The 56,986-nt window shown below is 59.5% G+C and carries 56 protein-coding genes (2 of these 56 only partly in view); 32 read left to right on the forward strand and 24 right to left on the reverse strand.

Translation table 11 applies throughout. The features are described 5' to 3' along the window. The 17 genes from C2846_RS02470 to C2846_RS02550 form a co-directional block, all read left to right on the forward strand. Position 1: a 1-nt sliver of a YncE family protein gene (locus C2846_RS02470; protein ID WP_119700593.1), read on the forward strand. The gene continues 1,955 nt to the left of window position 1, outside the view; just 1 of its 1,956 coding nucleotides falls inside the window; its start codon lies off the left edge, out of view; only part of the stop codon is in view: it crosses the left edge, with 1 base visible at position 1. Positions 2-17: 16 nt separating this feature from the next. Beyond that, a complete protein-coding gene (locus C2846_RS02475) occupies positions 18-656 on the forward strand; it encodes an SCO family protein (RefSeq protein ID WP_165443744.1) in 639 nt (212 codons plus the stop codon). Continuing rightward, a complete protein-coding gene (locus C2846_RS02480) occupies positions 653-1,297 on the forward strand; it encodes an SCO family protein (RefSeq protein ID WP_080050376.1) in 645 nt (214 codons plus the stop codon). Before C2846_RS02475 ends, C2846_RS02480 begins: the two co-directional genes overlap by 4 nt. After that, complete coding sequence (locus C2846_RS02485; RefSeq protein ID WP_119700594.1) at positions 1,270-2,778, forward strand: cytochrome c/ABC transporter substrate-binding protein; 1,509 nt, start codon at positions 1,270-1,272, stop codon at positions 2,776-2,778. Before C2846_RS02480 ends, C2846_RS02485 begins: the two co-directional genes overlap by 28 nt. Before the next feature lie 214 nt (positions 2,779-2,992). Continuing rightward, positions 2,993-3,547 (forward strand): response regulator, encoded by a 555-nt coding sequence (locus C2846_RS02490; protein WP_119700595.1) that lies wholly within the window; start codon positions 2,993-2,995, stop codon positions 3,545-3,547. A gap of 69 nt (positions 3,548-3,616) precedes the next feature. Continuing rightward, positions 3,617-5,308 carry a GspE/PulE family protein gene (locus tag C2846_RS02495; protein WP_231705512.1) on the forward strand — a complete coding sequence of 564 codons (1,692 nt, stop codon included), beginning with the start codon at positions 3,617-3,619 and terminating at the stop codon, positions 5,306-5,308. Then, complete coding sequence (locus C2846_RS02500; RefSeq protein WP_131038197.1) at positions 5,289-6,086, forward strand: hypothetical protein; 798 nt, start codon at positions 5,289-5,291, stop codon at positions 6,084-6,086. Before C2846_RS02495 ends, C2846_RS02500 begins: the two co-directional genes overlap by 20 nt. Before the next feature lies 1 nt (position 6,087). Beyond that, positions 6,088-6,612 carry a hypothetical protein gene (locus C2846_RS02505; protein WP_080050380.1) on the forward strand — a complete coding sequence of 175 codons (525 nt, stop codon included), beginning with the start codon at positions 6,088-6,090 and terminating at the stop codon, positions 6,610-6,612. After that, the gene (locus C2846_RS02510; RefSeq protein ID WP_080050381.1) at positions 6,599-7,111 is read left to right on the forward strand and encodes a GspMb/PilO family protein; all 513 of its coding nucleotides are present in this window, start codon (positions 6,599-6,601) and stop codon (positions 7,109-7,111) included. Before C2846_RS02505 ends, C2846_RS02510 begins: the two co-directional genes overlap by 14 nt. A 5-nt stretch (positions 7,112-7,116) precedes the next feature. Then, positions 7,117-7,647, forward strand: a complete 531-nt coding sequence (locus C2846_RS02515) for a hypothetical protein (RefSeq protein ID WP_131038198.1) — start codon at positions 7,117-7,119, stop codon at positions 7,645-7,647. Beyond that, positions 7,644-9,449, forward strand: coding sequence for a secretin N-terminal domain-containing protein (locus C2846_RS02520; protein ID WP_119700597.1), 1,806 nt, complete (start codon positions 7,644-7,646; stop codon positions 9,447-9,449). Before C2846_RS02515 ends, C2846_RS02520 begins: the two co-directional genes overlap by 4 nt. Continuing rightward, entirely contained in the window at positions 9,446-9,919 is a 474-nt protein-coding gene (locus C2846_RS02525) for a type II secretion system protein (RefSeq protein WP_080050383.1), read from the forward strand. Before C2846_RS02520 ends, C2846_RS02525 begins: the two co-directional genes overlap by 4 nt. Before the next feature lie 2 nt (positions 9,920-9,921). Further along, complete coding sequence (locus tag C2846_RS02530; protein WP_119700598.1) at positions 9,922-10,296, forward strand: type II secretion system protein; 375 nt, start codon at positions 9,922-9,924, stop codon at positions 10,294-10,296. After that, entirely contained in the window at positions 10,283-10,801 is a 519-nt protein-coding gene (locus C2846_RS02535; protein WP_080050385.1) for a type II secretion system protein, read from the forward strand. The genes C2846_RS02530 and C2846_RS02535 overlap by 14 nt, the downstream gene beginning before the upstream one ends. Further along, a complete protein-coding gene (locus tag C2846_RS02540) occupies positions 10,798-11,202 on the forward strand; it encodes a CsgE family curli-type amyloid fiber assembly protein (protein WP_080050386.1) in 405 nt (134 codons plus the stop codon). The genes C2846_RS02535 and C2846_RS02540 overlap by 4 nt, the downstream gene beginning before the upstream one ends. Beyond that, a complete protein-coding gene (locus C2846_RS02545) occupies positions 11,199-11,600 on the forward strand; it encodes a curli assembly protein CsgF (RefSeq protein ID WP_080050387.1) in 402 nt (133 codons plus the stop codon). The genes C2846_RS02540 and C2846_RS02545 overlap by 4 nt, the downstream gene beginning before the upstream one ends. Positions 11,601-11,627: 27 nt before the next feature. Continuing rightward, positions 11,628-12,476: a CsgG/HfaB family protein gene (locus C2846_RS02550; protein WP_080050388.1), complete on the forward strand. Its 849-nt coding sequence runs from the start codon at positions 11,628-11,630 to the stop codon at positions 12,474-12,476. Between the two features lie 244 nt (positions 12,477-12,720). Here the strand turns inward: C2846_RS02550 and C2846_RS02555 are convergent, their stop codons facing one another. From C2846_RS02555 to C2846_RS02570, 4 genes are read right to left on the reverse strand one after another with little or no spacing between them, the layout of a single operon-like run. Further along, entirely contained in the window at positions 12,721-14,004 is a 1,284-nt protein-coding gene (locus C2846_RS02555; protein WP_165443745.1) for a hypothetical protein, read from the reverse strand. A 52-nt stretch (positions 14,005-14,056) separates the two neighbouring features. Further along, on the reverse strand, positions 14,057-14,536 hold the full coding sequence (locus C2846_RS02560; protein ID WP_080050390.1) for a hypothetical protein: 480 nt from the start codon (positions 14,534-14,536) through the stop codon (positions 14,057-14,059). Between the two features lie 49 nt (positions 14,537-14,585). Then, positions 14,586-16,802 carry a cadherin-like domain-containing protein gene (locus C2846_RS02565; protein ID WP_119700599.1) on the reverse strand — a complete coding sequence of 739 codons (2,217 nt, stop codon included), beginning with the start codon at positions 16,800-16,802 and terminating at the stop codon, positions 14,586-14,588. Positions 16,803-16,835: 33 nt separating this feature from the next. Continuing rightward, positions 16,836-18,200 carry a hypothetical protein gene (locus tag C2846_RS02570; protein ID WP_119700600.1) on the reverse strand — a complete coding sequence of 455 codons (1,365 nt, stop codon included), beginning with the start codon at positions 18,198-18,200 and terminating at the stop codon, positions 16,836-16,838. A gap of 349 nt (positions 18,201-18,549) precedes the next feature. On the opposite strand from C2846_RS02570, the gene C2846_RS02575 reads away from it, so the two are divergent. Beyond that, complete coding sequence (locus C2846_RS02575) at positions 18,550-19,962, forward strand: sensor histidine kinase (RefSeq protein ID WP_240638135.1); 1,413 nt, start codon at positions 18,550-18,552, stop codon at positions 19,960-19,962. Further along, on the forward strand, positions 19,952-21,376 hold the full coding sequence (locus C2846_RS02580; protein WP_119700601.1) for a sigma-54-dependent transcriptional regulator: 1,425 nt from the start codon (positions 19,952-19,954) through the stop codon (positions 21,374-21,376). Before C2846_RS02575 ends, C2846_RS02580 begins: the two co-directional genes overlap by 11 nt. Before the next feature lie 10 nt (positions 21,377-21,386). Here the strand turns inward: C2846_RS02580 and C2846_RS02585 are convergent, their stop codons facing one another. The 8 genes from C2846_RS02585 to C2846_RS02620 form a co-directional block, all read right to left on the reverse strand. Further along, positions 21,387-22,280: a GGDEF domain-containing protein gene (locus C2846_RS02585; protein WP_165443746.1), complete on the reverse strand. Its 894-nt coding sequence runs from the start codon at positions 22,278-22,280 to the stop codon at positions 21,387-21,389. Between the two features lie 105 nt (positions 22,281-22,385). Continuing rightward, positions 22,386-25,064, reverse strand: a complete 2,679-nt coding sequence (locus tag C2846_RS02590) for a protein kinase domain-containing protein (protein ID WP_119700603.1) — start codon at positions 25,062-25,064, stop codon at positions 22,386-22,388. Continuing rightward, a complete protein-coding gene (locus tag C2846_RS02595) occupies positions 25,054-25,785 on the reverse strand; it encodes a PP2C family serine/threonine-protein phosphatase (RefSeq protein WP_119700604.1) in 732 nt (243 codons plus the stop codon). The genes C2846_RS02590 and C2846_RS02595 overlap by 11 nt, the downstream gene beginning before the upstream one ends. A gap of 2 nt (positions 25,786-25,787) precedes the next feature. Then, positions 25,788-26,462 (reverse strand): vWA domain-containing protein, encoded by a 675-nt coding sequence (locus tag C2846_RS02600; protein ID WP_080050441.1) that lies wholly within the window; start codon positions 26,460-26,462, stop codon positions 25,788-25,790. A 107-nt stretch (positions 26,463-26,569) separates the two neighbouring features. Next, the gene (locus C2846_RS02605) at positions 26,570-27,157 is read right to left on the reverse strand and encodes an antibiotic biosynthesis monooxygenase (RefSeq protein WP_119700686.1); all 588 of its coding nucleotides are present in this window, start codon (positions 27,155-27,157) and stop codon (positions 26,570-26,572) included. Positions 27,158-27,219: 62 nt separating this feature from the next. Next, entirely contained in the window at positions 27,220-27,840 is a 621-nt protein-coding gene (gene ycaC / locus C2846_RS02610) for an isochorismate family cysteine hydrolase YcaC (RefSeq protein WP_080050442.1), read from the reverse strand. Between the two features lie 177 nt (positions 27,841-28,017). Then, the gene (locus C2846_RS02615; RefSeq protein WP_205890080.1) at positions 28,018-28,635 is read right to left on the reverse strand and encodes a LysE family translocator; all 618 of its coding nucleotides are present in this window, start codon (positions 28,633-28,635) and stop codon (positions 28,018-28,020) included. Beyond that, positions 28,632-28,829, reverse strand: a complete 198-nt coding sequence (locus tag C2846_RS02620) for a hypothetical protein (RefSeq protein ID WP_119700605.1) — start codon at positions 28,827-28,829, stop codon at positions 28,632-28,634. Before C2846_RS02620 ends, C2846_RS02615 begins: the two co-directional genes overlap by 4 nt. A 334-nt stretch (positions 28,830-29,163) precedes the next feature. Between C2846_RS02620 and C2846_RS02625 the strand changes: the two genes are divergently transcribed. After that, on the forward strand, positions 29,164-30,411 hold the full coding sequence (locus C2846_RS02625; RefSeq protein WP_119700606.1) for a hypothetical protein: 1,248 nt from the start codon (positions 29,164-29,166) through the stop codon (positions 30,409-30,411). An 8-nt stretch (positions 30,412-30,419) separates the two neighbouring features. Here C2846_RS02625 and C2846_RS02630 read toward each other — a convergent pair whose 3' ends face one another. The 8 genes from C2846_RS02630 to metH form a co-directional block, all read right to left on the reverse strand. After that, positions 30,420-30,956, reverse strand: coding sequence for a class I SAM-dependent methyltransferase (locus C2846_RS02630; RefSeq protein WP_119700607.1), 537 nt, complete (start codon positions 30,954-30,956; stop codon positions 30,420-30,422). 5 nt (positions 30,957-30,961) lie between these two features. Beyond that, entirely contained in the window at positions 30,962-31,198 is a 237-nt protein-coding gene (locus tag C2846_RS02635; protein ID WP_080050446.1) for a hypothetical protein, read from the reverse strand. A 131-nt stretch (positions 31,199-31,329) separates the two neighbouring features. Continuing rightward, positions 31,330-31,731: a GFA family protein gene (locus C2846_RS19015; protein WP_080050447.1), complete on the reverse strand. Its 402-nt coding sequence runs from the start codon at positions 31,729-31,731 to the stop codon at positions 31,330-31,332. Positions 31,732-31,871: 140 nt separating this feature from the next. Then, the gene (locus C2846_RS02645; protein ID WP_080050448.1) at positions 31,872-32,369 is read right to left on the reverse strand and encodes a DUF934 domain-containing protein; all 498 of its coding nucleotides are present in this window, start codon (positions 32,367-32,369) and stop codon (positions 31,872-31,874) included. Then, positions 32,353-34,011 (reverse strand): nitrite/sulfite reductase, encoded by a 1,659-nt coding sequence (locus C2846_RS02650; RefSeq protein ID WP_080050449.1) that lies wholly within the window; start codon positions 34,009-34,011, stop codon positions 32,353-32,355. Before C2846_RS02650 ends, C2846_RS02645 begins: the two co-directional genes overlap by 17 nt. Before the next feature lie 554 nt (positions 34,012-34,565). Next, on the reverse strand, positions 34,566-34,757 hold the full coding sequence (locus C2846_RS02655) for a DUF2970 domain-containing protein (protein ID WP_177344573.1): 192 nt from the start codon (positions 34,755-34,757) through the stop codon (positions 34,566-34,568). Positions 34,758-34,867: 110 nt separating this feature from the next. Further along, positions 34,868-36,202 (reverse strand): MATE family efflux transporter, encoded by a 1,335-nt coding sequence (locus C2846_RS02660; protein ID WP_240638136.1) that lies wholly within the window; start codon positions 36,200-36,202, stop codon positions 34,868-34,870. A gap of 7 nt (positions 36,203-36,209) precedes the next feature. Further along, complete coding sequence (metH, locus tag C2846_RS02665; protein ID WP_119700608.1) at positions 36,210-39,920, reverse strand: methionine synthase; 3,711 nt, start codon at positions 39,918-39,920, stop codon at positions 36,210-36,212. Between the two features lie 191 nt (positions 39,921-40,111). Here metH and nfuA point away from each other — a divergent pair, with 191 nt between their 5' ends. Next, a complete protein-coding gene (nfuA, locus tag C2846_RS02670) occupies positions 40,112-40,696 on the forward strand; it encodes a Fe-S biogenesis protein NfuA (protein ID WP_080050452.1) in 585 nt (194 codons plus the stop codon). 85 nt (positions 40,697-40,781) lie between these two features. Further along, positions 40,782-41,720, forward strand: coding sequence for a chemotaxis protein (locus C2846_RS02675; RefSeq protein WP_119700609.1), 939 nt, complete (start codon positions 40,782-40,784; stop codon positions 41,718-41,720). Positions 41,721-41,752: 32 nt separating this feature from the next. Here the strand turns inward: C2846_RS02675 and C2846_RS02680 are convergent, their stop codons facing one another. Beyond that, the gene (locus tag C2846_RS02680; RefSeq protein WP_080050454.1) at positions 41,753-43,699 is read right to left on the reverse strand and encodes a transglycosylase SLT domain-containing protein; all 1,947 of its coding nucleotides are present in this window, start codon (positions 43,697-43,699) and stop codon (positions 41,753-41,755) included. A gap of 169 nt (positions 43,700-43,868) precedes the next feature. On the opposite strand from C2846_RS02680, the gene C2846_RS02685 reads away from it, so the two are divergent. Next, positions 43,869-45,785, forward strand: a complete 1,917-nt coding sequence (locus C2846_RS02685) for an ATP-binding cassette domain-containing protein (RefSeq protein WP_119700610.1) — start codon at positions 43,869-43,871, stop codon at positions 45,783-45,785. 59 nt (positions 45,786-45,844) lie between these two features. Here C2846_RS02685 and C2846_RS02690 read toward each other — a convergent pair whose 3' ends face one another. Then, on the reverse strand, positions 45,845-46,282 hold the full coding sequence (locus tag C2846_RS02690) for a universal stress protein (RefSeq protein ID WP_080050456.1): 438 nt from the start codon (positions 46,280-46,282) through the stop codon (positions 45,845-45,847). Positions 46,283-46,758: 476 nt separating this feature from the next. Between C2846_RS02690 and fadB the strand changes: the two genes are divergently transcribed. The 6 genes from fadB (at position 46,759) to C2846_RS02720 (ending at position 53,977) form a co-directional block, all read left to right on the forward strand. Next, positions 46,759-48,906 (forward strand): fatty acid oxidation complex subunit alpha FadB, encoded by a 2,148-nt coding sequence (gene fadB, locus C2846_RS02695; protein WP_080050457.1) that lies wholly within the window; start codon positions 46,759-46,761, stop codon positions 48,904-48,906. 27 nt (positions 48,907-48,933) lie between these two features. Further along, on the forward strand, positions 48,934-50,109 hold the full coding sequence (gene fadA / locus C2846_RS02700; protein WP_080050458.1) for an acetyl-CoA C-acyltransferase FadA: 1,176 nt from the start codon (positions 48,934-48,936) through the stop codon (positions 50,107-50,109). A 132-nt stretch (positions 50,110-50,241) separates the two neighbouring features. Then, positions 50,242-50,454: a DUF1653 domain-containing protein gene (locus tag C2846_RS02705; protein WP_080050459.1), complete on the forward strand. Its 213-nt coding sequence runs from the start codon at positions 50,242-50,244 to the stop codon at positions 50,452-50,454. Positions 50,455-50,538: 84 nt separating this feature from the next. Then, positions 50,539-53,157: a type I DNA topoisomerase gene (gene topA / locus C2846_RS02710; RefSeq protein WP_119700611.1), complete on the forward strand. Its 2,619-nt coding sequence runs from the start codon at positions 50,539-50,541 to the stop codon at positions 53,155-53,157. Positions 53,158-53,167: 10 nt separating this feature from the next. Then, positions 53,168-53,680: a DUF6586 family protein gene (locus C2846_RS02715; RefSeq protein WP_080050461.1), complete on the forward strand. Its 513-nt coding sequence runs from the start codon at positions 53,168-53,170 to the stop codon at positions 53,678-53,680. 57 nt (positions 53,681-53,737) lie between these two features. Beyond that, positions 53,738-53,977 carry a hypothetical protein gene (locus tag C2846_RS02720; RefSeq protein WP_119700612.1) on the forward strand — a complete coding sequence of 80 codons (240 nt, stop codon included), beginning with the start codon at positions 53,738-53,740 and terminating at the stop codon, positions 53,975-53,977. Between the two features lie 73 nt (positions 53,978-54,050). On the opposite strand, the gene C2846_RS02725 is transcribed toward C2846_RS02720, so the two are convergent. Both C2846_RS02725 and lexA read right to left on the reverse strand, forming a co-directional pair. Beyond that, positions 54,051-54,557, reverse strand: a complete 507-nt coding sequence (locus tag C2846_RS02725; RefSeq protein WP_080050463.1) for a SulA-like leucine-rich domain-containing protein — start codon at positions 54,555-54,557, stop codon at positions 54,051-54,053. 11 nt (positions 54,558-54,568) lie between these two features. Further along, a complete protein-coding gene (lexA, locus tag C2846_RS02730; protein ID WP_080050464.1) occupies positions 54,569-55,177 on the reverse strand; it encodes a transcriptional repressor LexA in 609 nt (202 codons plus the stop codon). Positions 55,178-55,377: 200 nt separating this feature from the next. Here lexA and C2846_RS02735 point away from each other — a divergent pair, with 200 nt between their 5' ends. The 3 genes in view from C2846_RS02735 to nagZ are tightly spaced (at most 57 nt apart) and all read left to right on the forward strand, a layout consistent with a single transcriptional unit that may run on beyond the window. Then, entirely contained in the window at positions 55,378-56,064 is a 687-nt protein-coding gene (locus C2846_RS02735) for a TetR/AcrR family transcriptional regulator (protein ID WP_080050465.1), read from the forward strand. Between the two features lie 57 nt (positions 56,065-56,121). Next, positions 56,122-56,640 (forward strand): L,D-transpeptidase, encoded by a 519-nt coding sequence (locus C2846_RS02740; RefSeq protein ID WP_119700613.1) that lies wholly within the window; start codon positions 56,122-56,124, stop codon positions 56,638-56,640. 14 nt (positions 56,641-56,654) lie between these two features. Beyond that, positions 56,655-56,986: the beginning of a beta-N-acetylhexosaminidase gene (nagZ, locus tag C2846_RS02745; protein ID WP_119700614.1), read on the forward strand. 655 nt of this gene lie beyond the right edge of the window; only the first 332 of its 987 coding nucleotides appear in the window; the start codon lies at positions 56,655-56,657; its stop codon lies beyond the right edge, outside the window.

Below are 56,986 nucleotides of genomic sequence, written 5' to 3' on the forward strand. Positions count from 1 at the left end.
ACCGTCTGGAGGTCGATATGAAACTCGGATATCCGTTGAGACTGCTGTGCGCGCTCGGCCTGCTCGGTTATGCCAGCCTGAGCCTGGCGCACTCGGAGCATCATCACCAACCGCCAGCCAGCAGTGAGGAAACAGCTCAGGGCGTGCGGCTGGTGGATCGGCCGCTGATCGACCAGCATCAGCGGGAGCGGCGCTTGCCTGACGATCTGCTGGGCGATGAGCCGGTGGTAGTCGGCTTTGTTTACACCACCTGCACCACGGTGTGCCCGGTCATTTCGGCGATCATGGCCAAGGTCCGTGACCGCCTTGCCAGCGATGGCATCGATGCTCGGCTGCTGTCGATTACCGTTGACCCGCTGCGTGATACCCCCCAACGCATGGCCGAGATGGCCAGCCGGTATGAGGCCGGTGAACACTGGAACTGGGTGACTGGCGCGCCGGACGATATCGAGGCGGTGCTGCGTGGTTTCCGGGTCTACAGCACCAACGTCGAGGAGCATCAGCCGGTCATCATGGTTGGGTTCAAGGGCCACTGGCTGCGTTTCTATGGGTTTGCCGATCCGCTGCAGATCGTTGCTGGCGTCAAACGCCTGCAGCGAGAACCAGAGGCCAAACTGGCGGTGCTGCCGGTTGGTCGTTGGGAGAGCCAGCCATGAGATCATTATTGCTCGTGAGCCTGTTGCTGCTGAGCCTGCCGCTGGCGGCTCACCCTGGGCATGGGCACGATGCCGAGCTGGAGAGTCAGCCCGAGGTGCTGAGCCCTGGCATGATTCCCGATGCCCGCAGTTATTTCACCGATACCGTGCTGATCGATCAGCACGGTCAGGAGCGGCGGTTCTACAGTGATCTGCTGGAAAACCGGGTGGTGCTGCTCAATGTGATCTTCACCCGCTGCGAGGATGCCTGCCCGGTGATCACCAGCAAGCTCAAGCAGGTTCGCCGGCAACTGGGCGAGCGGGCCGAGGGTATCGACTTCATTTCGCTAAGCAGTGATCCACAGAACGATACGCCAGAAGATCTGAAGGTCTATGCGAAAAAACACGGTGTCGAAGACGCCAACTGGCATTTCGTGACCGGTGATCCGGCCGATATGGCCCGGCTACTGGGCCGGTTAGGTCAGTTCACCGGCTCGGTGGAGAACCACTCGACCCTGCTGATCGCCGGGGATGTGGCCAACAAGCGCTGGAGCAAGATCCGCCCGGATGCGCCGGTCACAGCAATCGCTGAACGTCTTCTACTGTTACATCAACCACCGGCTGCCGCGCGTCCATGTGCGCTCGACTCTGCACACTGCTGAGCCTGGCACTGTTGCCGGCACTGGCCTGGGGCCTGAGCGACAACGAAAAGGCCGGGCAGCAGCTGTACCGTTATGGCCAGGCCAATACCGATAGCCCGGTGCAGGCTCGACTGGAAGCGGCTGACACCGTGGTCGATGCCAGCCTGTTGCCCTGTGCTGGCTGTCATGGTCGCGATGGTCGGGGACGGGCCGAAGGCGGGCTCAACCCGCCGGATATCACCTGGGCGCGGCTGAGCAAACCCTATGGCGAACGCTTGCCCGGCGCCCGTCAACATCCGCCTTATACCGAAGCCAGCCTGGCCAGGGCGATACGCGAAGGCGTTGACCCCGGGGGCAACAGGCTGTCGCCAGCGATGCCACGCTACAGCCTGAGCCAACGTCAGGTGCGTGATCTGATCGCCTATCTGCAGCGGATCGAAGAAGACTTCGACCCCGGTATCAGCGATCAGAGCCTGGTGCTGGGTACCTGGCAGCCCTTGAGCGGAGCGCAGGCCGATGGCGGTCAGGCCGTCAGTCTGAGCCTGCGTGAAGCGATTGCCCAAATCAATCTGGATGGCGGCATCCATGGCAGGCGGCTGACGCTGGTGGTGGTTGACAGTGCCGAGCGGGATGAGCAGGCGGTGCTGGATGAGCTGCTGGATCAGCATGAAGTCTTCGCCCTGGTCGCTGTGCAGACCAGCAGCGCCGCGCAGCAGGAGCAGTTGCGCCAGGCCGGAGTGCCGCTGGTTGGCACCTTGCTGCGTAATGATCCGGGACCGGGTAGCGCATGGACGTTCGAGCCGCTGGCCGGTATTCAGGATCAGATGAAAGCCCTGGGGCTGTTCGCCGAACAGGCGCTGTCCGCCAGGGGGGCGGCGCTGATTCTGGTTGGGCCGGAGCCGGCCCATCAGGCCCAGGCCGAGTCGCTGAGCCGCTGGCTGGTGCAGCGGGGCTGGCCAGCACCAGCTATTCAGGGCGCCGAGGCACCGCTGGTGTTGGGTGATGGACTGTCAGCACTGTTTTTACTGGGTAGCGGATTGTCTTCATCGCAGGTCAGCCTGCTGGCGTCGCATAGCCCGCCGCCTTATCTGCTGTTGGCGGGCGAACAGGCTCAGGCTGAACTGTTCGAGCTACCGATGGCCTTTTCCGCCCGGGTATTCGTTGCCTATCCGTTTTTACCCGATGACTGGACTCCGGCTTTTCGTGAGCGGCTGGCCCGCCAGCGGGCAATACTTGGCAACGGTTATCTGAATCGCCGGGTCTCGGCCAGTGTGGCGCTGGCGATACTCGAAGAGGGGTTGCGCCGGGCTGGCCGCCAGCTCAGCCGCGAGGCGCTGATACGGGCGCTGGAAGGGTTGTACGATCACCCTACCGGAATGTCTCCAAGGGTGGGCTTCAGTGGCGGGCGTCGGGTGGGTGCCGGGGCGCATATCGTGCGATTGGATCTGGAAAATCGTGAACTGCATCACACCGGCTATTACATTCCCCCGGAACAGCGCTAGACTGCAAATATGCCCCCATAACTGGGTGCTGAGCGAGCCGATTCCCCGGGGAAAACGCTCCCTCTGGCACCGGGTTTTCAGCCTCAAAGCTGCACTACCCAGACAGCTCGGGCCTCCCGGCAGGACGCCAAAACTGGCATGAAGTATGCGAGACCCCAAGTGGGAGCGTACTCCTGCTGTAGTTGTCAGTAGCACACTCTGAATGGAGTTCGCCTTGTCATACAGAATCTTGATAGTCGAGGATGAGCCGGTCCTGGCGGAGAACCTCAAGGCTTTCATGGAAAAGCTTCCATGCAAGGCCATGCTGGCTACCGATGGTGCACGCGCCATCGATTTGGCCGGCAAGTTTCCCCCGGATCTGATCATTCTGGATTATCGACTGCCTGACATGGTCGGCTTCGATGTGTTGGATGCGGTACAGAACACCTGGCACGGCCAGTGTGTTCTGATCACCGGTCACCCGACCAACGAAGTCTGCGAGGAGGCGGGGAAACGGGGCATTACCCATATCATGTTTAAGCCCTTTCCCCTGGGTGAGCTGCGCAGCCTGGTGGCCAAGATGCTGAGCGTCGAGGCCCGGTCCGACGGCAACGGTCAAGTGCCGGTCGAACGGCGACGACAGGATAGCGGCACAGAGACGTTCCCAATGCGGCTGTATGACGGTACCTGGCTTCTGGCCGATCGGCGTCACGGTGGCAAACGCCCCGAAGATGATGACCAATCCCCGCCAAAGCCGGATGCCCCAGGGAGCAAGGCCGGCAAAGCCTGAGTTTCCAGGGCAGGGTCACCGTCTTCAGCTACAGGCACATGTTGACTGTGGCATTGGGGAGGACGGCTCATGGGTACTTCGGCACTGGTGGAGGCACACCCGCCAGCTTGGTTGACGGCCGAGTTGATGCAGCAGGCCAGCCAGGAAGCGGCCAGTCAGGGGCAACGGCTTATCAGCGCGCTGGAGCGGCATAGCGGCCTGCCTGCCGACGCCTTCGTTCAAGCCCTTGGCAGTTTGCTGCGCTACCCGGTGCTCGAACGCGAGCAATTGTTTCAGGCCACTCCCGATTTCGACCGGCTGTCTCTGGCCGGGATGCTCAAACACGAATGCGCACTGATCGAGCTGGACGGCCAACTGGCTGGAGTGCTGGCCGATCCCTTCGACGATGTTCGTCTGGCCCGGCTCGATCAGTTGGTCGACGGTGGAACCCTCTACCTGGTGCATCTCGACTGCCTGAACGCCTTTCTTGCGACCCACGAGGAGGGGTTTCACGCCGTGGCCGGGATGCAGGGGCAGGGCGGTAGTCTGGAAGTCGAGCAGGATGCCGAGCAACTGTCGCTGGCGCGGATCAGCGAAGACGCCAGTGTGGTGGTCAAGCTGGTCAATGCCACCCTCTATGATGCCCTCAAGGCCCATGCCAGTGATATTCATCTGGGTATGAGCCCTGGTGGGCTGAGTATCAAGTACCGAATCGACGGAGTGCTCAACAACATCAGCAGCGTCGCCGGCAATGAGCTGGCAGAGCAGGTGATCTCGCGGATCAAGATCATGGCCGAGCTGGATATCAGCGAGCGTCGGGTACCGCAGGACGGCCGCTTCAAGGTCAGTATCAAGGGTCGGCAGATCGATTTCCGGGTCTCGATCATGCCCAGCATTTTCGGCGAAGACGCGGTGCTGCGGGTGCTCGATAAGCAGGATCTGGCCGACCGCATGCAAGGCGTCTGTCTTGATGCCCTGGGTTTTGAACCCGAGGTCATGCGGCAGATGCGCGAACTGGCGACTGACCCCTACGGCATGGTGCTGGTTACCGGTCCGACTGGTAGCGGCAAGACCACCACCCTGTACGCCATGATCAGCGAGATCAACCACGGCCTGGACAAGATCATCACCATTGAAGATCCGGTCGAGTACCAGTTGCCCGGCGTTCTGCAGATTCCGGTCAACGAGAAAAAGGGCCTGACCTTTGCCCGGGGGTTGCGCTCGATCCTGCGCCATGACCCGGACAAGATCATGGTTGGTGAGATTCGCGATGCCGAAACTGCCCAGATCGCGGTGCAATCGGCTCTGACAGGTCACCTGGTATTCACCACCCTGCATGCCAACAACGTGTTCGACGTGATTGGCCGGCTGGCCCAGATGGAGGTTGACCCCTACAACCTGGTTGCCGCGCTCAACGCGGTGCTGGCGCAGCGGCTGGTACGGCTGGTCTGCCCGCACTGCCGGGTTGCGGCCAGCCCGGACGATGCTGAACTGCTGCGCTCGGGAATTGGCCTGGAGCAGCGCGAGCATTATCGCTTTACCCAAGGCAAGGGCTGCCACCATTGTCGTGGTACCGGTTATCGCGGGCGTACCGCCATTGCCGAACTGCTGCGTCTGGACGATGAGTTGCGGCAGATGATCGTTGAACGTCAGCCCATCAGCCGTATTCGCCAATATGCCAGTGTCCACGGTTTGCAGTTGCTGCGCCAAAGCGCCTTGCAGCTGGTTGCCTGTGGTCGCACCTCGCTGGAGGAGATCAACCGTGTCACCTTTGCTGCCTGATCAAAGGACCATAGTGCTGACCGGATCGGAAGCCGGATTGTTCCGTGCCAGTCAGGGGCGGGCTCAATGCCTGGCGCGGGTTGATTTCAACCTGGGTGACGAGGCTGGCTTACTGCAGGCCATGGCGCAGTTGCTTGAACAGGTGCGGCGTGGCACCTGCTTGCGCCTGCTGTTGGCCAGCCATTACGTGCGTTACGCGCTGGTGCCCTGGAGCGATGACATCCACAGCCCGGCTGAACTGGCCGCTTATGTTCGCCTGCGTTACGAACTGATCTATGGCGAACATGTGCGCAACTGGCGTTTCTCGCTGTCCAGCGAGTCGGCTGGCAAGCCTCGGCTGTCGGCCGCGCTGCCGGACGAGCTGTTGAAATCCTGGTGTGAACTGGTGAGCCAGAGCGGTAATCAGTTGGGCTCGGTACAACCCTATCTGGCGGTGGCTTTCAACCGCTTTCGTAACCGTCTGGAGCCGGACGATTTCCTGTTCATCCTGGCTGAGCCAGGGCGTGGCAGTCTGCTGCAGGTCAGTAATGGTGCCTGGGTTGGGGTGTACTCCCAGGGGTGCGCCGAACGCCGCGAGGCGCTGGCCGATCTGGTGGTGCGGCAAAGCACCCTGCTGGGGCTGGCAGCTGGCAGCAAGCGCCAGGCCTTCCTGCATGCTCCCGGGCAAACCCTTGATGATCTGGCATTACCTGAAGAACTGCACTGCCAGCGGCTGCAACTGGGCAGCCCGGCTGACAGCGTTGACCCTCTGACCGACATGGCGCGGGTGGGCTGCTGACATGCGATCGCTGACTCTTGAATTCAACCAGACCCGCAAGCCGGGCTGGCAAAGCTGGATGACACTGGGCGTTGGCGGGCTGGCCTGCCTGATCAGCCTGTCGTTCTACACCTGGCGCGATGAGCAGCCGGCGATGCTGCCGCGCGCGCCGTCCTCGACCAGTACCGAGCTGGTGCGCAGTCCGGCACAAATGCGCCTGCAAGCCCAGATGCTGAATGAAATGCGCCGGGTCTCGGCGCAGATGAACCGCCCCTGGGAGCGCCTGTTCGTGACCCTGGAAACTCTGCCGATGGAGGACATCGGCCTGCTCGGTCTGGCTACCGACGCGCGCAAGGGGCAACTGCGGATCCAGGCCGAAGCCCGTGATCTGGAGGCTATGCTGGCCTTCCACCGGCGTCTGGAAGAGGGTGAGGCGCTTAGCGATGTCTACCTGCTCAACCACGAAGTGCTTGAGCGCAACCCCGGCCGCCCCGTGCGTTTCAGCCTGCTGCTTACCTGGAGGCTCGACGACGATGCTGTACTCTAGACTGATAGTGCTCGAACAGTTTCAACGCATCGGCTGGCCCGGTTTGTGTGGTGCGCTGTTGCTACTGCTGGCGTTGTTGTTGATGCTGCCGCTGGTGCTACCCGGCAGCCGGGTGGTGTTGCCGAGTCAGCATGACGCTCTGGTGGTGGCGCCAGTGACCGACAACGGCGCCCAGGAGCTGGAGCGCTTCCACCTGGCCTTGCCGGGCCAGCAGGATGCCGCTCTGGTGATCCAGCGTATCTATGACCTGGCCGGACACCAGAGCATTGCCCTGGCCAGTGGTGAATACGCTCTGGCCAGCGAGCCCGGCAGTCGCCTGGCCCGCTATCAGATCATGCTGCCGGTGCGTGGCAGTTATCCGCAGATTCGCCGCTTCATTCATGCCATCCTCGCTGATATTCCCGCTCTGGCACTGGAGGACGTTGACCTGCAACGCCGCCAGGTCAACGACAGCCAGTTAGATGGGCGTATCCGCATGACCTTGTATCTTGCGAGGTAGCCATCATGAGCCGCAAACGCATGCTGTTCTGGTCCGGGTTCTTCGGTGTGGCGCTGGTGATTGCCTTGATCCCCGAGTGGCTGTTCGATGATACCGACCGGTCGTCGCCTGAACTCGAACGCAGCGCCTCGGGGGATGTGGCCGAAGCCCTGGCTGACTTCGCCTTGCCGGTCTTGTCACCAGAGAACCAGCAGAGCGGCCAGCCGGACCTGAGTCAGGTGCCGCTGCGTGACCTGTTCGCCAGCCGTAGCTGGTATGTGGCCCCGGCCCCGGTTGCCGCGCCGGCAGTGCGCCCGCAAGTCGCTGCGCCGGTCCAGATGGCCGCGCCACCGATGCCGTATCGGTTTATCGGCCGGATGGTTGATGACGGCCAGCTCAAAGTCTTTCTCCTGCGTGACGACACTCTCTACGTGGTCAGCCCCGGCGATGTGATCGACGGTCTGTACCGGGTCGAAGGGCTGGTTGGTGATCAGTTGCAACTGCTGTACCTACCCATGGACCTGAGCCAGTCGTTGACTGTAGGGAGCCGGTTATGAGCCTGCGGATGCCGTATATCCTGCTGCTGTTGCTTGTATTGAGTGCCTGCGCCAGTGTCAGTCCTCAGCGCGAGGCGATTGCCCTGATCGACGAGGGCAACTATGAAGCCGGTCTGGCGCAACTGGAGGAAGCTGCGCGCCAGTCGCCACGCAATACTCACCTGCAAATCGCCCTGACCACCCAGCGCAGCCGGGTGGTTACTCTGTTGCTGACCCAGGCTGAACAGGCCAGGCTGATGCGAGACCCGGCCATGACCCGGGCACTGCTTGATCGGGTGCTGGCGATTGAGCCTGACAATGCCAGAGCCCATGAAGGGCTGCGTCAACTCGAGCGCCAGGCCCATCTGGCGGATTATCATCGCCAAGGTCTGACGGCGCTGCGCCGCGGTGATCTGCTCGATGCCGAACGCCAGGGCAGGGCGATGCTGGCAATCGACAGTCAAAGCCCGGAAGGCCAGGCGCTGATGCGCTCGATCGAGCAACTCAGGGTTCGTGAACAGCCGATCAGCCAGCAATTGCTGACCCGATTGGGGCGTCCGGTGACCCTGGAGTTTCGGGATGCCGACCTGAAGGTGATTTTCGAAGTGCTGGCCCAGACCTCGGGCCTGAACTTCATCTTCGATAAGGATATCCGCCAGGACCTCAAGGCCACCCTGTTCGTGCGAGAGGTCACTATTGCCGAAGCAGTTGAATTGTTGCTGCAGCAGAACCAGTTGCACCAGAAAGTGGTGAACGACAATACCATCCTGATCTATCCCGATTCGCCGCAGAAACTCAAGGAGTATCAGGAGCTGGTGCTGCGGACTTTTTACCTGACCCATATCGATGCCAACTCGGCACTGAACCTGATCAAGAACATGCTCAAGACCCGCGACGTCCATGTCGATGAGCGGCTCAACACCCTGACCATGCGTGATACCCAGGATGCCGTGCGGATGGCCGAGAAACTGCTGCAGTTGCAGGATCAGGCCGACCCTGAAGTGGTGCTGGAAGTCGAGGTTATGGAGGTCTCGCGCCAGCGGATTCTCGACCTGGGGTTGCAGTGGCCCAATACCTTCGGGGTGGTCAACTCCGACGGCAGTGCTGTCACCATCCTCAACCAGTTGCGCGGGATCAACTCCGGGCGGATCAGCATCAGCCCGTCGCCGCAACTGCGGATCAATGCCCAGGACAACGATATCAACACTCTGGCCAGTCCGGTGATCCGGGTGCGCAACCGGGAGCAGGCACGGATTCATATCGGCCAGCGGGTGCCGATTATCAGCGCTACGTCGGTGCCCTCGACCCAGGGGCCGGTGATCACTGAAAGCATCACCTACCTCGATGTCGGCCTGAAACTGGAAGTTCAGCCGACTGTGTACCTCAACGATGTGGTCGCCATCCGGATTTCCCTGGAAGTGAGCAACGCCACGCCGCTGGAGGCCACCCGCCAGGGCACCATTCCGGTTCAGGTCGATACCCGCAACGCCACCACCACCCTGAGCCTGAATAACGGTGAAACCCAGTTGCTGGCTGGCCTGGTGCGCAATGATCACAGCGCTGCCGGCAACAAGATCCCGGGGCTGGGCGATATCCCGACCGTCGGCCGGCTGTTCGGCAGCAACCGCGACACCACCGGAAAGTCCGAACTGGTGTTGTCGATCACGCCCAGGGTAGTGCGCAACCTGCCATACCAGAGCCCGGTCGACATGGAGTTCCCGATGGGTACTGAAAGCTTCATGCGCAGCCGGCCGGTCCAATTGGGTGAGGGTGGCCTTGACGGCCTCGGGATGATTCAGGACCCGGGAGGTGAGGCACCATGAACAGGCGTCGCGGCTCAGGCTTTACCCTGATCGAGCTGGTGGTGACCTTGGCGATTCTGGCCCTGTTGGCCGGGATGGCCGCACCGCTGGCTGAGACCCTGGTACGCCGCGACAAGGAACGTGAACTCAAGCGGGCACTGTATGAAATGCGCGATGCGATCGACCGCTACAAGCTCTACGCCGATGCTGGCTATATCGACAAACCGGCCGGCAGCTCGGGCTATCCGCCCAATCTGACGGTGCTGGTCGAGGGCGTGCGTGACAAGCGTAGCGCCCGTGGCGAGGCGTTCTATTTCCTGCGCCGCATTCCCCGTGACCCCTTCGCGGCGGAACTTGATGTTCAGCGCCACTGGGGGCTGCGTGCCTCAACCAGTTCCGTTGAGGATCCGCGTGAAGGTGATGACGTGTTCGACGTCTACTCGCTGGCACGCGGGGTCGGCCTCAACGGCATCGCCTACCGGGAGTGGTGAGCATGAAAACTCAAAGCGGTTTTACCCTGATCGAACTGCTGGTGGTAATGGTCATAGTCGCGACCCTGCTGAGCATCGCCACGCCGCGCTACTTCAACAGCCTGGAGGAGTCGAAGGAAACCACCCTCAAACAGAGTCTGGCGGTGATGCGCGACATGCTGGATCAGTACTACGGCGACACCGGGCGCTACCCAGAATCGATCGAAGAGCTGGTTGAACAGCGTTACCTGCGCCAGTTACCCGAAGACCCCTTCACCGGCAGCCGGGTGACCTGGATCGAGGTGCCGCCGCCTGATGGCGTAGTCGGGCGGGTAGCCGATATTCACAGTGCCGCGACCGGTCAGGCCCGGGACGGGAGCTGGTATGCACACTGGTAAAGCCCAACGGGGCTTCAGCTACCTGGGGACACTGTTTCTGGTGACCCTACTGGGTGCTGCTCTGGCGGGTACCGGACAGCTCTGGTCGGTCACCAGTCAGCGGGCCAAGGAGCAGGATCTGCTCTGGACCGGCACCCAGTATGCCCGTGCCTTGCGCAGTTACTACTACAGCTCGCCAGGGGTGGCGGTGTATCCCCGGGAACTGGCCGAGTTGTTGGAAGACAACCGCCACCCGCAACCACGTCGGCACCTGCGCCGGTTGTATCCAGACCCCATAAGCGGCAAGGCCGACTGGGGACTGATTCGCAGTGTCGACGGCGGCATCGCCGGAGTCTACAGCCGTTCCCAGACCCAGCCGTTCAAGCGGGCGGGGTTTGTTCCCCAATGGCAGGGCTTCACCGGTATGCAGCACTACTCGGACTGGCATTTCGTCGCCGAGAACGCCTTTGCGGCACAGGCTGGGCAGCCCAATGTGCCGCGCAGCAACAGCGGGAGGCAGCCATGACTCGTGCACTGCTTAAGCGTCTGGGCCTGGCGGTGCTGCTTGGCCTGGCTCCGCTGCCGGCCAGTCAGGCGCTGGAAGAGCATATCGGTGGCTTCATCATCGATCAGAGCATTTCCCATATCGGTCATCAGTTCTACCGCTATTTTGCCGAGCGCATCCGTGATGGCGGTGAACTGGAGTTCAATCTGGTGATACGTGAACGGCCGTCAGCCCGCTGGGGCAGCCTGATCTGGGTCGAGCGCGATGGCCGGGTGCTCTATCACCGAATGCTGGCGCCGAACACCGCCCAACTGCAGTTGGTGGCCCACGACGCGGCTGACAGTGTGCTGGAACTACTACTACGCGAAGACCTGGAAAGCCTGCTGTACGACACCTTCGACATGGAGAGGGACGAGCTATGAAACGCTACATGATGCTGTTTGCCGGAGCCTGCCTGAGCAGCGGGCTGTCGGCTACCGAACTGGTCTATACCCCGGTCAATCCGGCGTTCGGCGGCAATCCGCTGAACGGGACCTGGATGCTCAACAATGCCCAGGCACAGAATCGTCACAGATCCTCGAGCCTGAGCCGCACATCACCCAGTAGCCTGACCGCGCTGCAGCGCTTTACCAGCCAGCTCGAGTCGCGCCTGCTGTCGCAGTTGTTGAGCGACATTCAGGCCGGCAACACCGGCAGCCTGACTACCGACGCTTTCATCATCAACATCATCGATGACTCCGGGCAACTGAGTATCTTGATCACCGACCGGCAGACCGGTGAGGTGTCGGAAATCATCGTTAACGGCCTGACCAATCCCTGAGACGCCGAGATGAAAAGGACAACAGCCATGAACAAGCTAGCGGCAGTATTGATTGTGGCAGCAGTGGCAAGCGGCTGCGCCGTGCGAGAACCGATGCCGGCCAATCAGGAAGTCGAAAGCCCGACCCTGACCCCGCGGGCATCCACTTACTATGACCTGCTCGAACTGCCCCGCCCGCGCGGCCGGCTGATGGTAGCGGTTTATGGCTTCCGTGATCAGACCGGACAGTACAAGCCGACCCCGGCCAGCTCCTTTTCCACCAGCGTCACCCAGGGTGCCGCGAGCATGCTGGTCGACGCTTTGCAGGCCAGTGGCTGGTTCATGGTGCTTGAGCGTGAAGGGCTGCAGAATATTCTGACCGAGCGCAAGATCATTCGTGCCTCACAGAACAAGCCCGATACCCCGGTCAATATCATTGACGACCTGCCATCCCTGCACGCAGCCAACCTGCTGCTTGAGGGTGGCGTAACCGCCTACGACACCAATGTGCGTACCGGCGGAGTCGGGGCGCGGTATCTCGGCATCGGGCTGTCGCAGGAATATCGGGTCGATCAGGTAACGGTCAACCTGCGGGCGGTGGATGTACGCACTGGTCAGGTCCTGGCTAATGTCATGACCACCAAGACCATCTACTCGATAGCCCGAAGCGCCGGGGTGTTCAAGTTCGTTGAGTTCGAGAAATTGCTGGAAGCCGAGGCTGGCTATACCAGCAATGAGCCTGCCCAGCTCTGCGTGCTGTCGGCCATCGAGTCGGCGGTGGCCCACCTGATTGCCCAGGGTATCGAACGGCGGCTGTGGCAGGTGGCTGACAGCCAAAGCCTGGATAACCCCACCCTCAATCGCTATATGCCGTCCGCTGCCTTGTTGCAGCGCTGATGTTGTCCTGAGCTGCCTGGCCTGTAGCCCTGTGGGGAACAGGCCTGGTCAGTAGGGGCCTTATGGCGGTACAGCGGGTGGCGAGTACTATCGCCCCCCAAGCGAAGTTAGCCGTGCGTATATCGAAGCCCACGGCATCCCCTAAGACAGCTGGTAAACCATCAACAGTTCAGTAGAAACGAGGTTTGTTCGTTTACCATTCTGCCGCCCAATCGGGCGGCAGAATGGTTGGTGGGGCAGGGGGTTATTGTTGGTTGACTACTGCCTGGTTGCCGGTGCCGTACTGGCTGATGTAGGCGCTGTGTGACATGCCGGCCTGGTTGACGTAAGCCTCGTTGTACATCCCGCCCTGGATGACATTGGCATAGTTGAACATGTCAGTCTGGGTGGCCTGGATCAGGTTGCCTTCACCATACAGCTGGCTGACCAACAACTGATTGTCGTTGCCAGACTGATCGATATCCACGCTGTTGTTGCTGCCCTTGCTGGAGCCGCTGGCGTAGTTGTCCATGCCGCTTTGCAGCGATACCAGTTCGTTGCCTGGGCCGCTCTGGCTGAAGTTGATGACGTTGTAGTCATCCAATTGTTGAACATCCCAGGTGTTGCCATCACCGTTGGCGCTGAGCTGCATGACATGGCCAACCCCTTCCTGGTAGACCTCACCGTAGTTGCCGACACCCGATTGGCTCAGGTTCATAACTGCGTCATCAACCTGGAATTGCAACGCTTCCAGGGCGTTTTCGCTGCCGCTTTGCCAGACAGTGACCTGGTTGTTGCTACCAAAGGACTGGTCGACGATCAGCTCGTTGAAGTCACCGTTCTGCTGCAGGTTGCTGGTGCTCTGGGATTGGCTGTCCTGCCAGGATTCCATGTAGTTGTACATGCCGGCCTGGTTCAGGCTGGTGTTGCTGTTGTCGGCGAAGAACTGATCGCCGAAGGCTTCGTTGCCCATGCCCAGTTGAGTGATGTCGATCTGGCTGTCCATCGAGCTGTCTTGCCAGGCTGCGGCGAAGTTGTCGTCGCCATCCTGGGTAATGTCGATCTGGGTGTTTTCACTGTAGAGCTGATCGGCGTAGGCGGTATTGCCGATACCGCTCTGGTCGATGGTGGTCTCGCCCTGGATCATGCCTTCCTGCCAGATTGCCGAGAAATTGCCTACCCCGGACTGGGTCTGGGTGGCGGTGGTGTCCATATTGAAGATCTGTAGCGCGGCGGCATCGTTGAGATCGCCGTGCTGGGTCTGGCTGCTGTGACTGTTGAAGTTGTCGAATTGCTCAATAAATGTGGCGTTGAGCACGCCGGTCTGTTTCTGGGTTGCGGTGCTGTCGGTCATGGTTTGATAGATCAGGGCGTAGTTGTCCGCGCCGGTCTGGGTCTGGCTTGCCGAGCTGGGACCGGTGAAGTCCTGATTGACCTCGGCATAGTTGAAATCGCCAATCTGGTCCTGGTTCGACAAGCTGTCGTCGGCCAGTGCCTGGATGCTGAACGTGGTCAGTACCGCGGCGGCGAGGGGGCTGAATTTGAACATGGTCTCATCTCCTTGGGTGGTTCCACTCTGGCAACGCATTAAATGCCGCCGATCATTGGTACTGTCTTACCAGTACGTTCTGGCCGGTGGTGTGCTGGGTAATACTGCTGTTCAGGCCCTGACCGGACTGCTCGATGCGGGCATTGTTGATCGCACCGTGCTGTTCGATGTGGGCGCGGTTATGGGCGCCGAGTTGATCGATACTGGCCTGATTGCCGTAGCCCTGCTGGACAATGCTGGCGAGCAGGTCCACGCCTTGCTGGTTGATCAGGGCCTGATTACCGGCGTCGCGCTGCACGATCAAAGCGCGCAACGCTTCACCCTGTTGGTTGATTTGAGCCTGATGCTGGTCGCCGTGCTGCTCCACCCAGGCCAGGGAGCCGGGGCCGACCTGAGCTTCGACCAGATCGGCGCCCTGAAGCAGGTCGAAGTTGTTCATCAGGTCGGCTGCGGCTGCCGGCTGCTGGGCCAGGTTCAGGCCGAGCAGCAGGAGCATGGGTGGTGGCAGCACACGGCGTATCAGGCTATTCATGGCATGTCCTCGAGGCTGTCGGGGCTCCGTTGCCGGAGCCCCTGTCAGCTCAACGTACCTCCAGTTCCACGGTGAGCACCGTGCCCAAAGCCGAGCGAATGGTCGCTGTGGCCGGGGTGGTGGGTGTCAGCCCGGTGGTGTTGGCCGAGATTCGCCATTGACCGGTTGGGGTCAGGGTGGCATTACCCAGCGAGAACGGGCCGTTTACGGTGGCGACCTCGACACTGATGGTGTTGCCGGCAACCTGTGAGGTGGTGCCGCGCAGTTCCCAGCTATGCCGGTCGTTGCTGCGTTCACGCAGCAGAGCCTGGGTGACGTTGATCACCTCGCCAACCGCTGGCGGCGGCCGTACTTCGACACTCACAGTGGCGACATTGGAGACCGCTCCAAGGGTGTCCATGGCCTGGTAGGTGAAGCTGGTAGTGAAGGTGCTGGTGACCGTCGCGGGTGGCACATAGGTGACGATGCTGCCGTCAGTACTCACCGAACCCTGACCGGCTGGCGGCTGGGTCAGATTGACCACGCTCAGCGGCACATTGTTTTCCGGGTCGCTGTCGTTGGCCAGCACATCGATGGTGATGGTATTGGCCTGACTGATGGCGCTGTCATTGACGGCTACCGGTGACTGGTTGGGGTTGATGGTGACGGTGACCGTGGCCGGCTCCGACTCGGCGCCACGAATGTCTCTGGCCCGATAGGTGAAGCTGGTGACGGTTACGCCATCGACACTGGCGGGCGGGGTATAGACCACTGCTGTGCTGCCGCTGAGGGCGACGCTGCCGACATCCGGCTGGGTCAGGCTGACTACGCTGAGTGGTAGATCGCCATCCGGGTCGCTGTCGTTGGCCAGTACGCTGATCAGCACTGGAACCCCGGCGCTGGTCTGGGCACTGTCATTGACGGCTACCGGGGGTTGGTTCCCCCCCATATCCGGGGCCTGGCCACTGATGCTGACCAGTTCGCTGTCGCTGCCACCGGCTGAGGACACCACGCGGATGCTGGCTGGCGGCTGACTCAGACCCTCAATGACCAGGGTCTGCAGCACACCCGACTTGCTCAGGCGGCCATAGCCTTCGGCGAACAGGTCCGGCACTTCCTGCTCATCGCTGGAACGAGCACTGATGCTGAGGCTGTTGTCAGCCCAGGAGTAGTGCGCCTGGTCAACCTTGACCACGTCAATCAAGCGTTTTGAGCTGGAACTCGGGCTGTAGACTCCGCTGGGATCGCTGGCGGTGACCACGACTACGTCCGGTAGCTCGTCGGCATTCGAGTTATGGGCGAAGAACCGGCCATTGCCATCGGCGACCATGTCGATCAGACAGGGTGAGCCCGGATCGCCGACCAAGGCCAGGGATTCACGGAAGCACACCTCGGCATTGGCATTTGAGCCGGCGAACACTTCAACCCGGGTGCCGTTGGCATTGCGTTTGTAGCTGGCGCGCTCAACCTCCAGGGCAAGCGGCTGTTGCTGGTTGAATACCTTACCAAAGACCGTGAACACATTAGTCTGGATCGTTCCGGCCGGCCCTTCGATACGCACAAAGTTGGTGTCGAAGGGGCTGCCGATGACTTCCTCGCTCAGGTTTGGATCCCCAATGAAGGTGGCCACATTGCCAGTTTCCGGCTCCACTTCTTCATAAGGGCCGTTGACACTGTGCAGGAAGGGACCAATGTCGCTAGACAGCGCTCCCGAGAAATCCCCGGCGGAGATACCTATGTCTCGGGTCATGTTTATCGCGCGGCGCCCTGTGGTGGTGATGTTGAATACATCGACTCCATAGGGGTGGGTCACAGTGTAAATGCCTGGTTGTGGGATGCTGGCACGGATACGGATCCGACCGAAGCTGACTTGGTCGCCATCGACTGGAACGTCGTCAGTGAAAGCAGCTTCGAGCGCTGCAGTAAACGTTTCCAGCTCGTAACCGCTGTTGCCTGCTGCTGGAATGCTGGCTTCAGCAAGAAACCAGAACAGCTCGCCGGGCCAGTTGTCAGGAAACACCAAAGGGAAGTTTTCATCGTACTCATCACCTTCGGCAGAGATCATGCACATCAACCCCCCGCCAGCTCGTGAGCTGGTGGCTCGAGTACGACACAGCTCCAGGGTCACGTTTTCCTCATCCATGTACCATAGTGGGTAGCCGCCGCTGGCTGGCGTGTAGGGCCCTCGGTCGAAGTCCTGGAGCCCGGCATAAGCGCTGCCAGCCAGGCCAACACCCAGACCTAACGCACCGAGCAGCAGTGCTGGCCATTGCTTGAAGATGTTCATATTGCCTCCTGTCATAGGGCTAGGCTGTTGGGCTCAGGGAAGGAGCACGACTTCTTCGATATCCACCCCGCCATGAGCCGATTCAACTCGGATCGAGGCTGGAGGAATGGGCGTAATACTGGTGCTCAGACTCTTGACCGGGTCACTGCCACTGAGCTGGCCGATCAGGTTGCCGTGGCCGTCGCGCAGGGTCAGTTGCGGCCCGCCGGTCTCGTCGCTGGTGTAGGCTTCCACGGTCAACTGAGCGTTGCTGAGGTTGTACTCAGCGCGCTGGATGATCACCTGATCGACCAGACCGATGGTGGTGCTATCGGCAGTACTGGTGGGTATCGCCAGACTGTTGTCGGCATGGATTTCAACCGTGGTGTGCGGCGCCAGGCTGGCATCGCTCTGGCCATACCAGCGCCCGGTGGCATCGGCTTCACTCATGCTGGTTGCGGCTTGACCGCCCGCGCTGAAGCTCACCTGCGCCGGTGGCGGCGGAGCCAGGGCGAATATGTCGGAGCGTTGCTCAACCCCATTGGGGCCGGCTTGACGGGAGAAGGTCGCTCGCTCGGCCACGACCGGGGTGGGCAATTCGACCGTCGACAGCTTGCCGGTCAGCACGAACAGCTCGGTACGCAGATCGATACCGTTCGGGCCTTCGATGCGCACATAGTTGGTGTTGAACGGGCTACCGGTAACCGCCTCTTCCAGATTGGGGTCACCGATGAAGCTTTCCAGTTCTCCGGTGTCCGGGTTGGTTTCCTGATAGGGGCCGTTGACACTGCGCAGGAATGGGCCGACATCGCTGGTCAGGGCGCCGCTGTAATCACCGGGATCGCCAATGCCGATGTCGCGGGTCATGTTGATGGCCCGCCTGCCATCATCGCCCATGTCTTCTTCGGTTACGTCGAACACGTCGACGCCGTAGGGGTGGGTGATGGTGTAAACGCCAGGGAAGGGCAGGTCGACCCGGATGCGGATGCGACCGAAGGCAACCTGATCACCCTCGGCGGGCTCTTCATTGGCAAAGGCCGCTTCCAGAGCAGCGATCCAGATCAGATTGATCCCGCTGACCGGATCTTCGATGAAGGCGTCGGCGGTGAACCAGAACATCTCGCTGGGGAAATTATCGGGGAATGATAGCGGTTGGCTGATATCGTAAAGATCGGGCTCTGAAGCCAGGGCGCACATATTGCTGGCCTCAGGGTCGCCGGCGCCAGCGCGGGAGCTCACCGCCAGCGAACGGCACAATTCGAGCGCGCGCCCGTGTGTGTCTTGGTACCAGGCAGGGAAGCCGCCAAATTCGTTGAGGTAAGGGCCGCTATCGTAACGGTAGAGTTCGGCCTGCAGTGTCTGGCTGGCGAACAACACCGTACATGCCAGAGCCGAGGCCTTGAGGGCTGGGTGATGCATATCGTTATCCTCCTGCGTTGGGGATGGCCATCGGCGGGGAATGAGCGCGCCGCAGACAGGCTCTAAAGCCATGTCGCAACTTTCGTACCAGACTGGTTTTGTTGTCTCTATGCGCTGTTCTAGAGCGGTTTTATCTGTTTTATCAAAGGCCAGGTGGGGGCGGTGGGGAAAGCTCTTCCCCGGATTGGGGTGGGGGTTGGGCCGGGCCTTGGGCAACCGGACGGGCGGTATGGAGTCTTTCTTGACCACTGATGCCACTCCGCTATAACCCTAGGTATAACAACGAGAGAAATGTCCGATGATGGCCCTCTTTGCACAGCGGCAGAAGGATGGGAAAGGGACTGCGACTGTGGCCGCAGAGTCATCGTTCAATCTGATCCGCTGGTTTTCCCTGCTCAGTCTGGTGCTGATCTCCAGCGTTGCGGTGGGGCTGGGAATCATCTCCACCCATTTTGTAGTTAGTGAAAGCATCGAGCGGGACTCCATGCTCAGCGCCCAGTTTGTTCAGGCTGTGGCCGAGGCTGAAATACGTCATGCCCGCCTGCCTCAGACTGTAACCATCGCCGACCTGCTCGATCTGCGCCAGCCTCCGCATCCCGATGTGCCGGCAGTGCTTCACCGGCAAGTACGTGATGAGTTTCTCGACCATATCGAACACCTGCCCGATGCTCTGTTGGCCAATATTTATGCCCCGGACAAGGTAGTGGTGTGGTCCAGCAATCCCGATCTTATCGGTGAGCGCTTTACCGACAATCAGGATCTTGAGCAGGTGTTCAGGTTCAAAGATCGGGTGGGCGCCACCTATATCCATCTGCCGCACAACCGTGAGGAGCAGCAGTTCATTCGTCATCACGACAAGTTCTTCATCGAGAACTACATTCCGCTGTTCAATACCCAGGGCAGGGTCGGGGCGGTGGTCGAAATCTACAAGGAGCCTCACGATCTGATCGCTCGGATCAAGCGTGGTTTGGCGATGATCTGGCTGGCCACCCTGCTGGGCGGTGCGGTGTTGTTTTTCGGTCTGTTCCGGATTGTGCGCCGGGCCTCAAGGCTGCTGAGCTACCAGCAGCACAAACTGGTCGATAATGAAACCTTCGTGCTGCTTGGAGAAATGTCCTCGGCCATCGCTCATAGCCTGCGCAACCCGCTGGCCTCGATCCGTTCCAGTGCCGAGTTGGCACTGGAGCTGGAACCAGAAGATGCGCGCAAAAGCATTGGCGACATCATCGGTCAGGTTGACCGCATGTCGCATTGGGTGCGTGAACTTTTGGTGTCGGCAAGACCAGTCAATACCCACCCGGAACCGGTCAACTTGCCGGCGGTACTCAAAGACTGCCTGGCTGCTTTCGAGCACCAGCTCAAGCAGTCGGGGATCAGAGTGGAAGCCACTTTGCCGTCAGTGCCGCCGGTGATGGCCCACACCGTGTTACTGGGCCAGGTGCTGCACAACGTACTGGCCAACGCCATCGAGGCGATGCCGGATGGTGGCTGGCTGCGTCTGCGGCTCGATTGCGACAAAAACAAACGCAAGTTGTGGCTGACCATTGCCGATACCGGCAAGGGCATGTCGCGGCAACAGAAGCTGATGGCCTTCCGGCCGTTTTACACGACCAAACAGGGTGGTCTGGGCGTAGGCCTGGTTATGGTCAAACGGATCATGGAGCGTTTTGGTGGTGAGGTCTCACTGAACAGTACCGAGAATACTGGCACGACTATCTGTCTCGGCTTCAGTCTGACCGAAGGAGAATCCAATGCAGCATAGTATTCTGATTGTCGAGGACGACCAGCAACTTGCGGCCAATATCCAGACCTATCTGGAGCGCAAAGAGTTCGAGGCCCAGGTTTGCCATACCGCGGAAGAGGCGCTGGATGTACTCAAGCATTTTCATCCGGACCTGGTGCTGACTGACAACTCATTACCGGGTATGCGCGGGGTTGAACTGGTACGCCAGCTGCACGAGCGTGAGCCGGGACTCAAATGCATCATGATGACTGGCTACGGCAATATCGAAGATGCGGTTGAGTCGATGAAAGCCGGGGCCTATCACTACCTGACCAAGCCTGTGGCTCTGACGGAAATCAAACTGATGCTGGACAAGGCCTTGCAGGCCCAGCAGTTGGAACGCAAGTTGAACTTCTATCAGGAGCGTGAGGCGCAGAATGGAAATCTTGCGCAATTGTTGGGCGAGTCGGAGCCCATGCAGGCGCTGAAGGGCCGGATACGTCAGTTGCTGGAGGCCGAGCGCGGCATGGAATGTGACGACCTGCCAGTGGTACTCATTGAAGGGGAAACCGGCACCGGCAAGGAACTGGTCGCCCGCGCCCTGCATTTCGAAGGCTGTCGGGCCAAGGGGCCGTTCGTTGAGCTCAACTGCGCCTCGATCCCCGCCGACTTGCTGGAGGCGGAGCTGTTCGGACATGAGAAGGGCGCTTTTACCGATGCCAAGGAGCGCCGGGTTGGCCTGGTAGAGGCGGCCGATGGTGGCACTCTGTTCCTGGACGAAATCGGTGAAATGGACCTGAGCATGCAGGCCAAACTGCTCAAGCTGCTGGAAGATCGTAGCGTGCGTCGACTTGGCTCGGTTCGCGAGCGGCGGGTCAATGTGCGGATTATCAGCGCCACCAACTGCAATCTGGAGCGGATGGTACAGCAGGGCCGGTTCCGCAAGGATCTGTTCTTTCGTTTGCATATCATCACCCTGAAAGTGCCCAGCCTGTATGAACGTGGTGACGACATCCTGCTGCTGGCCCGGCATTTTTTGCGTATGCACGGCCGCCGTTACGGCAAACCTGAACTGGTGTTCAGCTCCGAGGCGGAAACCCGGATGCGCAACTACAGTTGGCCTGGCAATGTACGCGAGCTGCGTAACATGCTCGAGCAGGCGGCGTTGCTGGCGCAGAATCACAGCGTCAAACCCGAGCACCTGAGTCTTTGTCCGGGACTGGTCAATAGCGTTGAGTCCGGGTTGGACTATCATCCGGGATATCCAGGTCAGGAGCTGGATACAGCCGATGAGCGTCCGGGTGTAAATGATCGGGAGGCTGTAATGCGGGTGTTGGAGAAAACTGACTGGAACGTCACCAAGTCCGCCCGTTTACTCGGTATCACCCGGGACATGATGCGTTATCGAATCGAGAAACTGGGATTGGTACGTCCGGATCGGCCCTTGAGTTGATGCCGGTGATCTATCCTGCGTACACCTCGAAACGGTCGCGCCCGGCCTGTTTGGCCCGATACATGGCGGCATCGGCCTGGCTTACGGCCAGATCGATTGCTACCGATTGCAACTCTTCAGCTTCCAGACAGCGAATCCCGGCACTGACGGTAATCCGCAGGGTATGTTCTTCATAGACAATCTCAAGCTCACGGGTGGCTTCCAGCACCCGCTGGGCAAATTGTTCTGCGGCTGCCTGATCGGCGTTGAGCAGCATGACTAGAAATTCCTCGCCGCCATAGCGGATAGCGATATCCGACTCGCGCACGGTGTTGCGTAGTACCTCGGTAAAGCTGGCAAGAACCAGATCGCCAGCCAGATGGCCGTAGGTGTCGTTGACTGATTTGAAACGGTCGAGATCGAGCATTACCAGAGCGTAGCGTGCTTGGGTGCGCTTCATCAGCGCGGCATAGCGGCGTACCTGCTGCTCGCCTTCGGCGCGGTTGGTCAGCCCAGTCAGGATATCGATGGTGGTAACGTCATTCAGCGGAATATGCAGTTCCAGAATACCGCCTCCCTCAATCGGGACTGCCTGAACCTTGAACTTCTCGACCCCGGATTTCATCTGGTGGATATGCAGCACCGCGTTGGCGCTACGGCTGCTCTGGGCACTTAGTTTCGGGCAAGTTTCGCCGTTCTCATCGCAGGGGCTGTCGTAGCCATGGCTGACCTGGTAGCAGTGGCCATGAACGCTGGTGTACTGCTGAGCGGCAGCGCGATTGGTGGCGACCACGCGGTAATCTGTATCGATCTGCATGACCGGGAAAGGCAGTGCATCCAGTAGCGGCCAGGCGCTATCAATGGCGGCCGGGTCGAGCAGTTCGCCGTTATACCCGGTCAGGCTGTCTGGTTGGTTGTCTGTCACGCCATCGTTCCCATGTGAGTGTATGCACGGCACATATGGCTTGATCATAGAGCAGTGTGGGGCAGGCCACCACTGGGAGTAGCTTGGTGGGTCAGAGGTAGTCGCTTATTCCTGCCGCGTCTGGCGGGCAAGGGCTGGAGTGGCCCTGCCTTCGGGCAAGCGGAAAATCTCGATCTGATAGCTCTGGCTCAGTTCCTTGCCCCTCAACTGCTCTTCGTACAGGAACCAGCCAATGGCGGCGTAGTCGGCATTGCGCGACAGGCGCACATCCGGGTAGGCGACTTTTACCCAGTTCCGCTCGCCATGTACCCGGGAGGTCAGGCGGCCGATAAAGCCGGGGTTGTCACTGCGGATATCGAACAGATAGGCACTGGCCGTCATCCGGTTGTTGCGTTCCTCTGTCTCCAGGCCGCTGAGCAGCAGGTTTCCATCGGCAGAAAGCTGAAAATCGTGATGGGGCTGGCTATCGCCGCTGACCTTTCGGTTGTTTAGCTGTAGGCCGTTGAACAGAGCCATCCGGCGCGGGCCGGATAGTTGCAATTTGCGGCTGCCGCGCAGCTCTCGCCATTCGATACGATAGCTGAAACGCCACTGGCCGAGTTCGTCGCGCTGCCAGATGCTGATGGCCGGGTAAGCGACTGCAGCGGTTACCGGCTGGTTGAGCCAGCGGTAGTCGGTGCTATTGATTTCATGTTCCTGATACTCGGCTACAGCCAGGGTGCTGCCCTCGGCATCAATGGCATGATAGGCGCCGAGCACTTGGGTGCCGGCGAGCCGAGCCTGTTTAGCAAATGACTCATCCATAATCAGCTGGTTGCCGTCACGGGTCAGTTCAAGCAGCAGAGCGTCAAAATTGACTCCATAGTTTTCGGAACGCGCCATGCTCAGGAATATGCGGCTGGCACTGTTGTTCAGCGACAGGGCTTCAATGGCATAACTGCGCAGGTGTTCGGGTATCCGGGCTGCGGCCAGCGGGCTGTTGGGTCTGCCCAGCGCATACGTGACCACTTGCTGACGATTGGCCAGCGCCAGGAAGCGGCCGTCCGGACTGACGGCGAAGCGCCAGTGGCCGCCAGAGCCTTCGTCGTCGATTTTGGGAAACGCATAGGCGACTGGTTGCTTGCCGGGCTGCAGATGGTGCAATGCACTGCAAGCCATGCGAGCGTTGCAGCGCGGTACAAACACACCTTGGTTCTGGTCTGGTTGCCAGTATTCCAGACCATAGATCTGCTCGTCCTGGGAGTGGTCATTGATGATTGAGAGCGTCCCATTGGTGGCATCCAGGTGGGCCAGCTTCACTCCATCAGGCGCCAGTGAAGCAAACTGGTTGTTGAGCGGGGCGCTGAGAATCAATGGCAATGCCTGAGGCGTGGTGAACGGCCCGAGGCGATAGAAGGGCACTGCATCACGCACAATGTCTTCTCTGAAGGTAAGTGCCATGGGGTTAGGGCGTTCACGATAAAGGCCGCTGCCCTCTGTGGCCATATCGCTGACCAGTGCCGGGCCCTGATCGAAGTAGGTTGGTGGTTGCAGCACCACAGGCTCGCGCACGGGCGCTGGCTGGGTTATGCCGGGTGGTGGTGAATAGCTGCGTGATGAACGGTTGTCGCCGGTACTGAACAGCAAGATGCCGACGAAGAGCGCGATCACTACGCTGAAAATGGTTCCAAAACCAATGCCGGGGGGCGGTGGGGTGGGAGCGGGCACCGGAATATACAGTGGGGCCTGGCCCTGTGGTAGCGGCGGACGCGGGCGCTGCGTGGGCTTGGGCTTGTTGACCTTGACCCTGGTATCGGCCCGGGCGCAGTGCGGGCACTGCTTGCCCCAGTACCCATGCTCAGGAGTCTGGCTGCACTGTTTAAGCCGCTGTGCGGCCTGCTCCAGCAGTCCAACCCATTCCCGGGCACTGGGCCGCTGGCGGGTTGTGAAGCTGTGATCGAAGGTCTGGCGCACAATTGCCGGAAAGTCCTGATGCACACTCCAGGGTGAAGGTTTGATATCGGCATGGGCCTGAATGCCATAGGGATAGAAACTACCGCCAATCCGGTTCTGATTGTCTGTCGGGATTTCGCGTCGCCGGGTTGGCACCCCCTGATAGGGGTGCAGGCCATTGTTGAGGAGTTTGAACAGGATAACCGCCAGGGCGAACTGGTCCTGCGGCTGACGTAATACCTGGGGCGATTGCCGGCTGCTGAACGCCTCAGGTGCGATAAATCCCATGGTGAACTGGTGCGCCGGAAAGTATTCGTCATTGCCCTGCACCGCGAAACCATCACAGTCGACTACTGCGACATCACCACTGCGCCGATGCACCAGCAGGTTGGCTGGTTTAAGGTCGATGATGCAGTGACCCTTTTCGTGCAGTTCGGCCACCCGTTTGCACAGGTTGATTGCCACTTGCAGGCGCCAGGCGCTGGACTGTGGCAATGACTCGATCTTTCGGCCTCGGGCGCTCAGAGCCATATCCAAAGAGGCATAGCTGGCAATGTCCAGCAGCGGCATGGCAAAGCCGACAAATACCCCGCGTGGGTTGAACAGCAGGGCGCAGGGCCAGGCAAAGTGGTTGGCCTGAGTGTCTTCGGGTGGATGCAGGATCATTTGCCAGACTTTGTGCTGACGCTCGGGGTCCTTGCCTGGCTCGTGGTAATACTTCAGGGCATAGTGGCCATCAGGGGAGCGGTAGATTGCTCCGTCGGCGCCACGGTTCAAAGCCTTGCCCGACAGCGCCAGAGATTCCTGGCGGCCGTCGGCAAATTTCAGAGTGTAGTGGCCCTTACGAGCCATGGTGCAGCCACACCAGGGTTTTGTCGTCAGCGGTAATGCGGTGGGTACGAGGGTCTGCCAGTGTCCCTTCAAGTGCCTGGCGGCCGGTGAACTGCGTCACGCTGCTCAAATAGTTGTGGACCGGTTGCAAAAAGCCTCGTTCAGGCCGGTAGGGCTGGCTGCGGGCGGCGAAGCTGGCGGTGCCATCGGTCATCAGAAACCAGGTGCTAAACCGTGGCGGTACGCATTGCACGCGCAGGTGCTGGCGCCAGCCAGGCAAGGTGAAGAAATAGGTGGTTTCGGCGAACTCGCCATTTTCTGGCTCGCTGACCAGGCAATCATCCCAGTCATCTGGATTGATGCCGAAGATCAGTCCGTCTCCCAGGTGAAACACCAGATTGCCCTGGCGAGTCATCACTACCCCGCACAGAGTCGAGTGAAAATCCTCCAACGGCCCACGGTTGGCCAACTGCTCGCGTACGCTTTGAATGGCGCCGGCTATTCGCTCGAAGGCATTGGCCTCAGTCAGGCTGCGTTCCAGGTCGGCAGACAGTGTGCGGCAGACACCTTGGGCCAGGGCCCGGGCACCCTCATCCGACCGCGCTGCTGAACCTGCGCCGTCACAGACGCAGGCCACTACGCCGGAGAAGCTGGTCACGATCTCGAAGGCGTCCTGACAGGGCTGGCCGTTGTCGACATGCGATGTGCCGGTCACCGCAGCGCCGGCACTTAGAATCCGCATGCTCAGATCTCGACTTCGGCCCAGGAGTCGGTCGCCGGCAGGCTGATCCGCTCACCGGGTACGCTGGCCGATACGGTCGACATACTGCGACTCAGCCAAATGAACAGCTCACGGAACTGCAAACCCTTGAGTTTTTTCGGCGTCTTGTTGGAGAACTGCCCCAGTGCGGCGAAATCCGCGCCCTCGGTGCCGATCGGGAACACTACCACGCGTTTGTCGGACTCTTCCTGACGGCAGCGCTGGGCTGCCTGCTCCCAGCCAAAATCGTTCGGGCAGCCATCGGAGATCATGATGACCCAGGGGCGGGTGCTGGATATGCCGTTGGCGTCGTATACGGCCTTCTGGTTGCGCACCTCATCCAGCGCCAGATCCATCCCCTTGCCCAGCGGCGTCATGCCGTTGGCCTGAATCACCGGTGGCTTGAAGTCCACCGCATCGGTCCAGGGCTGGAGAATCTGAACATCTTCGAAACCGCCGACGGCAATGACCAGCACCTGGACCCGCATGGCGGCCATGGCGTCATTCTTGAGTTCCTGGGCGAAGATTTCCAGTCCGGCATTGAGCTGGGCCATAGGTTCGCCAGCCATGGAGCCGGAAGCGTCCAGTACCAGTACGCACGGGGTGCGTTGATTGGTGTTGTCGATGAATTCGACGCCGGGAATAGCGGAGAAAGACATGCGCAAAGTCCTTTTCGGTGTAAAGAAGTGCCGTCATGGGCACAGGCAAGGCGGAAATCTTAACGAAACCGGGCAGGAAATGTAACCTTGCTGAGTCAACCCTGGACTCAGCGAAACAGCCAGCCGGCCACCAATCTGACAACCCGGGGCATGATGACATAGACCACCAGACCAACGATGGTGGCGGCTATCAGACCATGACTGATACCCCAGGCGGACAGCACTGGTACCTGGCGGAACAGCGGCTGAAATGCCAGCGGAACCAGCATGGTCAGGGGCCAGATCACGGAGGTGGTCACCAGCCACTGCTTCCAGCGTGTGGGTTGTTTGCTCTGGGCGGTGGGTGGGGTGAACCAGAAGTCGATACCGCTGTGTATTTCTATGTGCTCGGTCTGGGCCAGTATGGGGCGGATATCGGCAATTAATTCCCGGCGCTGGTCCGAGTCCAGCCAGCTCTGAGCCTGCTCCTGGCTGGAAAAGCGTACGGCAATCTCGAAGGTCTGATCCGTGCCAACCGGGCGTAGAATGTGGACGCCCTGGTGGCCGGGAAACCGCGCGGCGGTGGTGATGATCTGTCTGAGCCAGGTTTCATAGCGGTTGCGGTCATCGGGGGAGACCTGGTGACGAATGATGATTGAAGCACCCTGGTTGCCATGGCTGCTCGAGTCGCCGTTATTGTCGTTGCTCTGGTTCATGACTGGCCTGCCTCTGTGGTAACCCGCCAGACCTGTTTCATGCAGATCTGGCGGGTGAAACATCAACCATTCTGGGCGCTATAACTCTGTATCAGGTTGGCATAGGCGGGCAGGTGGCTGGCGAGCAGTCCTCCGAAACCTTCGATGTCGTTGCGCCAGTCCCGGTGCAGCTCACAACCAACCGCAAACCAGGTCATCATCTGGGCGCCGGCTTCGGCCATACGACTCCAGGAGGCTTCCCGGGTAGTGGGGTTGAAAGTGCCAGAGGCATCGGCAACCACAAACACCTCAAAACCCTCCTCAATGGCCGACAGTACCGGAAAGGCCACGCACACTTCGGTTACCACCCCGGCAATCAGCAATTGCTTCTTGCCTGTGGCTTTGACGGCCTGGACGAAGTCGGCATTGTCCCAGGCATTGATCTGGCCTGGGCGAGCAAAGTAGGGCGCGTCGGGAAACATGGCCTTGAGTTCCGGGACCAGCGGTCCATTGGGGCCAGACTCGAAGCTTGTGGTCAGAATGGTTGGTATGTTGAAGAACTTGGCGATGTCTGCCAGGGCCAGCACATTGTTCTTGAAGTCATCAGGGGAAAAATCCCGTACCAGTGACAGCAGACCGGATTGATGGTCGACCATCAGCAGTGCGACATCGTTCTTGTCTAGACGCTTATATTGAAAAGCCATGGGGGTCTCCTTGTGTGCGTCATTGGGTATCCGCGCGGGGGTGGAGCGGTATGTTGCGGATAATGACAGCCTAGACTGAGCAACCATGGTGTATAAGACTCAAACCCGATATACCGGGGCTGAAAAATAGCATTGATGCATATGCGGGCAATATGCGGGCGACCTGCAAGGACTTGGTCAGGTCTTGATCAAAAGATACGAGCCAGCACCTGTCATCAGTCCCCCGGCTGCCAGCCTGGTGCTGCGCTTAAGTCGGGGGCTCTTGATCAGTATTACCACTTTTCTGGCGGCCAAGGCATAGCCCAGTTTCACACCACCCACAGCTACCAGTGTCAGGGTCGCGATCATGGCAATATCTGCCGCCTGGATACTGCTCAGGTCGACGAATACTGGCAGCAGGCTGGCATAGAAAAAGATGGCCTTCACATCACCCAGGGTGATCAGTAGACCAGCAAGCAAACTGGTCGGTAGGGATGTGGCCGGGCTTTCTGATGGTGCCGACTTTAAAGCGGCTCCTGAGCGCAAGAGCGTGATGCCGAACCAGATCAGATAGGCGCCTGCCAGGTAGCGCAAAGCTAGAAACAGACTGCCCAGCAGTTCGGCTAGCGCAGTCATACCCAGAACCGCCAGGAGCACAAAAATCAGATCACCCAGCACGATACCAGCAGCCACTGCTGCACCATGAGCAAGGCCTGCAGTGGAAGAACGGGTCACAACCAAGGCTACACTGGTACTCGGTACCACTGCCAGTATGGCCATCATCATGAACAGGGTAGCTGCTTCGTGCATGCTCATGCTGAGGCCTGCCTGATGGCTACGACCGAAAAAGTGTGCCAGTGCTTGGGCCTGCCCAGCGCGGTTGTACCGGGTTCGTCATGCTCCTGAAAACGCACCACTTCGAACTGCTCAAAAAGCGCCAGTATCTGACTCTCGGTCATAGCATTGATCTGGTGCTGTGAATTCGCTACCCAGCTATCGTTCAGACCCATAAAGTCTCCAGCGAAGACGCCGCCTGGCTCAATGCAGGCCCTGATCCTGGTCCAGGTGGCGGGAAACGGCCTGGGTCGGAAAAATACAGGCTGGCGGTTTTCATTCATATAGAGTTTTCAGCAAACCTCGCGCCCGTGTTGCCCATGCTTCTCATAATCTCTCGTGCAGGCAAACGGTAGCACAGCACGGCGACGTGCTCTATTGCCAGGGGGGGAGCGATGTTTTAAGGTTCGGCCCCCTACGCAATTACTACACGGAACGTTCAATGCGCGTTATTTCATTTTCTCTTATCGTCCTCTGTGTCGGCCTGATACCCATGCTGGCGGTGGCATCATGAGCTGGCAGGGTAAGTCAGCTCCAGCTGAAGAGTTGGCGCAGCATGGGCTGGCCAGCAACCGTGACGTTGGCTATTGGCTTGCGTTGATCATGGGCGCAGGGTTGAGTCTGTTTGTTTTGCCGTGGGTGCTGCTCATTCCCAGTGAGCTTGCGCAAGGCAACTATGAGATTTTGGCCATACTGCCGTTGTTGGTGGTTGGCTCTGGCCTGTTGGTCTGGGGCTGGATGTTGCGTCGACGTTATTTGCTGATTGGTCCTACACGACTGTTTCTCGACCCATTGCCAGGGCAGGTTGGTGGTCAGATCGGTGGGAGCTTCCAGCTCAGTCATGGTAGCTGGGTCGGGCCACCACAGATCTGGCTGAACTGCGTGTATGTCTACAGCACAGGCACGGGCAAACAGCGTCAAACCCGTCGCGATGTGCTCTGGCAGTCTGAGCAGATTGCCTGGGTCAGGCCGCAGGGCATGAAGACTGAGAACCGTTTTGTTTTTGATGTGCCGCAAAATCTCCCGACCAATGGCCGACATCCCACAAGGGTTGGCCGTGTCGAGTGGGTGGTGCACTGTGAGGGGCGGTGGCGACCGCCGGCTGGCTCCGCGGCCAACAACGGAAAGTCTGTGAAATTCGTGCGCGACTGGAGCATCCCGGTTGAGCAGGGCAGTGCCCAGAGCAGTCTCGCTCGTCCGGCTATTCTGCAGCAGGCCGAACAGCAACAGGCTCGTGCGCATATTGATGCTTACCTGAGTCCCGGCCAGGTGTCCGGCCAATACCAGTTGAACAGCAAGGCTGGTCGTATACCCGCCCTGGGCCTGGCGCTACTGTTGTTTGGGACCGTGTTCAGTGCTGCGGGTGGTTTTATGCTGTTCTTGGCGCTGGACGGTGAGCCCATGCTCTGGGTAGTCGGGCCGGTATTCCTGTTACCGGGGCTGATGACAGTCATGACCGGTATCATGTTTTTGGGGCGCAGCCTGAAGGTCGAGATCAGTCGTCAACAGATACGTATTGTGCGCTATTTATTCGGTATGCCGCTCTACCGGCGGCAGGCTGTACTTGACACCAACTCGCGTCTGGAAATTCGCTGCAGGTTATCAAGTACCGGCAACCGTCCGGTCAGTACTGAGTACTATACGGCTTATGTTGTGGCTGGCGATAAGCGCCTGCCGGTCGCTGAAGGCATTGTTGGTCAGAGTGCTGCTGAGGCTCTGTGCCGTGAAGTGGGGCGTAGTACAGGACTGGTGTTCTGAGGCCAGGCTTATTGGTTCGCAGGGATCGCAGCCGGTTTTCTGGCAACGATGAATACCGATGCCTGGTCTGGCTGCCACTCGAACTCTGGCGTGAAGCCAGCCTTGGCCAGCATGGACAGCAGCTCCTGTTTACCGAAGCGGCTTACGTGTGGGGCCAGGCCTAGCAGTTGCATCAGCGGAATCACCAGGCGCCAGAAGGGTGATACGTTATTCACCAGCGCCGTGCTGGAGACAAAGATGCCCCCGGGTTTAAGCAGGTCGTGTACCCGCGCCATGGCAGCGTTTACGTCCTCGAGCAGGTGCAGTACATTCAGTCCCAGCACGGCATCAAAGCTTTCCGGGGGCAGCTTGAGCTCTTCCAGAGTTCCTTGTTGAAAGCTGATGTTACCAATACCGGCTTCTGCGGCTTTGATCTCTGCAATCTCGAGCATCCTGCTTGATATGTCGCTGGCAACAATGTGCCTGACAAAGGGGGCATGGATAATGGCAGTGCTACCAGTGCCGCAGCCGACGCTGATTTGAGTTCTGGATGAGGTATGCGGCAGGGTTGTTAGCTAATCTTGCGGCTGATCTCGGCCAGTTTGAGCGCCATGGCCTGATCGATTTCTTCAGGCTTGATACGCGCAATGATGTTTTTCAGTACGCGGATCTCGTTCTGATCGATTACACCGTCGCGCTCGGCGATGGCAACAATTCTGCCCAGTTCTTCGGCATCCAGGCGGCCGTCATTGGAAAAGCACTGGATGGAGTGAAATGACATTTCGAGGTAGTCGCGGCTTTCTGACATGGTCTTTCCCTGATGTGTTTAATCCTTGGTGGCCGGGTGCATGATTACGCATTAATAGAGGTGGAGCAAGCCTGGAAGGTCCACCCCCGGCCTGCAGTAAGTATCGTGCGGTTTGAACCGCAGTCTATTTATCACCAGCCGGGGGGCCAGGCTTCGAATTGCGGCAAATTGTCGGTTATTTCATGCCATGGGGCTTTGGAGCCAGTGAAGATATGCAATTGCGGTCTGACGCCAGGGTCACCCTCAATACTGCCCAGTGTGACCGAGGTGATTCTGCCTTGATCGCTTGCAGCTAAGGTGGAACCGCACTCGAGACAAAAACACCAGCCTGCGCCGGAAGCAGTCTCATACACCTTGACCAAATCTCGGCCAGAGACCCAGCTAAAATCCTCGGGATTGCATTTTGCATAGGTAGAAAAGGCTGCGCCGTGTTGGCGTCGACACATGGAACAATGACAGTGGCTGGCCTCGGAGAGTGGGCCATTGATGACGTAGCGGACCTTGCCACACAGACAACTACCGGTGAGACGCATGCTGGGTTCTCCCTCACGAGTCGTTATGTGGCGTAAGTATACGCCCTGATGGCTGTCGTTGCCGACACGGTATCCTGGCTGGAAAGATCATTGCAGGTAGGCTGGGAGAGCGCCGGGGCGTAAGCCCCGGCTTTTTTGACTCAGGCGCGACGGCGGAATAGCGGCAGCGGCTGATCGGTGGCGGCCTGGTAGACTTCGGAGAAGTCCTGCAGGCTGGCCAAAGCTTCATCGGCGTCGCGGTCTTCACGCAGGGCATAGGCATCGAAGCCACAGCGTTTCATGAAAAACAGCTGATCGCGTAGCACGTCGCCGATGGCGCGTACTTCACCTTTGTAGCCGTAGCGGTCACGCAGGATGCGGGCGGTGGAGTAGTGGCGACCGTCACTGAACACCGGGAAATTCAGGGCAATGACCTGAAAGTGTTCAAGATCTCCTTCGATTTCCTCGATCTGCTCGTCGCTGTCCAGCCATACGCCAAGCCCGCCATCACGGGCCTTGAGGGCGTGGGCATGTTCGCGCCACAGGGCCAGCGGGACGATCAGGTCGTCACTGTTGGGCAGCCCGTCGAGGCTGGCGTCCTTGTCCAGCAGGTGCCAGTTTTCCACGACAACCTGGTTGCCTTTAATTATTCGTTGCATACACGCGCTCCTTGAAGGGGGCCATGCCGATACGCTGGAAGGTATCGAGGAACTGTTCTTCGTCGGTCCGGCTTTCGAGGTAAACGCCGATGACTTTCTGGATTACTTCCGGCATTTGATCGGCGGCAAAGGACGGGCCAAGGATCTGGCCGATGCTGGCCTTGCGGCCGCTATTGCCGCCCAGCGAGACCTGGTAGAACTCTTCACCTTTCTTGTCGACCCCAAGAATGCCGATATGGCCGACGTGGTGGTGACCGCAAGCGTTCATGCAGCCGGAGATGTTCAGGTCCAGGTCGCCAATGTCGTGCAGGTAGTCGAGGTCATCAAAAGTACGCTGGATAGCTTCGGCAATCGGGATCGACTTGGCATTGGCCAGCGAGCAGAAATCACCGCCGGGGCAGCAGATGATGTCGGTCAGCAGGCCGATATTCGGAGTGGCGAAGCCTTGCTCGCGGCACTCCTGCCACAGAGCGTAGAGGTCGCTTTGCTTGACGTCGGCCAGGACCAGATTCTGGTTGTGGGTGACGCGCAGTTCGCCAAAGCTGTAGCGTTCGGCCAGATCGGCAGCCGCTTCGAGCTGCTTGTCGGTGGCGTCGCCCGGAGCCACGGCGGTCGGCTTGAGCGACAGGGTTACTGCGGCGTAGCCCGGTACCTTGTGTGCAGTGACGTTGCGCAGCGCCCAGTTGTTGAAGCCTTTGTCGCTGCCGCGTTTGGCCAGGTAGCCGGCATCATCGGTGCTGAAACTCTCATAGGCCGGCGCAGTGAAGTGTTTGGCTACCCGCTCGAGCTCCTGCTCGGTCAGGGTGGCCGGGCCGTCCTTGATGTGCACCCATTCGGCTTCGACCTTCTCGGCAAAGGCCTCCGGGGTCAGGGCCTTGACCAGGATCTTGATCCGCGCCTTGTACTTGTTGTCACGGCGGCCGTAACGGTTGTACACGCGCAGGATAGCGTCCAGATAGGTCAGCAGGTGCTGCCAGGGCAGGAACGCGCGGATTTCGCTACCGACCATCGGGGTACGGCCGAGACCGCCGCCAACCAGAACCCGGAAGCCGATTTCACCGGCGTCGTTTCTGACCACGTTCAGACCGATGTCATGCACGCCAATCGCGGCACGGTCTTCGGCCGCACCGTTGACGGCAATCTTGAACTTGCGCGGCAGGAAGGCGAATTCCGGGTGGAAGGTCGACCACTGGCGGATGATTTCACACCAGGGACGCGGATCGACGATTTCGTCGGCGGCAACGCCGGCGAACTGGTCGGTGGTGGTGTTGCGGATGCAGTTGCCGCTGGTCTGGATGGCATGCATCTGGACTTCCGCCAGATGGGCGAGAATGTCCGGCACATCTTCCAGTTCCGGCCAGTTGAACTGGACGTTCTGGCGGGTACTGAAGTGCGCATAGCCCTTGTCATACTGACGGGCGATGAACGCCAGCTTACGCATCTGCCGCGAAGAGATCAGGCCATAGGGAATGGCTACACGCAGCATGGGAGCGTAACGCTGAATGTAGAGGCCATTCTGCAGACGCAGCGGAAGGAATTCGGGATCGCTCAACTCGCCGGCAAGGTAGCGGCGGGTCTGATCGCGGAACTGCTTGACGCGGTCCTCGACGATCTTTTGATCATATTCGTCGTAGATATACATGCAGGCAACCTGTCAGCGGGGTTTCTTTGTACCCCTTTTTTCGTGGAGTTGGCCCTGGTCAGGCTCAGGCTAAGGCGGCAGACAATAGCAGTTTTTCGATATGCGCAAAAGTAATGTTTATCTATATGTTTATGCGGAAATTCCGATATAGGCGCGTATCAATCAAAGGCTTGCCGTGTCTGGATTGCTAGTCTTTACTGGTATTGTCTGTGCCCGCCGGGCATCGGCTTGTGATAACAAAAAGAGGATAGCATCCCATGAGTGAACACGACCTACAGGAAGCCACAACAACCGACAGCCGGATCGATGCCTGGGCCGCGGTGGCGCTGATTCTGATTGCCGTGCTGACAGCAGTGTTTTGGGTCAGTCAGCGCTAGGACAACACTGACTAATCGCGCACAAGCCCTGGAGCCCTGTTGGCGCTGACCTGTTCTGGACTGTCGATGCCCCGGATGGGCATCGTCAAGCCCCCAGGGACGGGTTTACGGCGTGTCCAGAACAGGTCAGCGCCAATTGGGCTAACACCGAAACTGAAATCAGTATTTCCATAGGGGTTATACACCAGCCAGGTGCAGGATCAGCTTGACCAGGCCGAAGATGGTCAGCACGAACAGGGCGGTGAAGGCGATACCCAGGATGATGAAGTGACTCGGCTTGCCTTGGGTGAAGTCGCGCTCTCGGGCCTTGTTGCTGTGTACCCCGAGCGCGGCCCATAGCACGCTGGACAGGGTGTCGCGAAAGCGCATGGGGGGCTGCGGTTGTTCTGGCTGTTGCTGCTTGTGCTGATCGTTGCTCATGGCTGGCTCGCTGTCATTGCTCTGGCTCTGGGGCGTCAACAGACCCTAGCATAGCCCGCTCAGATGTGAATGTCCGCCCAGTGCCTGCGTCGCCACATGATGGCGAAGATGATCGAGTTGAGCGCTCGGTAGCCGCTTTGCAGCAGCCAGATCAATAACAGCCCGCCCCCGAGTACCGGTCCGGCCAGGTAGGCGCAGGGCAGGAATATCAGCCACTGGCTACCCAAATTCACCGACATCACCGTACGGCTGGCACCGGCGCCGAGCAGGGCCTGGGTCAGAACCAGCGCAGTGGCATCCAGGGTCATGCCCAGGCCGGTAATACGCAGCGGCCATTCCCCCAGAGCGATGAGCGCCGGGTCCTGGGTGAACAGACTGAGCACGAAGTGCGGCGCCAGCCAGAATGGCATGCCCATGATAAATAGTGCCACAGCTGCCACACGTACCACATCCCAACCCCAGCGATAGGCATCTTCCGGTTTGTTGGCTCCCAGGCTGTGACTGACCAGCGTGGTGGCGGCCATGCCCAGACCAACCCCGGGCAGGATCAGAAATAGCGCCAGGTTGACCAGTACGTGGGCGATGGCCAGTTCGGCGGTGCCGACCTGGGCGATGATCCAGAACAGGGTGGTGATGCCGGTGGCGAAGAAGAGCTGTTGCAGCGAGTTGGGCATCGACAGCCGCAGCATCGACACGATGCCACTGAACTGCGGGCGGGCCTGAAGAAAACCGTGCGCGCGGCCACGTCGCAGGGTAATACTCAGATAGAGCGCCGAGCCGAGGAACATGGCGATGCAGGTGCCTAGTCCCGAGCCTTCGGCGCCCATTTCCGGCAGGCCGAACTTGCCGAAGATCAGGCCGTAACTGATTGCCACGTTGGCCAGATGCATGACCACCAGAATACGCAGGTACAACCCTGACTCGCGAATACCGTTCCAGTAGCCGCGAAAGGCAAAATTGGCACCTACAGCGATGATCGCCAGGCTGCGCCAGTGGAAGTAGTCGACACCGATCTCGACCACGCCCTGATCCGAGGAAAGAAAGCCAATGATGCGCTCGGCATTGAACCAGCACAGCAGAGTCAGCGGCACGGCCAGCAGGGCGGCGATCAACAGCCCTTCGTTGAGTGGGGCGGCGACTTCAGTTTCGCGACCCTGGCCTCGGCGCCGCGCTACCATAGCCTGAACACCGGCACCCAGTCCCATGACCAGGGCTATGGCCATGAAATTGGCGTAACTGCCCAGGCCAACCCCGGCCAGTGCTTCCTTGCCCAGGCTGCCGACCATGGCCGCATCGACCAGGTTCAGCAGACTTTGGCTGAGCATGCCGCCCATAATCGGCAGGCCCAGCAGCGTAATGGTGCGCAGGCGGCTGCGGGCAGGTAGCAGGCTCACGCCGACCTCAGTTGTCGTAACCGAGGTTGGGCGACAGCCAGCGCTCGCTGACGCTCAGGTCCTGCTCCTTGCGTTGGCTGTAACTTTCCACCTGATCACGCTCAATCTTGCCTACGGCAAAATACTTGCTCTCGGGGTGAGCAAAGTACCAACCGCTGACGGCGGCGGCCGGGAACATGGCGAAGTGTTCGGTAAGGAATACGCCGCTGCGACCGGGTTTGCCGAATTCGGCCTCGGGGTCGAGCAGGCTGAACAAGGTAGCCTTTTCGGTATGATCCGGGCAGGCCGGGTAGCCGGGAGCAGGGCGGATACCGCGATACTTCTCGCGAATCAGGTCTTCATTGTTCAGGTGCTCGTCGCTGGCATAGCCCCAGTACTCACGGCGCACGCGCTCATGCAGCCATTCGGCGCAGGCCTCGGCCAGGCGGTCGGCCAGGGCCTTGACCATGATCGAGTTGTAGTCATCGCCCTTGGCTTCGTATTGCTTGGCTAACTCTTCGGCGCCGATACCAGCGGTGGTGATGAAGCCGCCGACATAGTCGGTCAGGCCGCTGCTTTCTGGTGCGACGAAGTCGGCCAGACACAGATTTGGCTTGGCGTCCGGGAAGATGCTTTGTTGGCGCAGGTGGTGCAGGGTGGCCAGTGGCTGGCCCTGTTCGTTACGGACCTGAATGTCGTCGTCATTGACCTGATTGGCCGGCCAAAAGCCGAACACCGCCCGGGCTTTGATAAGCTTTTCATCAATCAGCTTTTTCAGCATGGCCTGCGCATCGGCGAACAGCGAGCGGGCGGCTTCACCGACGATCTCATCGTCAAGGATGCGCGGATATTTGCCAGCCAGATCCCAGGAAATGAAGAACGGCGTCCAGTCGATGTACTCGGCCAGTACCGCCAGATCGATATCGTCCAGGGTCCGTGCGCCAGTGAAACTCGGAACTGGCGGCTGGTAGGTCTGCCAGTCCAGTTGCAGCTTGTTGGCCACTGCCTGCGGGTAGCTCAGGCGCTCGGTACGGGCGCTGCGGTTGGCAGTGCGCTCGCGGACCACTTCGTACTCGGCGCGGGTTTTGGCGACGAACTCGGGCTTGAGCTCTTTAGACAGCAGGCTGGTCGCCACACCGACCGCACGTGAGGCATCGGTTACATAGATCACCGCGTCGTTGTGGTATTGCGGTTCGATCTTCACCGCGGTGTGAGCCTTGGAAGTGGTGGCGCCGCCGATCATTAGCGGCAGATTGAAGCCCTGGCGCTGCATTTCCTTGGCGACATGGACCATTTCATCCAGCGATGGGGTGATCAGTCCGGACAGCCCAATGATGTCGCACTTTTCCTCGATGGCGGTCTTGAGGATCTTCTCCGCCGGGACCATGACGCCCATGTCGACAATGTCATAGCCATTGCAGCCCAGCACTACGCCGACGATATTCTTGCCGATATCGTGGACGTCGCCTTTGACTGTGGCCATCAGCACCTTGCCCTTGGGCTCAGGGTTGTCGCCCTTTTCCTCTTCAATAAAGGGGATCAGATGGGCAACTGCCTGTTTCATCACACGGGCGGATTTGACCACCTGAGGCAGGAACATCTTGCCGGCACCGAACAGGTCGCCCACCACATTCATGCCGGCCATCAGCGGCCCTTCGATCACTTCGATCGGCCGTGCGCACCGCTGGCGGCACTCCTCGGTGTCCTCGACGATGTGAGTGGTGATGCCTTTGACCAACGCATGTTCCAGACGTTTTTCCACACTCCAGCCACGCCATTCCTCGTTCTCGGCTTCCTTGACGCTGCCGTCGCCCTTGTACTGGTCGGCAATTGCCAGCAGGGCTTCGGTTGCACCGGGGTGACGGTTGAGCACCACATCTTCGACTTTGTCACGCAGTTCGGCCGGGATCTCGTCGTAGATCTCCAACTGGCCGGCATTGACGATGCCCATGTTCAGGCCATTCTTGATCGCGTGGTAAAGGAAGACCGAGTGAATGGCCTCACGCACCGGGTTGTTGCCACGGAACGAGAACGAGACGTTGGATACCCCGCCAGAGCTCAGCGCATAGGGCAGATTGTCGCGGATGTAGGCGCAGGCGTTGATGAAGTCGACGGCGTAGTTGTTGTGCTCGTCAATGCCGGTTGCCACGGCGAAGATGTTGGGGTCGAAGATGATGTCTTCCGGCGGGAAGCCCACCTCATTGACCAGAATGTCGTAGCTGCGCTTGCAGATTTCCGCCTTGCGCGCCTCGGTATCGGCCTGGCCCTGCTCGTCAAAGGCCATCACTACCACGGCAGCGCCATAACGCTTGCACAGGTGTGCGTGGTGCTTGAACTGCTCGATCCCTTCTTTCATCGAGATCGAGTTGACAATACCCTTGCCCTGAATACATTTCAGGCCGGCCTCGATCACCTCCCATTTGGAGGAGTCGATCATGATTGGCACGCGGGCGATATCCGGCTCGCCGGCAATCAGGTTGAGGAAGGTGACCATGGCTGCCTGGGAGTCGAGCATCCCTTCATCCATGTTGATGTCGATCACCTGGGCCCCGGCTTCGACCTGCTGCAGGGCGACTTCCAGGGCCTCGGTGTAATTCTCTTCACGGATCAGCCGGGCAAAGCGGGCAGAACCGGTGATGTTGGTACGCTCGCCGACGTTGACGAACAGCGAGCTGCGATCGATTGTGAACGGCTCGAGCCCCGACAGGCGGCAGGCTTTGGGGATGTCGGGAATGACTCGGGGCGGGTACTTGGCCACCGCCTCGGCAATCGCCTGAATGTGTCCGGGGGTAGTGCCGCAGCAGCCGCCGACAATGTTCAGGAAACCTGAGGCGGCAAACTCCTCGATGATCGCGGCAGTCTGTGCTGGGGTTTCGTCGTACTCACCAAAGGCGTTCGGCAGGCCGGCGTTGGGGTGTGCCGAGACATGGGTATCAGCCTTGGTCGCCAGTTCTTCCAAATAAGGTCGCAGTTCATTAGCGCCCAGTGCGCAGTTCAGGCCCACCGAGATCGGCTTGGCATGGCGTACCGAGTTCCAGAATGCTTCGGTGGTCTGGCCCGACAGGGTGCGGCCGGAGGCGTCGGTAATGGTGCCGGAGATCATGATCGGCAGCTCGATCCCGAGCTCTTCAAACACCCCTTGCACGGCGAAAATGGCCGCCTTGGCATTGAGGGTGTCGAAAATGGTCTCGATCAGAATCAGGTCCGATCCACCTTCGATCAGGCCACGGGTGGCACTGCTGTAGTCCTCGACCAGTTCGTCGAAGGTGACGTTGCGGTAGCCAGGGTTGTTTACATCCGGCGAGATTGAACAGGTACGGCTGGTTGGCCCCAGCACCCCGGCAACAAAGCGCGGACGATCCGGGGTTTCGACGGTTTTCTCATCACAGACCCGGCGAGCCAGGCGAGCGCCTTCAACATTCAGCTCGTAGGCCAGTTCCTGCATGCCGTAGTCGGCCTGGGAAATTCGGGTGGCGTTGAAGGTGTTGGTTTCGATGATGTCGGCGCCTGCATCCAGGTAGGCGCGCTCGATCGCGGCGATTTTGTCCGGTTGGGTCAGGATCAGCAGGTCATTATTACCCTTTAGGTCCATCGGCCAGTCAGCGAAGCGTTCGCCCCGATAGTCAGCTTCTTCCAGTTTGAAGCTCTGGATCATGGTGCCCATGCCGCCGTCGAGAATCAGGATGCGCTGGCGCAGGGCCTCATGCAGGGCGGTCAAGCGGGTACTCAGGTCTGACATGGATGCTCCGGGGGGTTAGCGCTGAGAAAAGCCCGCTAGCTTAGCAGAACATCGGCCAACACTGAACGCGCGATGGCGATGGGCTGCATTTCGGCATGCCTGGCAAATAACCTAGTATAAAGGTAGGACTTTATTCGCGGGCAGCTATCCCGTACACTATGGGCCATCAGTCACTGCTCAAGAGGCATTTCATGGCAGGCATTCATTTTAGTGACACGGCCCAGTCGTACCTGGCCGAGTTGCTGTCCAAGCAGGACGCCGAAGGTGTTGGTATCCGTGTATTCATTACCCAGCCGGGTACTCCCTACGCGGAAACCTGTATCGCCTACTGCAAACCTGGCGAGGAAAAGCCCGAGGATGAACTGCTGGTGCTGGATGCCTTCAATGTCTGGATCGATGCGATCAGTATTCCTTTCCTGGATGACGCCGTGGTCGATTACGCCACTGACCGCATGGGCGGGCAACTGACGATCAAAGCACCAAACGCCAAGGTGCCGATGGTCAATGAAGACAGCCCGCTCAATGAGCGCATCAACTACCTGCTGCAAACCGAAATCAACCCCGGGCTGGCCAGCCATGGCGGTGAGGTCAAGCTGATCGATGTGGTTGAGGGTGGTGTGGCGATTCTGCAGTTCGGTGGCGGTTGTCAGGGCTGCGGTATGGTCGATGTCACCCTTAAGGAAGGCATCGAAAAGACTCTGGTAGCGCGAATCCCGGAAATTACTGCCGTGCGTGACGTAACCGATCACACAGTCAAGGAAAATGCCTACTATTAAGCGCGGGCTGCGAAAGTAGGCATAACTGGGTACACTGCGTCATGGCAGGTGGCTACTTCACCTGAATCTGACAGCGAGGGGCCCCATGGCTGGTGTACTGGATAGCGTTAATCAGCGTACTCGACTGGTCGGTGAGAACCGTCTGGAAATTCTGCTGTTCAGGCTCTCTGGGCAGCAGTTGTTTGCTCTCAACGTGTTCAAGATCCGTGAGGTACTGCAACTGCCGCGGCTGACCCAGATGCCGCAGCGCCATCCGCATGTGGTGGGTGTGGTGCATCTGCGCGGTCAGACCATTCCGGTAATCGATTTGGCCGCTGCCATTGGTATGCGCGCGCAGCAGGTCAACGAAAACAGCACGGTGATTGTTACCGAGTACAACAACTCGGTGCAGGCCTTTGTGGTTGGTGGGGTCGAGCGCATCATCAATCTCAATTGGGATACTGTGCAGCCGCCGCCCAGAGGCGCCGGTCGGGCCCATTACCTGACTGCCATTACCCGCCTTGAAGACCAGCGCCTGGTCGAGATTATCGACGTCGAGAAAGTGCTGGCCGAAATCGTGCCGTTCAATACCCGTATTTCTGAGGAACTGCTCGATGAGCAATTGCTGGATAATGCGCGTGGCCGTGAAGTGCTGCTGGTGGATGATTCACAAACCGGTATCAATCAGCTCAAGGAAACCTTGTCTCAGCTCGATCTGACCCTGCATGTGGCCACCGATGGGCTGCGTGCGCTGCGTCAGCTGCAGGCTTGGGCCGATGCCGAGGGTAAGTTGTCTGAGCGGCTGCTGATGGTGATTACCGATGCTGAAATGCCGGAAATGGACGGCTACCGGCTGACTGCCGAAATTCGCAAGGACCCGCGTCTGAGTGATCTGCACGTGGTCCTGCATACCTCGTTGTCGGGCAACTTCAACAAGGCGCTGGTAGAGAAGGTGGGTTGCGATGGCTTTCTGTCCAAGTTCCAGCCCGATCAACTGGTGGAAGTGGTCCGCGAGCGGCTGAGTAATCTCCAGGCCAGGGGCTGAAGTCCGCCTTCAGCCCGTTCAGGTGCTCAGTCCTAGCGCCCGCGCAGATAGCGCTCATGTTGTTCCATCACCGGCTGGCGAATGCCCAGTTTGTCGCCGTAGATCACCGAATAGCTCAATACGCTCTGCACATACTGGCGGGTCTCGTCGAAGGGGATAGTTTCGATCCAGACGTCCGAGGGCAGGTTGTCGATATTCTGAGTCCACTGCCGTACTCGACCGGGGCCGGCGTTGTAGGCTGCTGAAGCCAGTACCCGGTTACCCTGGAACTGATTGTTTAGCTGCGCCAGATAGGCTGTGCCCAGGGCAATGTTGCGCTCGGGAATCAGTACCTCATTAAGGTTGCCCAGCGGGATGTTGTTGCGCCTGGCGGTTTCCCGGGCGGTGGCAGGCATCAACTGCATCAGACCCATGGCGCCGGCATGAGAGCGGGCGTCGGCCATGAAGGCGCTTTCCTGGCGGGTGATGGCGTATACCCAGGTGGAGTTAAGCTGGCGGGCACGGGCCTGATTAAGAATCGGTTCGCGATAGGCCATCGGGAAGCGGATGTCGAGGTCATCCCAGTACTGGGCCTGGCTGATATTGCGGATCGCCGGGAAGTACCAGTCCATGTCGCGGGCCAGTTTTGCCTGGGCTATCAGTTCCTCACGGCTGAACAGACGGCTGACGTGATACCACTCGCGGCGGGCGTCTACTATCTGGCCGCGTGCGTAAAACTCCTTGGCTCGACGAATACCGGCAGTCTGGCTGACCCTGGCTATGGTTTGTGGGTCGATATTGGCTGGTTGGTGGTTCAGTGCATAGGGCTGCTGGGTGCGTTCGGCGGCCATGAAGCCGTAGAAATCCCGTTCGCGAGCCAGTTGTCGATAGTCGTCTTGCAGTTCACCAACATTCGGGGTGGCAAGCTGAGCGCTGCGCAATTGCCAGTAGCGCCAGCGGCTTTGCTGGGCCAGGCTTTCGGGCAGGGTTTGGGTCAGGTCGTGAGCCATGCGCCACTGGTTGGTGCGCAGTGCCAGGCGGATCCGCCACTCGCTGACCTGATCGTCGCGCATTTGTGGGTCGTTGGCGGCCATGAAAGGTAATGCATCAGGGTTGAAGCGCTTGGCCAGTCGCACGCCAATATCGCGGGTGATGGCCAGCCGGTCCTCTTCGGCGAAGGGAAGTTCACGATAGTGGTGCCAGAGCCCGAGGGCGGCCTGCGGGTCGTCGCGGCCCATGCGTCGCAGGGATACGGTGACGATATCGGCCAGTTTGTTGGCCGGCTGGTTGGCGCTGGGGCGATAGTTGCCAGGCTGGTTCAGCAGGCTGGGCTGGGTTGCGGTGCTCACGAACTTGTCAGCCAGCGGCTTGTTGCTGGCGACGTAGCGGGTCAGGTAGCGGGCCAAGGCGTCCTGGCGATGCAGCAGGGCCAGGCGAATACGCTGCCAGGCGACGTCTTCAGTCAGGCCGCCTGCGGCACGCCAGCGTTCAAACAGCGGGTCGCAATCCTTTGGCTGGGAGCGGCCAACGGTCCATAGCTCCTGAGCCTGGCGCATGGCTCCGGCCTGGTCGCCCTCGCGCCAGCGGCGCAGCGCCAGGTGACAATCCAGCGAGGTGCTCTGGCTATCGCTGTCATAGTGCGCACGCAGCCGTTCCCATTCACCTTCACGAGCCAGGCGGTGCAACCAGCGGGATTTCAGGCGCTGAGCGGCAGGCAGGTCGCCGTGGGTCAGTAAAAAGCTTTCGACTTCCCGGTGGCTGGCGCTGTCCAGACGTTTATCCAGGGCGTTCAGCAGCAGGTAAGGGTAAAGCGGGTAGTCGCTCAGGCCGCGGGCCAGGCTTTCGTAGCGGGCCTGTTGCCCGCTGTTAAGGGCGCTCATGGCCTGGTCGTACTGGCGGCGTTGTTCCTGCAGGCGGTCAGCTTGAGCGGGCAGGGCGGTGAACAGTAGGGAGGCCAGAGCGGCCGGGGCAAAACAGAAACGCAATAGGGTGCGGCGCATGATGATGCCTGCTCTCTCGAAATCGTTGGCCGGTTTGGCCGGTATTATCGCTACAGCTTAGCGAGTTGCCCTGGCAGCGAGAAGAGGCCGGCAGAGGAAATCATCGCAGTTTGTTACAGCTGGCTGCGAAAGCGCTAGAATGCCGGTCTTATAGTTTGAAAGGTGGTTTATGGCTCTGCTTTCGTTTACCGATGTTTCCCTGGCCTACGGGCTCAATCCGCTGCTGTCCAAGGTCAGTTTCCAGCTCGACAGAGGGGAGCGGGTATGCCTGATCGGGCGTAACGGCACTGGCAAGTCCAGCCTGTTCCGAGTCCTTACCGGGGAGCAGCCGGCGGATGAGGGCGAGTTGTGGTTTGCGCCTGGACTCAAGGTTGGCCAATTGCCCCAGGAACTGCCCGAGGCTGGTGATGCGTTGGTCTATGACGTGGTGGCCGCTGGGTTGGCTGGGGTTGGTGACCTGCTGGCCGAGTACCACCATCTGATCAGTGGCGAGATGGATGATGCCGCTATGCTGCGGCTGGAAAAGGTTCAGGCGCAACTGGAGGCCAAAGATGGCTGGCGTCTTGATCAATTGGTTGAAACCACGTTGACTCGGCTGGGGCTGCCTGCAGACAAGACCATGGCCGAGCTGTCCGGTGGCTGGCGTCGCCGGGTACTGCTGGCCCAGGCACTGGTGGCCGAGCCGGATGTGCTGTTGCTGGATGAGCCGACCAACCACCTGGATATTCATACCATTGCCTGGCTGGAGCAGGTGCTGCTGGATTTTCGCGGGGCGGTGCTGTTCATTACCCACGACCGTCAGTTTCTGCAGGCACTGGCTACCCGGATTATGGAGCTTGATCGTGGTCAGTTGATCGACTGGCAGGGCGACTATGTCAGCTTTCTGGCGCATAAAGAGCAGCAGTTGGCGGCCGAAGCCACAGCCAATGCGTTGTTCGACAAGAAACTGGCCCAGGAGGAGGTGTGGATTCGCCAGGGAATCAAGGCCCGGCGCACCCGCAACGAAGGCCGGGTTCGTGCGCTCAAGGCCATGCGTGAGGAGCGCGCGCAGCGGATTGAACGTCAAGGCAAGGCCAGTTTCCAGATGGAAACCGCCCAGTCCTCTGGCAAACAGGTCATCGAGGTCAAAGACATTAGTTTCGCCTGGCCTGATCAGGTCCCGCTGATCCGTGATTTCAGTACGGTGGTGATGCGCGGTGACCGCATTGGCCTGATCGGCAACAACGGTTCGGGCAAGAGTACTCTGCTCAAGCTGTTGCTTGGTCAACTGGAACCGACCAGTGGCAGCGTCAAGCATGGTACCAAGCTGGAGGTAGCCTATTTCGATCAGCTTCGCGGCCAACTGGAGCCGGAAAAGAGCGTGATCGACAATATTTCCGAGGGCCGTGACTTTATCGAGATCAACGGCGAACGTCGGCATGTGATCAGTTATCTGGGAGACTTCCTGTTCTCGCCCGAGCGTACCCGCACCCCGGTCAAGGCACTTTCGGGTGGTGAGCGGGCGCGCCTGCTGCTGGCACGCCTGTTCAGCAAACCGGCCAACCTGCTGGTGCTGGATGAGCCGACTAACGATCTGGACGTGGAAACCCTGGAATTGCTGGAAGAGGTGCTGGCCGGCTTTGATGGCACTGTGCTGCTGGTCAGTCACGACCGGGCGTTTCTCGACAACGTGGTCACCAGCACTCTGGTGTTCGAAGGTCATGGCCGGGTGCGTGAATATGTCGGCGGCTTTGCCGACTGGCTGCGCCAGGGCGGTAATATCGAGTTGCTGGCTGAGCGCATGACTCTCGATAAAACCACCGAGCCCGCTGCCGAGCCGGCACCTGCTGTGGTCGCGTCCAGTACGCCAGTCCCGGCGGCGCCCAAGGCCAAACTCAGCTATAAGCTGCAGCGCGAGCTGGACGCTCTGCCGGCGTTGTTGGAGAAGCTCGAAGGTGAGCTGGAGGCGCTGCAGGCCCAGCTCAACGATCCGAACTTCTATAGTCGCCCGCATGAAGAGACTGCACTGGTGCTGGAGCAGGTTGCTGCCAAGCAGGGCGAGCTGGATCAAGCCATGGAGCGTTGGGCTGAGCTGGAGGATATGTAGGGGGCTCGTTTCTTCGCGTTTGCGGAGCGCTCGCTGAACGCTCCGCGACGGGGAGGAGATTATTTCTTCTTGCCCAGTCTTACGGCAATCACGTCGCAGGGCGCTCCGTGGAGCACATCGTTGGCGGTCGAACCCAGCAACAGGGCCAGGCCGTGGCGGCCGTGACTGCCTACCACAATCAGATCGCAATCCTGCTCGCTGGCGACCCGGTGGATTTCCTGCCTGGGGTGACCAAAGGCTATCTGTAGCTGGTCTTCGGACAGGCCGTAATCACCGGCGAACAACTGCATGCGCTCACGGGCCTGCTCAAACTGCTGTTGTTGCAGCATCGACAGGTCCATAGGAACGTCTCCGCCGTAGGCCATCGCAAGCGGCTCGACCACGTGTAGCAAGGTCAGGCGGGCATTCAACGCCTTGGCCAGCGCCATGGCATGATCTGCTACCCAGCGGCACTCGTCGATCAGGTCGACGGCTACCAGTACATGTTTATAGAGCATGCAGGTTCTCCCCTTTTTTCGCTGATAGTAGCAGTCTTTGCCGGTAATACGTGAAGAACCATTTTAAAACCCTGTTTGGCTGACTGGAATATCGTTGGCAGGGCGTACCCATGGTTATAGGGTCATTGTTGGAAGCTGGGGTCAGGGTTTGAATGCTTAGGTTCAAAGCGTCGTTGGTACATGGATACGGTATTGGGTATGTTCTGCAACCTGTTGTTATTAAAGGTCTTTGAATTTTTCATATAAGACTTTTTCGAGCTGAAGTATGGCTTTATGCCGTAGCGTGCATTGACAATTGCAGCGATTTCCCCGAAGGTGTGCGCACCCGAATCAAACAAGCGTATGAATTGTTGTGGTCAAACCCACGGCATTCTCTGTCTCGGGAACGTTCATGATATCGGCACCGCGGCACCTACTAGGGGTGGGGCGGCATGGCTGGTGTCTCTCAAGTGCTTTCACAGCGTGGAGATCAGTTGATGATTTACGAAGGTAAAGCCATCACGATTCAGGCCCTCGAAGACGGCATCGTCGAGCTGAAGTTCGACCTGCAGGGCGAGTCTGTCAACAAATTCAATCGTGCCACCCTGGCTGAACTGCAAGCCGCCGTAGAGGTTTTGCAGGGCGACAGCAGCATCAAGGGTGTCATCGTGACCAGCGGCAAGGACGTGTTCATCGTCGGCGCCGACATCACTGAGTTCGTCAACACCTTCCAATTGCCGGAAGAAGACCTGGTGGCTGGTAACCTGGAAGCCAACAAGATCTTCAATGCCTTTGAAGACCTGAACGTCCCGACCGTGGCCGCCATCAATGGCCTGGCCCTGGGTGGCGGTTTCGAAATGTGTCTGGCCTGTGATTTCCGGGTCATGGCCGCCAGCGCCAAGATTGGCCTGCCGGAAGTCAAGCTGGGCATCTACCCGGGCTTTGGCGGCACCGTACGTACCCCGCGTCTGATCGGTGTCGACAACGCTATCGAATGGATCTGCGCCGGTGCCGAGCAGCGCGCCGACAAGGCCCTGAAAGTTGGCGCGGTTGACGCTGTAGTCGAAGACGCCAAACTTAAGGACGCCGCACTGGATCTGGTCAAGCGTGCCGCTGCCGGCGAGATTGACTTCAAGGCCAAGCGTCAGCCCAAGCTGGAAAAAGTCAAGCTCAACACCATCGAGCAGATGATGGCTTTCGAAACCTCCAAGGGGTTCATCGCTGGTCAGGCCGGTCCGAACTATCCGGCCCCGCTGGAAGCCGTCAAGACCATCCAGAAAGCTGCCAACTTCACTCGTGAAAAGGCTCTGGAAGTCGAAGCTGCCGGTTTTGCCAAGCTGGCCAAGACCACCGTTGCTCAGTCGCTGGTGGGTCTGTTCCTGAACGACACCGAGCTCAAGCGTAAAGCCAAGCAGTACGACAAGGCTGCTGCAGACGTGAATCTGGCTGCGGTACTGGGCGCTGGCATCATGGGCGGCGGTATCGCTTACCAGTCGGCGGTCAAGGGCACTCCGATCCTGATGAAGGATATCCGTGAAGAGGGTATTCAACTGGGTCTGGATGAGGCCTCCAAGCTGCTCGGCAAGCGTGTCGAGAAGGGCCGTATGAAGCCGGCCGACATGGCCAAAGCGCTGAACGCCATTCGCCCGACCATGTCCTATGGCGATTTCGGCAATGTTGATATCGTGGTCGAAGCCGTCGTCGAGAACCCCAAGGTCAAGCACGCTGTGCTGGCTGAGGTGGAGTCGCAGGTGCGTGAGGATGCAATCATCACCTCCAACACCTCGACCATCTCGATCACTTACCTGGCCCAGGCGCTCAAGCGTCCGGAAAACTTCTGCGGCATGCACTTCTTCAACCCGGTACACATGATGCCGCTGGTTGAGGTGATCCGTGGCGAGAAGTCCAGTGATCGCGCTGTTGCCACTACCGTGGCCTATGCCAAGAAGATGGGCAAGACCCCTGTTGTGGTCAACGATTGCCCCGGCTTCTTGGTCAACCGCGTACTGTTCCCATATTTTGGCGGCTTTGCTCGCCTGTTGGGCATGGGCGCCGATTTCCAGCGCGTCGACAAGCTGATGGAAAAATTCGGCTGGCCGATGGGGCCGGCTTATCTGATGGACGTGGTTGGCATGGATACCGGTCACCATGGCCGTGACGTGATGGCCGAAGGTTATCCGGACCGTATGGCTGACAAGACCAAGACTGCTGTTGACGTCATGTACGAAGCCAATCGCCTGGGTCAGAAGACCGGCAAGGGCTTCTATGCCTATGAGATGGACAAGAAGGGCAAGCCGAAGAAGGTTGTTGATCCCGAGACCTATGAGCTGCTGAAGCCGATCGTGCTGGAGCAGCGCGAGCTGACTGATGAGGAAATCGTCGAGATCATGATGGTTCCGCTGTGTCTGGAGACCGTACGCTGCCTGGAAGACGGTATCGTCGAAAGCGCTGCGGACGCTGACATGGGCCTGATCTATGGTATCGGCTTCCCTCCCTTCCGCGGTGGCGCACTGCGCTACATCGACACCTTGGGTGTGGCCGAGTTCGTTGCCATGGCCGATAAGTACGCGGAGTTCGGTCCTATGTATCACCCGACCGAGAAGCTGCGTGAAATGGCCAAGAACGGTCAGAAATTCTTCGGTTAATGCGGAATACGGAGCGAGAGTAAAGCTATGAGCCTGAATCCGAGAGATGTGGTAATTGTCGACTTCGGCCGCACCCCGATGGGCCGTTCCAAGGGCGGCATGTACCGCAATGTACGCGCCGAAACCCTGTCCGCCAAGCTGATCACCGGCGTACTGGAGCGCAACCCGAAGCTGAACCCGGCTGAAGTTGAAGATGTAATCTGGGGGTGTGTGAACCAGACCCTGGAGCAGGGCTGGAACATTGCCCGCATGGCGTCACTGATGACTCCGATCCCGCACACTGCGGCCGGCCAGACCGTCAGCCGTCTGTGTGGTTCTTCCATGAGCGCGCTGCACACCGCCGCTCAGGCGATCATGACCGGCAACGGCGACGTGTTCGTGGTTGGTGGTGTCGAGCACATGGGCCACGTGGGCATGATGCACGGCGTTGATCCGAACCCGGCCCTGTCGCTGTATGCGGCCAAGGCTGCCGGCATGATGGGCCTGACTGCCGAAATGCTGGGCAAGATGCACGGCATCACCCGCGAGCAGCAGGACCAGTTCGGCTACCGTTCGCACCAGTTGGCGCACAAGGCTACTGTTGAAGGTCGTTTCAAGGACGAGATCATCCCGATGGAAGGTCACGACGAGAACGGCTTCCTGCGCGTGTTCACCGAAGACGAGACCATCCGTCCGGACACCACCCTGGAAAGCCTGGCCGCACTGCGCCCGGCGTTCAATCCCAAGGGCGGTACCGTGACTGCGGGTACCTCCTCGCAGATCACTGACGGCGCCTCCTGCATGATCGTCATGTCGGCTCAGCGTGCCAAGGATCTGGGTATGGAGCCGCTGGCGGTGATCCGTTCCATGGCTGTGGCCGGTGTCGATCCGTCGATCATGGGTTATGGTCCGGTACCTTCGACCAAGAAAGCGCTGCAGCGCGCAGGTCTGACCATTGATGACGTTGATTTCGTCGAACTCAACGAAGCCTTCGCTGCCCAGGCGCTGCCGGTCCTCAAGGATCTGAAGCTGCTGGACAAGATGGAAGAGAAGGTCAACCTGCACGGTGGCGCCATCGCTCTGGGTCATCCGTTCGGCTGCTCCGGCGCACGTATCTCCGGCACCCTGCTGAACGTGATGAAACAGCGCCAGGGCCGCATTGGTGTTTCCACCATGTGCGTGGGTCTGGGTCAGGGCATCACTACCGTATTCGAACGCGTCTGACGCAATCGGTACGGAGAAAGCCGGGGCCTGTGCCCCGGCTTTTTTATTTGCGAGCGTTACCGGTTTATGCCTGAATGCCTGAGCGTGGCATCCTCGGCTACACTCGCGACTTTTCCACTGTCAGGAGGCCCTATGAAGCCCGGTCGCTATCGTCACTATAAAGGAAAGGATTACCAGGTCATTGGCGTTGCCCGTCACTCCGAGACCGAGGAAGAGCTAGTGGTGTATCGCACCCTGTACGGTGATTACAGTCTTTGGGTCCGACCGCTGGCCATGTTCAGTGAACAGGTTGAAGTTGACGGCGCGCTGCATCCACGCTTTACCTTTATCAGCGAAGACGTGTAGGCTCTGGCCCTCCGGTCTGCACCGGTAGTGGGCCGGCCCGAGCGCCGCCAACCAGAATCGATTGAGTCAGGAATACAGTTACCCATGGGAAAAGCACTGGTCATTGTGGAATCGCCCGCCAAAGCCAAGACGATCAACAAGTATCTTGGTAATGATTTCGTGGTGAAGTCGAGTATCGGCCATATCCGCGATCTGCCCACCAGCGGGGGCAAGACCGAGAGCAAGCCCAAAAATGGGCGCAAGGCGGCGTCGGCCCAGGAGCTCGACAAGGCCACCAAGGCACGTATCCAACTGGTCAATCGCATGGGGGTTGACCCTGAGAATGGCTGGGCGGCGCGCTACGAGATTCTGCCGGGCAAGGAAAAGGTCATCGACGAGCTGCGTCGTCTGGCCAAGGATGCCGATACCGTCTACCTCGCAACGGACTTGGACCGTGAGGGGGAGGCGATTGCCTGGCACCTGCGCGAAAGCATCGGCGGCGATGAGAGCCGCTACAAACGCGTGGTGTTCAATGAAATTACCAAGAAGGCCATCCAGGAGGCCTTTTCCCAGCCCGGTGAGCTGGATCTGAATCGGGTTAATGCCCAGCAGGCCCGACGTTTCCTCGACCGGGTAGTGGGCTATATGGTCTCGCCGCTGCTGTGGCAGAAAATTGCCCGTGGTCTGTCGGCTGGTCGGGTGCAGTCGGTAGCGGTCAAGCTGATCGTTGATCGTGAGCGGGAGATCCGCGCTTTTGTCCCGGAAGAGTTCTGGGAAGTGCATGCACTGCTGGATACGCCCAAGGCCGAGTCAGTACGGTTCGAGGTGGTGCGCCAGAATGGCGAGACCTTCCGTCCGCTTAACAAAGCGCAGACCGATGCGGCGCTGGAAAAGCTCAAAGCGGCTAGCTATCAGGTAATCAAGCGCGAAGACAAGCCAACCAGTACGCGTCCTGGTGCGCCCTTTATTACCTCGACGCTGCAACAGGCTGCCAGTACTCGCCTGGGCTTCAGTGTCAAGAAAACCATGATGATGGCCCAGCGTCTCTACGAAGCGGGCTATATCACTTATATGCGAACCGACTCGACCAATTTGTCGGCCGACGCCATCGGCATGGCCCGCGGTTACATCGAATCGGCTTTCGGTAAGCAGTACCTGCCGGAAAAACCCAACGTCTACAGCAGCAAGGAAGGCGCTCAGGAGGCGCATGAGGCGATTCGTCCTTCTGATGTTAAGCTCAAGGCTACTGACCTCAAGGGCATGGAGCGTGACGCTGAGCGCCTTTACGAGCTGATCTGGCGTCAGTTCGTGGCCTGTCAGATGCCGCCAGCCCGTTACCTGTCGACCAGCATCACCGCGCAGGCTGGTGAGTTCGAACTGCGCGCCAAGGGCCGTATCCTGCAGTTTGATGGTTACACCAAGGTCATGCCGCCGCAAGGCAAGGGCGGCGAGGACGAGGTGTTGCCGGATCTGCAGGTCCAGGACGCACTCAAGCTCAACAAGCTTGACCCCAAGCAGCACTTTACCAAGCCGCCGGCTCGCTACTCCGAGGCCAGTCTGGTCAAGGAGCTGGAAAAGCGCGGTATCGGCCGGCCGTCGACCTATGCAGCGATCATCTCGACCATTCAGGAGCGCGGCTACGTGACCCTGAATAATCGGCGCTTCTATGCTGAAAAGATGGGCGATATCGTCACCGACCGGCTCAGCGAAAGCTTCCCCAACCTGATGGACTACGGCTTTACTGCCAATATGGAAGAGTCGCTGGATGAAGTGGCTCAGGGCGGGGTGCCTTGGAAGCAGGTGCTGGATGAGTTCTATGCCGACTTTCGGCGCAAGCTCAGCGCAGCCGAAGCAAGTACCGAAGGGCAGGGAATGCGGGCTAATCAGCCAACCCTGACCGATATCGCCTGCCACGAATGTGGCCGGCCTATGATGATCCGTACCGCCTCGACTGGGGTGTTTCTCGGCTGCTCTGGCTATGCACTGCCGCCCAAAGAGCGCTGCAAGGCGACCATCAACCTGGTGCCGGGCAACGAAGTGGCTGAGGATGATGACGAAGGTGAGTCACGGGTACTGCGTACCCGTCATCGTTGCGCGCTGTGCGGTACGGCGATGGACAGTTATCTGGTCGACGAGAAGCGCAAGCTGCACGTTTGCGGTAATAACCCGGATTGCAGCGGCTTTGAGATCGAAGAAGGGCAGTTCAAGATCAAGGGTTATGATGGCCCGACCCTTGAGTGCGACAAATGTGGCAGTGAAATGCAGCTCAAGACCGGTCGTTTCGGCAAGTACTTCGGCTGCACCAACAGCGCCTGCAAGAACACTCGCAAGCTACTGAAAAATGGTGAGGCCGCGCCGCCGAAGATGGATCCGGTGAAGATGCCTGAGCTGCGCTGTGAAAAGGTTGATGATATCTACGTGCTGCGTGATGGCGCTTCTGGGCTGTTCCTGGCTGCCAGTCAGTTCCCGAAGAACCGCGAGACCCGGGCGCCGCTGGTGGCCGAGCTGCTGCCGCATCAGGCTGAAATCGATCCAAAATACCACTTCCTGTTCGATGCTCCGGTAAAAGACCCGGATGGTCATCCGACGGTTGTGCGTTACAGCCGCAAGACAAAAGAGCAATATGTACAGAGTGAGGTGGAAGGCAAGCCGACGGGTTGGCGGGCCTTCTATGACGGCAAGCAGTGGTCGGTGGACGATGGCCGCAGCAAAGCCAAGCGTTGAGAGGTGAATTATGGCCAATGAAGTTTATACCCGCACCAATCAGGCCTTGCACTTTGCCCGTTGGTCGTTGGCCAGTTGGCACCAGGCGGCTGAGTCGGGTGCACTTGATGCCGTGACCCAGGCTCGTTATCACCGTGAACATGTGGTCTTTCACCTGTACCGGGCGGTGCTGGCGGTCATTCACGAAGTGGCTGATCGTTACCGCTGGCCGTTGCTGGATGTGCGCACGGTAGAGCAGGTGCTCGATGGCCGGGTCGCTGAGCGCTATCCGGGCCCCGAGCTGGCCGAGCTGAATGAATTGGCGCTGCACAAGGAAACCTGGCTGGCCGGTCTGCTGGCCGCCTGGCAACAATTGCAGGCGCCGCCCAAGCCGCAGGAAAGCAAACCACGAGCTGATGAGCAGATCATCGCCAGCAGCGCATTGGAGCCTGCGAAGGAGTGGGGCATGGCGCAGGCTGAGGAAGCACTGGCGGCGCTCAATGAGCGGGTGAGTTGCTATAGAGATGGGATGCAGGAGTGGTAAGTCTGCGAGGGCTGTGGTGATTGTGGTACACTGCCCCCGTTACAGGAGAATACAGTCATGCCTTCACCCTTTCTCGAAATCGTAGAGCTGGCCGATGGTAAAGTGGCCCTTCGTCGTTCGGACGAGGAGGGCGAGCCGCTCTTGACCATCGAGTTTTCTGCCGATGCTCAGGAATATCTGCAAGGACACTACATTGAGGTGGCCAAGGCTATGATCAGTGCTGGGATGCAGGTCGCCGGGCAGGTCATGGATGAGGACGAAGATGACTACATTCCGGAGCACCGCGTACTGCACTGATGCTGCGCTCAGGGTTTGGCGACCCGGCATTCAAGGGTAAATGCCCGCAACAAACGTTGCGGGCATTTTTGTTTCAGGCGGCGGCTTGAGTGCTTTCCATGCGCACGTTGAGGCTACGACAACTACCGGAGCGAGCAGCATTCTCCAATAGGGCGGCCTGCTGCTGACTGGTTTGGTGCCAGCTTACTACGGTATGGCTGTAACCCAGGCGCAGCAGTTCGCAAGTCAGCTTGAAACTATCCATGCCGGTTTTGGAGCGCACGATCAGAATGCGCCAGGGGTCGAGCCCTGCTTGGCGCAACCAGCCGTGACTGACAGCTTCAGGAGGGTCGACCAGGGTCAGCCAGCCCGGGGTCCGAGCCTGGCTCAGCTCTCTCAGGACCGGAGCCAGCCACTGCAGGCAATGGCGAGGTGCGCCGTTGAGACTGATTTCGCTGAAACCGCCAGCGTCCTCGTTGTTGGTGAGAGCCTCTTCACTGACCGGGGTGGTCAGAGACTCAAGACGGCTGCGTGATGCCATCAGGGCGTTGTGGAAGAGCTCGGCCTGTTCAATACGGGGGTGGCTTTGGCGGTACTGCATGCTCAACTCCTTCAGCGGCGGATGACGCCGACACTCAAACCTTCGATGGTCAGTTCCTGTTCGCCCAGATCTACTTCAATGGGGGCGAACTCCGGGTTCTCGGCTATCAGCGAAACCTTGCGTCCCTGTTTCTGGAAACGCTTGACTGTTACTTCGTCGCCGACGCGGGCGACTACCACTTGGCCGTTGCGGGCTTCGCTGGTGCGGTGTACTGCCAGCAGGTCGCCGTCGAGGATGCCAATATCCTTCATACTCATGCCTCGCACCCTGAGCAGGTAGTCGGCTTTGGGGCGGAAAAAGGAGGGGTCGATCCGGCAGTGGTCTTCAATGTTTTCCAAGGCAAGGATCGGCTGGCCGGCGGCGACCTGGCCGATCACGGGTAGGCGGTCTTCATCAACCTCAGTTCCCTGATCCGGCAGGCGGATGCCGCGTGAGGCGCCGGGAATCATTTCGATCGCGCCCTTGCGGGCCAGCGCCTTGAGGTGGTCTTCTGCTGCATTGGGCGATTTGAATCCCAAAACCCGGGCGATATCGACCCGAGTCGGCGGATAGCCATTGGCGTCCATGTACTCCTTGATGAAGGCCAGGATTTGTTGTTGCCGTGCCGTCAGTTTTTGCATGGAGACTAACCTGTGTTTTTATCCAGTAACTGTGATTATATACAGTTATCACCGTGAGGCAAGAGTCTTGTCAGACACGGTTCTACTGGTTAAAAGGTAACTACCGGATAAAAACAGTACTGGTTCCTGAATTGACTTGACAGTCAGGATGTTTGAAACGTATGTTTCAAACATCTGTTTGTATTTTGGGAGCTGCCTTAATGGCCCAGTCGGAAACTGTTGAACGTATCCTGGACGCCGCCGAGCAATTGTTCGCGGAAAAAGGCTTTGCTGAGACCTCCCTGCGTTTGATTACCAGCAAGGCCGGGGTCAACCTGGCGGCGGTCAATTACCACTTCGGTTCAAAGAAGGCGCTGATTCAAGCGGTCTTCGTGCGTTTTCTCAACCCCTTCGTTGCAAGCCTTGAGCAGGAGCTTGATCGTCATCAGCGTGAAGGCGGCAGTTCGTTGTCTCTGGAGGAGCTGCTGGAGATGCTGGTGCGCCAGGCCTTGGCAGTTAAGCCTCGCAGCGGCAATGACCTGTCGATCTTCATGCGTCTGCTCGGGCTGGCTTTCAGTCAGAGTCAGGGCCACTTGCGCAAATACCTGGGAGAGGTCTACGGCAAGGTATTCCACCGCTATATGCACTTTCTGATGCAGGCGGCGCCGCAACTGCCACCCCAGGAGCTGTTCTGGCGAGTGCATTTCATGCTTGGCAGTGCCGCGTTCACTATGTCCAGCATGAAGGCTTTGCGTGCCATTGCCGAGTCTGAGTTCGGCAGCCAGGCCGGGGTCGATGATGTGCTGCATCTGATGGTACCTTTCCTTGCCGCTGGAATGCGTGCTGAAGGCTCCGGGCTGCCCGGTGGCAGTGACCCGCGCCGCGGTGAATTGCTCGAAAGGGTCTGACGGCCCTTATCAGTTTCCCGTCTATCCGTTATGGTGTGCACTTTCCCGGAGGTGCGCATGCAACTGGATCTGATCCGCATATCCTTGTCAGAACAGACCCTGACCGGCTATCAGGCCGGTCAGGCGGTTTGCCATTTCCCGGTCTCGACCGCAGTCAATGGCGCCGGCGAGCGTGAGGGTTCGGGCTGTACGCCTCGGGGGCGACACCGCATCCGGGCGCGGATTGGTGATGGTCAGCCGTTGCGGGCAGTGTTTGTCGGGCGACGTCCAACCGGTGAGCTGTGGTCGCCGGAACTGGCTGCGCAGTACCCCCTGCGCGACTGGATTCTGACCAGAATTCTCTGGCTGTGTGGCGAGCAACCCGGCTTCAACCGTGGCGGCGATTGTGATTCCCAGCGTCGCTATATCTATCTGCATGGCACCGCCGACGACCAGCCAATGGGTGTTGCGCGTTCCCATGGCTGCATTCGCCTGCGTAACCAGGACATGCTGGAACTCTTCGAGCTGACGCCGGTCGGTTGCCAGGTAATTATTGATGACGGGGCGACAGGCCCCCTGACTGGAGATTCTGCTTGACTCATGCTTCCTTGATGCTGGATGTGGCTGGAACCTGGCTGACCCCGGACGACCGTCAGTTGTTGCGCCAGCCTGAAGTTGGCGGTCTGATTCTGTTTGCTCGCAATACCGAGTCGCCGACCCAGGTCCGTGAACTGGTTCGCTCCATCCGTGCATTGCGCCCGGATATGCTGATCGCCATCGATCAGGAGGGCGGTCGGGTGCAGCGTCTGCGCCGCGATGTATTGCGCCTGCCGCCACTGCGCGAAATCGGCTTGCGAGCCGGGGAGCAGGCGTCACAGGTGGCGCGTCAGGCGGCCTGGCTGATGGCGACCGAGATGTTGGCCTGCGGTATTGATATCAGCTT

The organism is Pseudomonas jilinensis, assembly GCF_003586265.1.
Classification (GTDB): domain Bacteria; phylum Pseudomonadota; class Gammaproteobacteria; order Pseudomonadales; family Pseudomonadaceae; genus Halopseudomonas; species Halopseudomonas phragmitis.

Coding starts and splice junctions, on each gene's coding strand:
- C2846_RS02545 (WP_080050387.1), top strand. CDS start 11,199: ATGAAACGCTACATGATGCTGTTTGCCGGAGCCTGCCTGAGCAGCGGG.
- C2846_RS02620 (WP_119700605.1), bottom strand. CDS start 28,829: ATGGGTCTGAACGATAGCTGGGTAGCGAATTCACAGCACCAGATCAAT.
- C2846_RS02595 (WP_119700604.1), bottom strand. CDS start 25,785: ATGCGGATTCTAAGTGCCGGCGCTGCGGTGACCGGCACATCGCATGTC.
- C2846_RS02590 (WP_119700603.1), bottom strand. CDS start 25,064: ATGGCTCGTAAGGGCCACTACACTCTGAAATTTGCCGACGGCCGCCAG.
- ycaC (WP_080050442.1), bottom strand. CDS start 27,840: ATGGCTTTTCAATATAAGCGTCTAGACAAGAACGATGTCGCACTGCTG.
- C2846_RS02550 (WP_080050388.1), top strand. CDS start 11,628: ATGAACAAGCTAGCGGCAGTATTGATTGTGGCAGCAGTGGCAAGCGGC.
- C2846_RS02475 (WP_165443744.1), top strand. CDS start 18: ATGAAACTCGGATATCCGTTGAGACTGCTGTGCGCGCTCGGCCTGCTC.
- topA (WP_119700611.1), top strand. CDS start 50,539: ATGGGAAAAGCACTGGTCATTGTGGAATCGCCCGCCAAAGCCAAGACG.
- C2846_RS02605 (WP_119700686.1), bottom strand. CDS start 27,157: ATGAACCAGAGCAACGACAATAACGGCGACTCGAGCAGCCATGGCAAC.
- C2846_RS02565 (WP_119700599.1), bottom strand. CDS start 16,802: ATGAACATCTTCAAGCAATGGCCAGCACTGCTGCTCGGTGCGTTAGGT.
- C2846_RS02735 (WP_080050465.1), top strand. CDS start 55,378: ATGGCCCAGTCGGAAACTGTTGAACGTATCCTGGACGCCGCCGAGCAA.
- C2846_RS02680 (WP_080050454.1), bottom strand. CDS start 43,699: ATGCGCCGCACCCTATTGCGTTTCTGTTTTGCCCCGGCCGCTCTGGCC.
- C2846_RS02720 (WP_119700612.1), top strand. CDS start 53,738: ATGCCTTCACCCTTTCTCGAAATCGTAGAGCTGGCCGATGGTAAAGTG.
- C2846_RS02635 (WP_080050446.1), bottom strand. CDS start 31,198: ATGTCAGAAAGCCGCGACTACCTCGAAATGTCATTTCACTCCATCCAG.
- C2846_RS02655 (WP_177344573.1), bottom strand. CDS start 34,757: ATGCGCTTTCGCGACACCCTGTCCAGCGTGCTATGGGCCGCGCTCGGG.
- C2846_RS02485 (WP_119700594.1), top strand. CDS start 1,270: ATGTGCGCTCGACTCTGCACACTGCTGAGCCTGGCACTGTTGCCGGCA.
- C2846_RS02525 (WP_080050383.1), top strand. CDS start 9,446: ATGAACAGGCGTCGCGGCTCAGGCTTTACCCTGATCGAGCTGGTGGTG.
- C2846_RS02725 (WP_080050463.1), bottom strand. CDS start 54,557: ATGCAGTACCGCCAAAGCCACCCCCGTATTGAACAGGCCGAGCTCTTC.
- C2846_RS02705 (WP_080050459.1), top strand. CDS start 50,242: ATGAAGCCCGGTCGCTATCGTCACTATAAAGGAAAGGATTACCAGGTC.
- C2846_RS02740 (WP_119700613.1), top strand. CDS start 56,122: ATGCAACTGGATCTGATCCGCATATCCTTGTCAGAACAGACCCTGACC.
- metH (WP_119700608.1), bottom strand. CDS start 39,920: ATGTCAGACCTGAGTACCCGCTTGACCGCCCTGCATGAGGCCCTGCGC.
- C2846_RS02685 (WP_119700610.1), top strand. CDS start 43,869: ATGGCTCTGCTTTCGTTTACCGATGTTTCCCTGGCCTACGGGCTCAAT.
- C2846_RS02690 (WP_080050456.1), bottom strand. CDS start 46,282: ATGCTCTATAAACATGTACTGGTAGCCGTCGACCTGATCGACGAGTGC.
- C2846_RS19015 (WP_080050447.1), bottom strand. CDS start 31,731: ATGCGTCTCACCGGTAGTTGTCTGTGTGGCAAGGTCCGCTACGTCATC.
- C2846_RS02600 (WP_080050441.1), bottom strand. CDS start 26,462: ATGTCTTTCTCCGCTATTCCCGGCGTCGAATTCATCGACAACACCAAT.
- C2846_RS02530 (WP_119700598.1), top strand. CDS start 9,922: ATGAAAACTCAAAGCGGTTTTACCCTGATCGAACTGCTGGTGGTAATG.
- C2846_RS02570 (WP_119700600.1), bottom strand. CDS start 18,200: ATGCATCACCCAGCCCTCAAGGCCTCGGCTCTGGCATGTACGGTGTTG.
- C2846_RS02650 (WP_080050449.1), bottom strand. CDS start 34,011: ATGTATATCTACGACGAATATGATCAAAAGATCGTCGAGGACCGCGTC.
- C2846_RS02515 (WP_131038198.1), top strand. CDS start 7,117: ATGAGCCGCAAACGCATGCTGTTCTGGTCCGGGTTCTTCGGTGTGGCG.
- C2846_RS02520 (WP_119700597.1), top strand. CDS start 7,644: ATGAGCCTGCGGATGCCGTATATCCTGCTGCTGTTGCTTGTATTGAGT.
- C2846_RS02560 (WP_080050390.1), bottom strand. CDS start 14,536: ATGAATAGCCTGATACGCCGTGTGCTGCCACCACCCATGCTCCTGCTG.
- C2846_RS02480 (WP_080050376.1), top strand. CDS start 653: ATGAGATCATTATTGCTCGTGAGCCTGTTGCTGCTGAGCCTGCCGCTG.
- C2846_RS02510 (WP_080050381.1), top strand. CDS start 6,599: ATGCTGTACTCTAGACTGATAGTGCTCGAACAGTTTCAACGCATCGGC.
- C2846_RS02535 (WP_080050385.1), top strand. CDS start 10,283: ATGCACACTGGTAAAGCCCAACGGGGCTTCAGCTACCTGGGGACACTG.
- C2846_RS02625 (WP_119700606.1), top strand. CDS start 29,164: ATGAGCTGGCAGGGTAAGTCAGCTCCAGCTGAAGAGTTGGCGCAGCAT.
- C2846_RS02580 (WP_119700601.1), top strand. CDS start 19,952: ATGCAGCATAGTATTCTGATTGTCGAGGACGACCAGCAACTTGCGGCC.
- C2846_RS02645 (WP_080050448.1), bottom strand. CDS start 32,369: ATGCAACGAATAATTAAAGGCAACCAGGTTGTCGTGGAAAACTGGCAC.
- C2846_RS02715 (WP_080050461.1), top strand. CDS start 53,168: ATGGCCAATGAAGTTTATACCCGCACCAATCAGGCCTTGCACTTTGCC.
- C2846_RS02540 (WP_080050386.1), top strand. CDS start 10,798: ATGACTCGTGCACTGCTTAAGCGTCTGGGCCTGGCGGTGCTGCTTGGC.
- fadA (WP_080050458.1), top strand. CDS start 48,934: ATGAGCCTGAATCCGAGAGATGTGGTAATTGTCGACTTCGGCCGCACC.
- C2846_RS02675 (WP_119700609.1), top strand. CDS start 40,782: ATGGCTGGTGTACTGGATAGCGTTAATCAGCGTACTCGACTGGTCGGT.
- C2846_RS02555 (WP_165443745.1), bottom strand. CDS start 14,004: ATGTTCAAATTCAGCCCCCTCGCCGCCGCGGTACTGACCACGTTCAGC.
- lexA (WP_080050464.1), bottom strand. CDS start 55,177: ATGCAAAAACTGACGGCACGGCAACAACAAATCCTGGCCTTCATCAAG.
- C2846_RS02505 (WP_080050380.1), top strand. CDS start 6,088: ATGCGATCGCTGACTCTTGAATTCAACCAGACCCGCAAGCCGGGCTGG.
- nfuA (WP_080050452.1), top strand. CDS start 40,112: ATGGCAGGCATTCATTTTAGTGACACGGCCCAGTCGTACCTGGCCGAG.
- C2846_RS02615 (WP_205890080.1), bottom strand. CDS start 28,635: ATGAGCATGCACGAAGCAGCTACCCTGTTCATGATGATGGCCATACTG.
- C2846_RS02495 (WP_231705512.1), top strand. CDS start 3,617: ATGGGTACTTCGGCACTGGTGGAGGCACACCCGCCAGCTTGGTTGACG.
- fadB (WP_080050457.1), top strand. CDS start 46,759: ATGATTTACGAAGGTAAAGCCATCACGATTCAGGCCCTCGAAGACGGC.